The organism is Stenotrophomonas sp. PFBMAA-4, assembly GCF_030053215.1.
GTDB lineage: Bacteria > Pseudomonadota > Gammaproteobacteria > Xanthomonadales > Xanthomonadaceae > Stenotrophomonas.
Genome location: NZ_JASGBW010000001.1, coordinates 227,161 through 284,831, shown reverse-complemented (window position 1 = coordinate 284,831; position 57,671 = coordinate 227,161). Strand labels below are relative to the sequence as shown.

Annotated in this window: 48 protein-coding genes and 1 pseudogene (2 of these 49 only partly in view); all 49 read right to left on the bottom strand. The window is 67.9% G+C overall.

Going from position 1 to position 57,671, the window contains the following annotated elements:
• Nucleotides 1-354: the 5' end (the start) of a flagellar brake protein gene (locus tag QMZ26_RS01290; protein ID WP_200733350.1), read on the bottom strand. 420 nt of this gene lie to the left of the window's left edge; the window shows 354 of its 774 coding nt (coding positions 1-354); it begins with the start codon at nt 352-354; the stop codon falls past the left edge of the window.
• A gap of 113 nt (nt 355-467) precedes the next feature.
• On the bottom strand, nt 468-2,684 hold the full coding sequence (locus tag QMZ26_RS01285) for a methyl-accepting chemotaxis protein (RefSeq protein ID WP_283220306.1): 2,217 nt from the start codon (nt 2,682-2,684) through the stop codon (nt 468-470).
• A 3-nt stretch (nt 2,685-2,687) separates the two neighbouring features.
• Nucleotides 2,688-3,164: a hypothetical protein gene (locus QMZ26_RS01280; protein ID WP_283220305.1), complete on the bottom strand. Its 477-nt coding sequence runs from the start codon at nt 3,162-3,164 to the stop codon at nt 2,688-2,690.
• 147 nt (nt 3,165-3,311) lie between these two features.
• Nucleotides 3,312-5,552, bottom strand: a complete 2,241-nt coding sequence (locus tag QMZ26_RS01275) for a methyl-accepting chemotaxis protein (RefSeq protein ID WP_283220304.1) — start codon at nt 5,550-5,552, stop codon at nt 3,312-3,314.
• A gap of 295 nt (nt 5,553-5,847) precedes the next feature.
• A complete protein-coding gene (locus QMZ26_RS01270; protein WP_108746640.1) occupies nt 5,848-7,848 on the bottom strand; it encodes a chemotaxis protein CheA in 2,001 nt (666 codons plus the stop codon).
• Nucleotides 7,849-7,901: 53 nt separating this feature from the next.
• A complete protein-coding gene (locus QMZ26_RS01265) occupies nt 7,902-8,267 on the bottom strand; it encodes a response regulator (RefSeq protein WP_070207889.1) in 366 nt (121 codons plus the stop codon).
• Entirely contained in the window at nt 8,264-8,572 is a 309-nt protein-coding gene (locus tag QMZ26_RS01260; protein WP_079221799.1) for an STAS domain-containing protein, read from the bottom strand. The genes QMZ26_RS01265 and QMZ26_RS01260 overlap by 4 nt, the downstream gene beginning before the upstream one ends.
• A gap of 100 nt (nt 8,573-8,672) precedes the next feature.
• The gene (locus QMZ26_RS01255; protein WP_283220303.1) at nt 8,673-10,052 is read right to left on the bottom strand and encodes a chemotaxis protein CheW; all 1,380 of its coding nucleotides are present in this window, start codon (nt 10,050-10,052) and stop codon (nt 8,673-8,675) included.
• Nucleotides 10,049-10,831, bottom strand: coding sequence for a ParA family protein (locus QMZ26_RS01250; protein WP_283220302.1), 783 nt, complete (start codon nt 10,829-10,831; stop codon nt 10,049-10,051). Before QMZ26_RS01250 ends, QMZ26_RS01255 begins: the two co-directional genes overlap by 4 nt.
• A gap of 133 nt (nt 10,832-10,964) precedes the next feature.
• Nucleotides 10,965-11,846 (bottom strand): annotated as a pseudogene (gene motD / locus QMZ26_RS01245) (flagellar motor protein MotD); the annotation flags it as partial.
• A gap of 1 nt (nt 11,847) precedes the next feature.
• The gene (locus QMZ26_RS01240; protein WP_283220301.1) at nt 11,848-12,588 is read right to left on the bottom strand and encodes a flagellar motor protein; all 741 of its coding nucleotides are present in this window, start codon (nt 12,586-12,588) and stop codon (nt 11,848-11,850) included.
• A 147-nt stretch (nt 12,589-12,735) separates the two neighbouring features.
• Entirely contained in the window at nt 12,736-14,553 is a 1,818-nt protein-coding gene (locus tag QMZ26_RS01235; protein ID WP_283220300.1) for a chemotaxis protein CheA, read from the bottom strand.
• A gap of 2 nt (nt 14,554-14,555) precedes the next feature.
• Nucleotides 14,556-15,161, bottom strand: a complete 606-nt coding sequence (locus QMZ26_RS01230) for a protein phosphatase CheZ (protein WP_079221805.1) — start codon at nt 15,159-15,161, stop codon at nt 14,556-14,558.
• Nucleotides 15,161-15,553 carry a chemotaxis response regulator CheY gene (gene cheY / locus QMZ26_RS01225; protein WP_053520063.1) on the bottom strand — a complete coding sequence of 131 codons (393 nt, stop codon included), beginning with the start codon at nt 15,551-15,553 and terminating at the stop codon, nt 15,161-15,163. Before cheY ends, QMZ26_RS01230 begins: the two co-directional genes overlap by 1 nt.
• 57 nt (nt 15,554-15,610) lie before the next feature.
• Nucleotides 15,611-16,354, bottom strand: a complete 744-nt coding sequence (locus tag QMZ26_RS01220) for an RNA polymerase sigma factor FliA (protein ID WP_079221806.1) — start codon at nt 16,352-16,354, stop codon at nt 15,611-15,613.
• Nucleotides 16,351-17,238, bottom strand: a complete 888-nt coding sequence (locus tag QMZ26_RS01215) for a MinD/ParA family protein (protein WP_079221807.1) — start codon at nt 17,236-17,238, stop codon at nt 16,351-16,353. Before QMZ26_RS01215 ends, QMZ26_RS01220 begins: the two co-directional genes overlap by 4 nt.
• Nucleotides 17,225-18,913, bottom strand: coding sequence for a flagellar biosynthesis protein FlhF (gene flhF, locus QMZ26_RS01210; protein WP_283220299.1), 1,689 nt, complete (start codon nt 18,911-18,913; stop codon nt 17,225-17,227). The genes QMZ26_RS01215 and flhF overlap by 14 nt, the downstream gene beginning before the upstream one ends.
• Nucleotides 18,914-19,058: 145 nt before the next feature.
• Nucleotides 19,059-21,119, bottom strand: a complete 2,061-nt coding sequence (gene flhA, locus QMZ26_RS01205; RefSeq protein WP_283220314.1) for a flagellar biosynthesis protein FlhA — start codon at nt 21,117-21,119, stop codon at nt 19,059-19,061.
• Between the two features lie 41 nt (nt 21,120-21,160).
• A complete protein-coding gene (gene flhB, locus QMZ26_RS01200; protein WP_200733470.1) occupies nt 21,161-22,291 on the bottom strand; it encodes a flagellar biosynthesis protein FlhB in 1,131 nt (376 codons plus the stop codon).
• A gap of 120 nt (nt 22,292-22,411) precedes the next feature.
• Complete coding sequence (locus QMZ26_RS01195) at nt 22,412-23,770, bottom strand: hypothetical protein (RefSeq protein WP_283220298.1); 1,359 nt, start codon at nt 23,768-23,770, stop codon at nt 22,412-22,414.
• A complete protein-coding gene (locus QMZ26_RS01190) occupies nt 23,767-30,096 on the bottom strand; it encodes an AAA domain-containing protein (protein ID WP_283220297.1) in 6,330 nt (2,109 codons plus the stop codon). Before QMZ26_RS01190 ends, QMZ26_RS01195 begins: the two co-directional genes overlap by 4 nt.
• 4 nt (nt 30,097-30,100) lie before the next feature.
• Nucleotides 30,101-30,754 carry a 4Fe-4S cluster-binding domain-containing protein gene (locus tag QMZ26_RS01185; RefSeq protein ID WP_234458549.1) on the bottom strand — a complete coding sequence of 218 codons (654 nt, stop codon included), beginning with the start codon at nt 30,752-30,754 and terminating at the stop codon, nt 30,101-30,103.
• A gap of 2 nt (nt 30,755-30,756) precedes the next feature.
• Nucleotides 30,757-32,544 (bottom strand): AAA family ATPase, encoded by a 1,788-nt coding sequence (locus QMZ26_RS01180; RefSeq protein ID WP_283220296.1) that lies wholly within the window; start codon nt 32,542-32,544, stop codon nt 30,757-30,759.
• Nucleotides 32,545-32,697: 153 nt separating this feature from the next.
• Nucleotides 32,698-34,827, bottom strand: a complete 2,130-nt coding sequence (locus tag QMZ26_RS01175; RefSeq protein WP_283220295.1) for a bifunctional diguanylate cyclase/phosphodiesterase — start codon at nt 34,825-34,827, stop codon at nt 32,698-32,700.
• Between the two features lie 174 nt (nt 34,828-35,001).
• The gene (gene fliR, locus QMZ26_RS01170; protein WP_079221812.1) at nt 35,002-35,793 is read right to left on the bottom strand and encodes a flagellar biosynthetic protein FliR; all 792 of its coding nucleotides are present in this window, start codon (nt 35,791-35,793) and stop codon (nt 35,002-35,004) included.
• A gap of 13 nt (nt 35,794-35,806) precedes the next feature.
• Nucleotides 35,807-36,076: a flagellar biosynthetic protein FliQ gene (locus tag QMZ26_RS01165; protein WP_005413254.1), complete on the bottom strand. Its 270-nt coding sequence runs from the start codon at nt 36,074-36,076 to the stop codon at nt 35,807-35,809.
• Between the two features lie 64 nt (nt 36,077-36,140).
• Nucleotides 36,141-36,917, bottom strand: coding sequence for a flagellar type III secretion system pore protein FliP (fliP, locus tag QMZ26_RS01160; RefSeq protein WP_079221813.1), 777 nt, complete (start codon nt 36,915-36,917; stop codon nt 36,141-36,143).
• A gap of 1 nt (nt 36,918) precedes the next feature.
• Nucleotides 36,919-37,326: a flagellar biosynthetic protein FliO gene (gene fliO / locus QMZ26_RS01155; protein WP_079221814.1), complete on the bottom strand. Its 408-nt coding sequence runs from the start codon at nt 37,324-37,326 to the stop codon at nt 36,919-36,921.
• The gene (fliN, locus tag QMZ26_RS01150; protein WP_079221815.1) at nt 37,323-37,658 is read right to left on the bottom strand and encodes a flagellar motor switch protein FliN; all 336 of its coding nucleotides are present in this window, start codon (nt 37,656-37,658) and stop codon (nt 37,323-37,325) included. The genes fliO and fliN overlap by 4 nt, the downstream gene beginning before the upstream one ends.
• Nucleotides 37,655-38,659 carry a flagellar motor switch protein FliM gene (fliM, locus tag QMZ26_RS01145; protein WP_079221816.1) on the bottom strand — a complete coding sequence of 335 codons (1,005 nt, stop codon included), beginning with the start codon at nt 38,657-38,659 and terminating at the stop codon, nt 37,655-37,657. The genes fliN and fliM overlap by 4 nt, the downstream gene beginning before the upstream one ends.
• Before the next feature lie 12 nt (nt 38,660-38,671).
• Nucleotides 38,672-39,187: a flagellar basal body-associated FliL family protein gene (locus tag QMZ26_RS01140; protein ID WP_108746645.1), complete on the bottom strand. Its 516-nt coding sequence runs from the start codon at nt 39,185-39,187 to the stop codon at nt 38,672-38,674.
• 114 nt (nt 39,188-39,301) lie between these two features.
• Nucleotides 39,302-40,453, bottom strand: coding sequence for a flagellar hook-length control protein FliK (locus QMZ26_RS01135; RefSeq protein ID WP_283220294.1), 1,152 nt, complete (start codon nt 40,451-40,453; stop codon nt 39,302-39,304).
• Nucleotides 40,453-40,920, bottom strand: a complete 468-nt coding sequence (gene fliJ / locus QMZ26_RS01130; RefSeq protein ID WP_108746647.1) for a flagellar export protein FliJ — start codon at nt 40,918-40,920, stop codon at nt 40,453-40,455. The genes QMZ26_RS01135 and fliJ overlap by 1 nt, the downstream gene beginning before the upstream one ends.
• Nucleotides 40,921-40,932: 12 nt before the next feature.
• Nucleotides 40,933-42,309 (bottom strand): FliI/YscN family ATPase, encoded by a 1,377-nt coding sequence (locus tag QMZ26_RS01125; protein ID WP_079221820.1) that lies wholly within the window; start codon nt 42,307-42,309, stop codon nt 40,933-40,935.
• Nucleotides 42,306-42,914: a FliH/SctL family protein gene (locus tag QMZ26_RS01120; RefSeq protein WP_200733480.1), complete on the bottom strand. Its 609-nt coding sequence runs from the start codon at nt 42,912-42,914 to the stop codon at nt 42,306-42,308. Before QMZ26_RS01120 ends, QMZ26_RS01125 begins: the two co-directional genes overlap by 4 nt.
• A 29-nt stretch (nt 42,915-42,943) precedes the next feature.
• Nucleotides 42,944-43,930: a flagellar motor switch protein FliG gene (fliG, locus tag QMZ26_RS01115; RefSeq protein ID WP_079225218.1), complete on the bottom strand. Its 987-nt coding sequence runs from the start codon at nt 43,928-43,930 to the stop codon at nt 42,944-42,946.
• Between the two features lie 7 nt (nt 43,931-43,937).
• Nucleotides 43,938-45,584 (bottom strand): flagellar basal-body MS-ring/collar protein FliF, encoded by a 1,647-nt coding sequence (gene fliF / locus QMZ26_RS01110; protein ID WP_079221822.1) that lies wholly within the window; start codon nt 45,582-45,584, stop codon nt 43,938-43,940.
• A gap of 13 nt (nt 45,585-45,597) precedes the next feature.
• Nucleotides 45,598-45,966: a flagellar hook-basal body complex protein FliE gene (fliE, locus tag QMZ26_RS01105; protein WP_108746650.1), complete on the bottom strand. Its 369-nt coding sequence runs from the start codon at nt 45,964-45,966 to the stop codon at nt 45,598-45,600.
• Nucleotides 45,967-46,724: 758 nt separating this feature from the next.
• A complete protein-coding gene (locus tag QMZ26_RS01100; protein WP_200733804.1) occupies nt 46,725-48,230 on the bottom strand; it encodes a sigma-54 dependent transcriptional regulator in 1,506 nt (501 codons plus the stop codon).
• The gene (locus tag QMZ26_RS01095) at nt 48,227-48,604 is read right to left on the bottom strand and encodes a response regulator transcription factor (protein ID WP_049460600.1); all 378 of its coding nucleotides are present in this window, start codon (nt 48,602-48,604) and stop codon (nt 48,227-48,229) included. The genes QMZ26_RS01100 and QMZ26_RS01095 overlap by 4 nt, the downstream gene beginning before the upstream one ends.
• Before the next feature lie 14 nt (nt 48,605-48,618).
• Nucleotides 48,619-50,028: an RNA polymerase factor sigma-54 gene (rpoN, locus tag QMZ26_RS01090; protein ID WP_079221827.1), complete on the bottom strand. Its 1,410-nt coding sequence runs from the start codon at nt 50,026-50,028 to the stop codon at nt 48,619-48,621.
• Between the two features lie 412 nt (nt 50,029-50,440).
• The gene (locus tag QMZ26_RS01085; RefSeq protein ID WP_079221828.1) at nt 50,441-51,073 is read right to left on the bottom strand and encodes a response regulator transcription factor; all 633 of its coding nucleotides are present in this window, start codon (nt 51,071-51,073) and stop codon (nt 50,441-50,443) included.
• A gap of 91 nt (nt 51,074-51,164) precedes the next feature.
• Nucleotides 51,165-51,743, bottom strand: coding sequence for a PilZ domain-containing protein (locus tag QMZ26_RS01080; RefSeq protein ID WP_079221829.1), 579 nt, complete (start codon nt 51,741-51,743; stop codon nt 51,165-51,167).
• The gene (locus QMZ26_RS01075; RefSeq protein WP_079221830.1) at nt 51,740-52,030 is read right to left on the bottom strand and encodes a hypothetical protein; all 291 of its coding nucleotides are present in this window, start codon (nt 52,028-52,030) and stop codon (nt 51,740-51,742) included. Before QMZ26_RS01075 ends, QMZ26_RS01080 begins: the two co-directional genes overlap by 4 nt.
• A complete protein-coding gene (gene fliS, locus QMZ26_RS01070) occupies nt 52,027-52,443 on the bottom strand; it encodes a flagellar export chaperone FliS (protein WP_079221831.1) in 417 nt (138 codons plus the stop codon). The genes QMZ26_RS01075 and fliS overlap by 4 nt, the downstream gene beginning before the upstream one ends.
• A gap of 128 nt (nt 52,444-52,571) precedes the next feature.
• A complete protein-coding gene (fliD, locus tag QMZ26_RS01065) occupies nt 52,572-53,909 on the bottom strand; it encodes a flagellar filament capping protein FliD (RefSeq protein ID WP_079221832.1) in 1,338 nt (445 codons plus the stop codon).
• 183 nt (nt 53,910-54,092) lie between these two features.
• Complete coding sequence (locus QMZ26_RS01060) at nt 54,093-55,664, bottom strand: flagellin (protein WP_283220293.1); 1,572 nt, start codon at nt 55,662-55,664, stop codon at nt 54,093-54,095.
• 223 nt (nt 55,665-55,887) lie between these two features.
• The gene (locus tag QMZ26_RS01055) at nt 55,888-57,429 is read right to left on the bottom strand and encodes a flagellin (protein ID WP_283220292.1); all 1,542 of its coding nucleotides are present in this window, start codon (nt 57,427-57,429) and stop codon (nt 55,888-55,890) included.
• Nucleotides 57,430-57,515: 86 nt separating this feature from the next.
• Nucleotides 57,516-57,671, bottom strand: partial view of a flagellar hook-associated protein FlgL gene (flgL, locus tag QMZ26_RS01050; RefSeq protein ID WP_283220291.1) — the 3' end only. The gene runs 1,053 nt beyond the window's last position; only the last 156 of its 1,209 coding nucleotides appear in the window; the start codon falls outside the window, past its right edge; its stop codon occupies nt 57,516-57,518.

The following is a 57,671-nucleotide window of genomic DNA, read 5'->3' as shown; positions in this document are numbered from 1 at the left end:
GAAGGCCACGTGGCCATCGTTGTCCACGCGCTGCAGGTCGTGCAGGCGGAAGCGCACCAGTACCCGCTCCAGCTGGGCGAAGCACAGCAGGTGGTCGGCCTGTTCGGCGGCGCGGTTGGAGGCCTCCTGGGGGCTGCCATCCAGCAGCAGGAAGTCGTCGTCCTCGTCCAGCTCGAGCAGGGCGGTGGGGAAGGATCGATCGCGACCGTCGACATGGGCGTTGATCAGCGAGCGCTGGTCGATCAGCGAACGCAGCAGCTGGCGCAGCTGGCGGGGATTGCGCACCAGGAAGCGTTCGTCGGCGGCGTCGGCCGCGTGGGCATCGTGCAGGTCGGTGTCGTGGCCGTCGGACATGGAATCTTGGTTCTGGGGCGGGGGCCGACACGCGCTGGCGCGTGGCTTGAAAGAGGTATCGGCCGGGGGCGGCAATTATGAAGTGTGAAATTCATCACTCTACACGGGTGGGGTCAGATCCCTTTCCGGTCAGGAAAGGGCTCTGACCCCTTGGCGATCTCGCGCACGCGCCGCATCACGGCGGGATCGCCGTGGCCGTCGTCCAGGTGGAAACGCGCCACGGCCTCGGCCAGCAGCCCGGCCTGTTGGGCCATGCCGTGCGTGGCATGGGTCGAATCCTCCACCAGCGCGGCGTTCTGCCGGGTGGAGGCATCCATCTGCGCGATGCTCTGGTTGACCTGCTCGATGCCGGCACTCTGTTCCTGCGAGGCGGCGGAAATCTCGCCCATGATCTGGTTGACCTGCTGCACGGCCTGCACGATCTGCCCCATGGTGCCGCCCGCCCGGTCGACCAGGCGGGCGCCCTCGGTGACCTTGCCGACCGAATCGTCGATCAGGCCCTTGATCTCCTTGGCCGCGGCCGCCGAACGCTGCGCCAGCGTGCGTACTTCGCTGGCAACCACGGCGAAACCGCGGCCCTGCTCGCCGGCACGTGCGGCCTCGACGGCGGCGTTCAGCGCCAGGATGTTGGTCTGGAACGCGATGCCGTCGATGACGCTGACGATCTCGGCAATCTTCTTCGAGGATGCCTGGATGGCCGACATGGTGGTGACCACCTGGCCGACCACGGCGCCGCCTTCGCCAGCCACGTCGGCCGCACCGCTGGCCAGCTGGTTGGCCTGGCGCGCATGTTCGGCGTTCTGGCGCACGGTGGCAGTCAGTTCCTCCATGGTCGCGGCGGTTTCTTCCAGACTGGCGGCCTGCTGTTCGGTGCGGTCGGCCAGGTGGCCATTGCCGCGCGACAGGCCGTCGGCGCTGGCGGTGAGCGTGGTCGAGGCGGACTGGATGCTGCCCACGATGGCCGTGAGCTGGGCGACGGTGGTGTTGGCATCGTCGCGGATGCGGGCGTATACGCCCTGGAAATCACCCTGCATGTGCGCGGTCAGGTCGCCGCGTGACAGCGACGACAGCAGCTGGGAGATCTGATCGAGGCTGGATGCGCTGGCGTCGAGCAGGCTGTTGAGGCGCTCGGCCAGCTGCAGGAAGAAGCCTTCCTTGCCGGCGGTGACGACGCGGCCGCTGAAGTCGCCCAGAGAGGCGGCCTCGACGATCTCGCCCAGTTCTTCTTCCACCTGCAGTTCGACGGTGCGGTCGGCCCATTCCACCACGAAGCCGTGGCGCTGGCCGGCGCCGTCGATGATCGGGTTGACGATCAGGCGCATGCTGCGGCCGCCGACCCGGATCTGTGCCCGGTACGTGCCGGTGAGGCCGTCGAGCAGCTGGGCCTGGTGGGCGGGGTTGCGGTGGAAGATGTCGATGCTGCGGCCGAGCAGGTCGGCGGCACTGAACTGCGGCAGGTCGCGGCGCAGGTCGGCTTCGGCGGCGGCCAGCATTTTCTGCAGGGGCCGGTTGACGAAGACGATGGTGCGCTCGCGGTCGGCAATCATGACGTTGGTGGTGACATCGTCGAGCGCGGTGCGGATGCGCAGCGATTCACTGCTGGCGGCCTGTTCGCGGGCGCGCCGCTGCAGCAGCTGGTTGCCGGTATGCACCAGCGCGGCGGCCAGCGAATCACGCGGGAACTGCGCGGACTGCAGGCTGTCGGGCAGCGGCCGGTCTTCGGCCAGGCCGTGTGCCAGCTGGGCCAGCTGCTGCGGGTCGTGGCCGAGCAGCAGCAGCTGCCGGCGCATCTGTACCGCCATCACCGACAGCAGGCCTGCTTCCATCACCACGTACAGCGCATGCAGCGCCAGCACGCCCAGGCCGCTGCCGGTGGCAAACACCGGGTAGGGCAGGCCACGCACCTGCAGCGCGTAGAACAGCACGTGGTGCACGGCGATGGCGGCGGCGGCCACCACGATCGGCAGCCAGTCGCGGTAGTACAGCAGCAGGGCGATCAGCACGATGACCGTGAAGTGGGTTTCCAGCTGCCCGTGGGTCTGGTGGATGAGCGTGGCCGACAACACCATCCAGGCCAGCGCAACGGTGCAGCGGCTGAGGCGGGTGCCCGGCAGGCCGTGCACCTGCAGCGCGGTGACCAGCAGCGTCGGCAGCGACACCGCCAACCACGGGGTCCACTGCCCACTGCGCAGGGCCAGGCCCAGCGAAACCAGCACCAGTGCGGCGGTGACTGCCAGGAACAGGCGATCGGCGCTGGCCGACATGGCGCGCAGGAACGGCGGGGTTTCGTGACCGCCCGGTGGCGTGGGGCGCGGGGTCGATGCGTGCATGCACTACTCCTTGAGGCATGGGCATGGGTTGGAAAGGATGAGCGGCGCCTGCGGTCCGCGCAGGAGCTGGCCGACCAGTGCGGTGGCAGCCAGCGGGCCGCGGGTGCAGCCTGGCCCGAGCAGGGCCGGGCCGGCGTAGACCAGGCGCTGGTCGTGCAGGACCAGCCAGTCGAAGGGCAGGGCGAGGGTACTGTTGCGCGTGGCCACACCCAGTGGCGGGGCAGTACTGGCAGCGCACGGGCAATGGCCGGGCTGGCGCAGCAGCAGGGGATGGTCGCGGCTGGCGGCGAGCAGGGAGGGCGGAACCTGCGCCAGCAGCTGCGCGGGATTCCAGTCGCTGGCCACGGGCATGGCGGTGCGGGCGCCTTGCAGCCACAGCACGGGAAGGGTCCAGCCCAGCCATGCGGCCAACAGCAGCATGCCGGCCAGGGCCGACCAGCGCGGGGCTGGGCTCGGAGGGGAGTCGGCGCTGGCGGGCATCATCGGGCCTGCTCGGGGGGCGTTCTCCGATAGCGGCGCGACGGCGTGAAGCTGAAGGGGAAATAAATAAATGCGTCATGCGCGGATGGGTTCGTTGGATGAACCCATCCACGCACGGCGTGGACCTACATCAAGCGTGGCCCTGGCTCAGAACTCCTGCCAGTCACCTTCACCGGCCAGTGCCGGCTGCGCCACCGGCTTGCGGACCCGCGACGGGGCCTGGCTGGCCACCGGAGCCGGCTTGCGTGCGGCAGGCATTGCGGCGACGGGGCGCGGCGCGACGGGGCTCAGGCCCGGGGTGGCCAGGCGGAAGCGGGCCACGGCCTCGCCCAGCTGCGCGGCCTGGTCTTCCATGGCACGCGCGGCGGCGGTGGCTTCTTCCACCAGCGCGGCGTTCTGCTGGGTGGTTTCGTCCATCTGCACGACCGTCTGGTTGACCTGCTCGATGCCCGCGCTCTGCTCCTGCGAGGCGGCGGAAATCTCGGCCATGATGTCGGTGACGCGTTGCACCGAGGCGACGATTTCGCCCATCGTGCTGCCGGCCTGATGCACCAGGCTGGAGCCTTCGGCGACCTTGCCGACCGAATCGTCGATCAGGCCCTTGATTTCCTTTGCGGCAGCTGCGGAGCGCTGCGCGAGGGTGCGAACTTCGCTGGCGACCACGGCGAAACCACGGCCCTGCTCTCCGGCACGCGCGGCTTCCACGGCGGCATTCAGTGCCAGGATGTTGGTCTGGAAGGCGATGCCGTCGATGACGCTGATGATCTCGGCGATCTTCTTCGACGAGGCTTCGATGGCCGACATGGTGGTGACCACCTGGCCGACCACGGCGCCACCCTGCGAGGCGACGCCGTGCGCGCCGATGGCCAGCTGGTTGGCCTGGCGCGCATGTTCGGCGTTCTGCTTCACGGTGGAGGTCAGTTCCTCCATCGAAGCGGCGGTTTCCTCCAGGTTCGCGGCCTGCTGTTCGGTGCGGCGCGACAGGTCGCTGTTGCCCGAGGCGATCTCGCCGGCGGCCAGGGTGATGCTGCCGGCGCTGGCCTGGATCTGGCCGACGATCTGGGTCAGCTGGGCGACGGTGGTGTTGGCATCGTCGCGCATGCGGGCGAAGACACCGTGGAACTGGCCGTCCATGCGCGCGGTCAGGTCGCCATCGGCAATGGCCTGCAGCAGCTGCGAGAGCTGGCCCAGGTTGCCATCGGCCACCTGCATCATCGAGTTCAGCTGTTCGATCATCACCTTGAAGTCATGGTCGAAGCGATCGGCGTCGCCGCGCTGGCTGAAGTCACCGGCGGCAGCGGCGCTGGCCAGGTGCTGGATCTGCGTGTTGATGGCCAGCAGGCTGGCCTTGGCGGCATCCATCGCCTCGTGCAGGAAGGCACGGGTGCCCGGCAGGCGCTGTGCATCCTGGGTCAGGTTGCCGGCGGCGTACTGGTTCAGTACGTCGATGGCAGCGCGGATCGAATCGAGGTGTTCGAAGATGACAGTGTTGATGCCGCCGGCCAGCTGGCCGTAGACGCCGGGGAAATCCTCGGGGATGCGATGGCTGATGTCCGGGCCGGCATGCATCTGCGCCATCAGCTGGGTCTGCTCGGAGAAGCGGCGCAGCATGGCGGTCATGTCGCTGGTGGCGGTCAGCATGCGGCCGGCTTCGTCCTTGCTGGTGGCCTGGGTGCTGACGCTCAGGTCGCCGCGGGCGACGGCCTGGATGGCGGTCAGTGCCTTGCCGAGCGGAACGGTGACCGCGCGCGAAATGACCACGGCCAGCGCAGCGGCGACCAGCGACAGCAGCACGATGCAGCTGACGACGGCGATGATGCTGTTGCGGTGGGTGGCATTGGCGGCGTCGATCTTGCCCTGCATCTGCGTGCCGAGGAAGGCGCTCAGTGCCTTCAGTTCCTCGAAGGCCTTTCGCCGCGCGGGGCGGGACTGTTCGTCGGAGACCTGCTGGGCCAGCGCGCCGTCGCCGGCGTTGGCGGCTTCGCGCAGCTTGGCGTTGGCGGCGAAGTAGGCGTCCACGCCGGCCTTCACCGGCTGGTACAGCGCGCGTTCCTTCTCGCCGGTCGGCAGGGCGGCGTAGGCGGCCAGCTCCTTGTGCACGATGACGGCGGTGTCGTCCATGCGCTTGTTGTAGTCGGCCACCTTTTCCGGCTGGTCCAGCATGGTCAGCAGGGCCATCTCGTAGGTGCGGAACTCGCCGAGCTGCGAACGCACTTCGCCCAGATGCTGCACCGAGGGAATGTCGTTGCTGGCCATGCTGCCCAGCTGGGTGTTGGCTTCGCTGAGGCGGACCAGGGCGAACAGCCCCAGGACCAGGGTCATCAGCGTTGTCAGGGTGAACCCCACGGCCAGCTTGCGGGCGATGGGCAGATCGTGGAACCACTTCATGCAGGGTGCTCCAGGTGGGCAGAGGGAAACGGTCGTGCCGGTGGGGGTTCGGTGATTGCCGTCAAAGCCAGATAGCGGCGTGGCCTGCACGGACTTTATGGATGGATGTCACATTCGTGTGCGTAGGGTGAAACCGCGCGAAAGCCCTGCAGGGCGGGCGCTTGCACTTGGCGGGGTGGTTGCACGGGAAACTGCCTGCGCGACGGAGATCACATTGTGTGACCCCACACACCGTGCAAACGAAAACCGCCGCCCCTGGGGGGCGGCGGTCCGGAGTACAGCGCGGTGCGGTAGGTCAGGCGGCCTGCGGCACGCGCAGCGAACGCACCAGGCCACCGATGTCGACGATCAGGGCGACGCGGCCGTCGCCAAGGATGGTGGCACCGGACACCCCGCCGATGCGGCGGTAATTGTTCTCGATGTTCTTCACCACCACCTGCTGCTGGCCGACCAGTTCGTCCACTTCCAGTGCGATCTTCTGGCCATCGCCCTCGACCACCACCACCAGCGATTCGCTGTTGGCGCCGCGGGCACCATAGCCGTAGTACTCGCTGAGCGAGAGGATCGGCAGGTACTCGCCGCGCACGCGCAGCACGCGGCCTTCGCCGGCCATGCTGCGGATGTCCTCGGCCTGCGGCTGCAGGGCTTCGAGCACGTAGGCCAGCGGCAGGATCAGGGTTTCGCCGGCCACCGCCACGGTCATGCCGTCGAGGATGGCCAGGGTCAGCGGCAGGCGGATCAGCGTGCGCGTACCACTGCCCAGGCTGCTCTCGATCTGCACCTCGCCACCCAGCGCCTGGATGTTGCGGCGGACCACGTCCATGCCCACGCCCCGGCCGGACAGATCGGTCACGGCATCGGCGGTGGAGAAGCCAGGCTGGAAGATCAGGTCCCAGACCTGCGAATCGGTCGGGTTGTCCGGCACGGCCAGGCCGCGCTCGTGGGCCTTGGCCAGGATCTTGGTGCGGTCCAGGCCGCGACCATCGTCGCTGACTTCGATGACGATGTGGCCGCCCTGGTGCGAGGCCGCCAGGGTGATCGTGCCGGTCTCGTCCTTGCCCGCGCCACGACGCACGTCTGGCATTTCCAGGCCGTGGTCGATGGAGTTGCGGACCAGGTGGACCAGCGGATCGGCGATCTTCTCGATCAGGCCCTTGTCCAGTTCGGTGCCTTCGCCGACGGTGCGCAGGCGAACCTGCTTGCCGAGGCGGGTGGAAAGGTCGCGGACCAGGCGCGGGAAGCGGCGGAACACCGCATCGACCGGCAGCATGCGCACGCCGATCACCGCTTCCTGCAGGTCGCGGGTGTTGCGTTCAAGCTGGTCCAGGCCGGCGAACAGGCTTTCAGCATGCACCGGGTCCAGTGCGTGCGAGACCTGCTTGAGCATGGCCTGGGTGATGACCAGTTCGCCGACCAGGTTGATGAGGGCGTCCACCTTGTCAACGCTGACGCGGATCGAGGTTTCGGCTTCCTGGGCGCCACCGCCATTGGCGGCCGGCGCGGCGGAGGTGGCAGCGGCCACCGGTGCAGCGGGGGTGGAAGGGGCGACAACGGGTGCAGCAGGGGCCTGGGTAGCGAGGCTCGGCGGCGCGGCCGGACGGATGTCCAGTTCGCAGTCATCCAGCACCCAGGCGAACGTATCTTCGATCTTGCTGCGCGGCACCTTGCCGACCAGGCCCAGGTCCCACGCCAGGTGGGCCTCCAGTGGGTCGAGCTGGGCAAAGCCGGGCAGGCGCTCCATGCGCGCGGCCACCTGCAGCGAACCGAGGTGTTCCAGTTCACGGATGATGCGCAGCGGATCGTTGCCGCTCATGAACAGCGACGGCGCAGGGGTGAAGCCGATCTGCCAGGCTTCGGGCGTGTCGTCGACCTTGGCTTCGGCGGCAACCGGGGCGCTGGCGGCGGCCTGGCCGGACAGCACCGCTTCCAGGCGCGCCTTCACCGCAGCAACGGCGGCCGGATCGGCGGCCTGGCCATGTTCGGCTTCGCGCAGCAGGGCGCGCAGCACGTCCACCGAGGACAGCATGGCGTCGACGGCGACCGGTTCCAGCGCGCGCTTGCCGGCCCGCAGCTCATCGAGCAGCGTTTCCAGCACGTGGGTCAGGCCGGCGATCGCATCGAAGCCGAAGGTGCCGGCGCCCCCCTTGATGGAGTGGGCGGCGCGGAACACCGAATTGATGATCTCCGCGTCCTGTTGCCCCGATTCCAGGGCCAGCAGGCCGGCCTCCATCGCGTCGAGGCCTTCGCGGCTCTCCTCGAAGAAGGTGGCGTGGAAGCGTTGCAGGTCCATGCTCATGGCAGAGGCAATCCGGAAACGTGGGGAAGGGGCGGTTCAGGGGTGCGGGGCGATCAGCCCAGCACCTTCTGCACGGTGGCGACCAGCTGTTCGGGGTTGAACGGCTTGACCAGCCAGCCGGTGGCACCGGCGGCCTTGCCTTCGGACTTCTTGTCCGCAGCCGACTCGGTGGTCAGCATCAGCATCGGGGTGAACTTGTAGTCCGGCAGCTGGCGCAGTTCACGGATCAGGCTGATGCCATCCATGTTCGGCATGTTGACGTCGGTGACCACCGCGTTGAAACGCTGGCCCTTGGCGCGACCGAGCGCGACCGCGCCGTCTTCGGCTTCTTCGACGGCAAAACCGGCCGAGGTGAGGGCGAAGGAAACCATCTGGCGCATCGACGCCGAATCGTCCACCACCAAGATACGTGCGCTCATGCAGCGTTCTCCACAGATTTCAGGTTGTCATGGGGTACGTCCAGGCCCAGGGCCTGGGTGACGCCCAACAGGCGGGCGGCGTCACGGAAGGTTGCAGTGCAACCGTGGAAGCCGGTGCCCAGGCCCGCCTCGCGGCGTGCCTGCACGAACGCACACAGCACCTGCACGCTTGCCGTGTGGATGCGACCGACCTGGCTTGCGTCCAGGGTCAGTTCGCCTGCTTCCGCCACGAGGGGCGAAAGGCGGTTCTTGAGCTCGGTGCTGTTCTCGATGCCGAGATCGTCACCCAGTTCGACAGTGCTCATCGTTGCTCCGGACAAACGGTTCCGAGATCCATAACGGCACCCGGCAGGGGTTCTTTAGGGTTGAATCGATTAGTAGATCCACGCCATGCGTGGATGGCGATTACCCCAACAACCGGGTCGCGTCGAGCAGGATCATCGGCCGCTGGCTGATGCGGGCCACGCCCCGGAACAGCTCATTGGAGATCTGGCAGATGCGCGCGGTGTCGGGAGGCTCGATCTGCGAATCGGTGAGGTTGGCCACGTCTTCGACCGCCGATACACGCAGGCCCAGGGTCTCGCCGTTCTCTTCCAGCACCACGATGCGCGTCTGCGCGTCGTCTTCGGCGGTGACCGCGCCCAGGTGGATGCCAAGATCCATCACCGGCACCACCTGGCCACGCAGGTTCATGATGCCGAGCATGGCCGGGGCGGTGCCGCGCAGCGGCAGCAGCGGCACGGGCAGGACCACTTCCTGCACCTTCAGCAGTTCCAGCGCATAGGCCTGGGTGCCACAGCGCAGCCGCAGCCAGCGCGAGGTGCGCTCGGCGGCACGGCGGTTGTGCGGGTTCGCGCCGTGCGGCGGCTGGTGGGCCTGCGCCTGCAGCTCCTGCCAGCTGCCGGGACGGCTGCCGGGTGGCGCGTCGAGGGCGATGCGCGGGGGCGGTGCGACCGCCGCCCGTGCGGCCGGGGCGGGCGCAGGGCGCGGCGCAACCGGCGCGATCGGTGCGGCCACGGCCGGCGCCGGTACCGCCTCGCCTACGGCCGCCGCTTCGAAGGCGGCCTGCAGGGCAGGGCTGTCGGTGTGCGCCAGGCGATGGCTGTCGGCGCCGTCGGTTTCGTAGATGACTTCGTCGGGCAGGTCGTCCCAGGTGGGCTTGGGGGCTGCCGGGTCGGTGGCGGGGTCGGGTGCCGCTGCGCTCGCCGGGCCTGGCCCGGCGCTACCGTTGGCATCGCCTGTTTCGTAGATGACTTCGGCCGGCAGGTCGTCCCAGGTGGGTTCGCGTTCGGGTGCGGCAACGGCGACGGCGACGGCCGCTGCTTCGAATGCGGCTTCGAGCGAGGCGTCATCCACGGATGCGGCAACGGCGGCATCGCCCGTTTCGTAGATGACCTCGGCCGGCAGGTCGTCCCAGGTGGGTTCGCGTTCGGATGCCGCTGCGTTCGCCGGGCATGGCCCGGCGCTACCAGAGAGGGCGTCCACGGAGGCGGCAACGGTGGTGTCGCCGGTTTCGTAGATGACTTCGTCGGGCAGGTCGTCCCAGGTGGGTTCGCGTTCGGGTGCCGCGGCGCTCGCCGGGCCTGGCCCGGCGCTACCCGGGAGGGTGTCCACGGAGGCGGCAACGGTGGTGTCGCCGGTTTCGTAGACGACTTCGGCCGGCAGGTCGTCCCACGTCGGCTCGCGCTCGGGCGCGGCGGCGACCGGGGGTGGTGGTGCGGTCAGGGCGATGGCTTCGCCCAGCAGCTCGTCCAGGTAGTCGTCCAGCACGCCGGGGGTGTTCATGCCGCCTGCTCCAATGCACGCGCGTCTTCGCCGAGGATCCAGTTCAGGGCGCGGCGATAGGCGGCCAGGCCGCGGCCCGGGTAGTCCTCGCCCACGCTGGGCAGGGTCAGGCCGGCGGCGTTGCTGATGCGGGTGTCGATCGGGATCGCGTCTTCCCACACACGGGCGCCGTGGCGGTCCTGCATGGTGCGCAGCGATTCGTTGCCGGCGCGGGTGCGGCGGTCGAACAGGGTCGGCAGGATCGAGATCGGCAGCGGACGGCGGCGCGAGCGCTCGACCATCTCGCCGGTGCGCACCATGCCGTCCAGTCCGTGCAGGGCCAGCGGCTCGGCCTGGGTGGGAATGATCAGGCGGTCGGCCGCAGCCAGTGCGTTGATCATCAGCAGGCCCAGGGTGGGCGCGCAGTCCAGCAGGATGTAGTCATGCTGGCCCTGGTGGCGGGCAAGTGCGTTCTGCAGGGCCAGGCCCAGGCCGGGCTGGTTGGCGCTGCGCCGTTCCAGCGTGGCCAGCGAAGCCTGCGCGCACACGTAGTCCAGGCCGCCGATGCTGCTGGGGTGGCTCAGTGCGGACAGCTCGGCCGGCGGTGCGCCGAACAGTTCCAGCACGCCGGCCGGCGCCGGTTCCACCGGCACGCCGAAGGCGCGGGTAAGCGAGGCGTGCGGATCCAGGTCGATCAACAGCACGCGGTGGCCCTGTGCGGCCAGGCCGCGACCGAGGGCGAGGGTGGTGGTGGTCTTGCCGACTCCACCCTTCTGGTTGGCGACTGCCCAGATGCGCATCGGGTTACTCCTTCATTGCCGGGGGAACGGCGGCGCCGACGCGGCTGCCAGCCGGCACCGGCGGCAACTGCACCGGTGCGTTGGGGGAAACGGGGGTGCTGCGCGGTGCAGTGGCGGCCGTGTCAGTGGCCGCGCTGCCACCGGCGGCGGCGTTCAGGCGTTCGCCCAGCGGGTCGACCGCATGGCTGGTGTCGGCCAGGATGATGACCATCACCCGCCGGTTGCGGTTGCGGCCCTGCGCGCTGTCATTCTCTTCGCGCGGACGGAACTGGCCGTAGCCGACCATGGCCAGCCGCGAGGGCTGCACGCCCTGGTCGGCGAACAGATGCACCACGCTGGCGGCGCGGCCGGCCGACAGTTCCCAGTTGGAGGGGAAGGTGGCGGTGGCAATGGGCACGTTGTCGGTGTGGCCTTCCACGCGCACGCTGTTGGGGACGTCACGCAGCACGTCGGCCAGGCTGGCCAGGGTCTGCCGCGCATGCACGTCCAGCGCGGCCGATCCGGTCGGGAACAGGATGTCGCTGTTGATCTCCACTTCGATCCACAGCTCGGTGCGGCGCACGCTGATCATGCCGCGGTCGATCAGCGGCGACAGCGCGGCAGTCAGGCGGTCGGCGATGCTGCTGAGCTGGCGCTCGGCGCGGGCGATCTGGTCCTGGTTGTGCACCGATACCGGCATGCGCATCTGCGAGGCCATTGCCGGCAGCAGGGTGGGGTCGTGGGTGGGCGCCGGTGCGGACGGGCCGATCCGGGTGCCCGACTTGATGACCGAGGGGCTGTCCCAGCCGCCGCCCTGCACCTGCTTGTTGCCCACCTGCACCGGATTGATGGTGCGCGGTGCGCCACCGAAGGCATCGGTCAGGGCGTCGGCCATGATCCGGTACTTGCCCTCGTTGACCGAGGAAATGGCATACATGACCACGAAGAAGGCGAGCAGCAACGTCATCAGGTCGGCATAGGGAATGGCCCATGCCTCGTGGTTGGCGTGCTCTTCGTGGTGCTTGCGGCGGGCCATGTCAGTGCAGGAAGCCGGTGAGGTTGGTTTCGATGTTGCGCGGGTTTTCGCCCTGGGCGATCAAGATCAGGCCTTCGATGACCATCTCGCGGTCGCGGGTGTTGTGCGCGATCACGCCCTTCAGCTTGGCGGCGATGGGCAGGAACAGCAGGTTGGCCGAGGCGATGCCGTAGATGGTGGCGGTGAACGCGGCGGCGATGCCGTGGCCCAGCTTGCTGGGGTCGGCCAGGTTCTTCATCACCGCGATCAGGCCCAGCACGGCACCGATGATGCCCAGGGTGGGGGCGTAGATGCCCATGGCCTCGAAGACCTTGGCGCCGGCCTGGTCCTGGTGTTCCTGGCTGCTCAGTTCGATTTCCAGCATGTGCCGGATCGATTCGGGCTCCACGCCATCGACCAGCAGCTGCAGGCCCTTGCGCAGGAACGGGTCGCGCTGCGCTTCCACCTGCGACTCCAGGCCCAGCAGGCCCTGGCGGCGGGCGATGTTGCTCCACTCGACGATCTGCTTGATCAGTTCGTGGCGGTCGCTGTGGGGCGGGCGCACGACCCAGCGCACGATCTTGAAGGCGTGCTTGAACACCGCCGGGGCGGTGTGCAGCAGGATCGATGCCACGGTGCCGACGATGACGATCACGAAGGCGGCAGGCGACCACAGCGAAGCCAGGCCGGCGCCCTTCAGGATGCTGCCGCCGACCAGCGAGGCCAGGGCGAGAAAGAGTCCAATGAGGCTGAGTCTATCCATGGGTCCGGTATCGGCTTGTGTGAATGGGACTTGAGACACCGGTAGATCGTGTACAGACGGTAGTCACAGTTTTCGGGTCGCCGGGCATGGCCCGGCGCTACCGCGCAGGGCCATCTCGGGTAGCGCCGGGCCATGCCCGGCGGGGGTTCAGCGCAGGCCGTCCACGTCCAGGATCAGGGCCATGCGACCATCGCCGATCAAGGTTGCACCGGCGTAGCCGCGCAGGCCGCGCAGCGCCTTGGGCAGCGGCTTTATGACCACTTCCTCGCGGCCGCGCACCTGGTCCACGACCAGGCCGAAGCGCGCTTCACCGGCCTGCAGCACCACGATGGTCAGCAGGGGGGACGCTGCAGGCGTCACATCCAGCCACTGGCGCAGATCGACCAGCGGCAGGGTGTGCGAGCGGCGGTCCAGCACGGCGCGGCCATCGAACCAGCCCAGCGAGGTGCGCGGGGCGTGCAGCACTTCCATCACGCGCGCCAGCGGCAGCGCATAGACGTCTTCGCCGGCCTGCACCAGCAGCGTCGGCAGGATGGCCAGGGTGAGCGGCACGCGGATCAGGAAACGGCTGCCACGGCCCAGTTCCGACTGGATCTGGATCTGGCCGCTCAGCTCGCGGATGCGCGACTGCACCACGTCCATGCCCACGCCGCGGCCGGAAATATCGGTGACCTGCTGCTTGGTCGAGAAGCCGGGCAGGAACACCAGGTGCAGGCACTCCTCGCTGCTCAGGCGGGCGGCGGCTTCCGGGTCGATCAGGCCCTTCTCGCGGGCCTTGGCGCGCAGCTTTTCCGGGTCGATGCCGGCGCCGTCGTCCTGCACTTCGATGCTGACGTAGTCGCCTTCCTGCTGCGCCGACAGGCGCACGTGGCCCATCCGCGGCTTGCCCTGCGCTTCGCGCAGGTCCGGCATTTCCACGCCGTGGTCGATGGCGTTGCGCACCAGGTGCACCAGCGGGTCGGCCAGCGCTTCGACCAGGTTGCGGTCCAGCTCGGTCTCGGCGCCGATCAGCTCCAGGTCCACTTCTTTCTGCAGCGAGCGGGCGACGTCGCGGGCCACCTTCGGGAAGCGCGAGAACACCTTGCCGACCGGCTGCATGCGGGTGCGCATGACCGCCGACTGCAGGCGGGCGGTGGCGATGTCCAGCGTCGACACCGCGCGATCCAGCTCTTCGTCGCGCAGGCGGGTGCGCAGGGTCTTCAGCCGGTTCCGTGACAGCACCAGTTCGCCGATCAGGTTGACGATCGCATCCAGGCGCTTGGTGTCCACGCGCACGGTGTGTTCGGCTTCGGCCACCGGCTTGTTCGCGGCCGGCTTGGCGGCCGCGCGTGGGGCGGGTGCCGGGGCCGGTGCGGCGGCCACGGGCTTGGCGCCCGGGACGGCGCCACCATGCAGCTGGTCGAGCAGGGCTTCGAACTCGTCTTCGCTGATCAGGCCGTCGTCGGCCTTCTTCGGCGGTGCGACGGCGGTCGGTGCGCTGCCGCCATGCAGCTGGTCGAGCAGGGCCTCGAACTCATCGTCGGTGATCAGGTCGCTGCCGGCAGCGGCCGGGGTGGCGGCTGCGGCGCTCGATGTGGGGCTCGCCCCGCCATGCACGTCGAACTGGGCGATCAGTTCCGGCGGGGCGTATCCGGGTTCGGTGCCGGAGGACACCGCATCGAGCATCGACTGCAGGTAATCCAGCGACTGCTGGGCGGCATCGAAGTGGTGGGCCTGCAGCACGGCCTGGCCGGCACGCGCCGCGCCCAGCGCTTCTTCGGCGGCATGGCACAGCTCGACCATGGCGGTGATGCCGAGGAAGCCGGCGCCGCCCTTCAGCGTGTGGTAGCCGCGGAAGACCGCGTTGAGCTGGTCGTTGTCCTGGGGTGCCTGTTCCAGCGACACCAGCTGTTCGCCCAGGCGATCCAGGATTTCCTGCGCCTCGATGATGAAATCGGCAGTGATGTCGTCGGCAACAGCGCTCATGCTTACAGCCCCAGGTCCGACAGCAGGTCGTCGGCGTCGTTCTGCGAGACCGCGTGGCGGTCCAGTCCCTTCAGTGCCGGCCCGGCCAGTTCCGGGTCGGTGCGATGCTGTTCCGGCGGCAGGCCGAGCGCGCCAAAGCCTTCGTGCACGCGGCGGACGATGCCGACCACGCGACGGATGATCTGGCCGGTCAGGTCCTGGTAGCTCTGGGTGAGGGCGATCTCGGTCAGGTTGTGGCGGATGCGCTCCAGTTGCGCGTCCTGGCCCGGCTGCAGGCCATCGGCACGCAACTGTTCGGTCAGGGCGCGGCATTCTTCGGCCAGGTCCAGGGTGCGGTGGGTGGCCTGTTCGGTCATCGCCACCACGTGGTCCAGGCGGGCGCAGGCATCGTCCAGCTCGCCGGCCTCGTCGGGCACGGTCGGCAGCTCGCCCAGGGCCTGGCCGAGCTCGCGGGCCAGCCGCGAAAGGCCGCTCATCATCGGCTGGGTGCGCGCGGCCACCAGGCTGTCGATGCGCTGGCGCCAGGCGGCCTCGTCACCGGATTCCAATGCATCCAGGGCTTCCTGCAGGCGCAGGGCAAGGGCGCTTCTGTCGACCTGGGCGTCCATCAGGCGCTCGCCGCCAGGCGTTCGAAGATCTTGCCCAGCTTTTCTTCCAGGGTCTGCGCGGTGAACGGCTTGATGATGTAGCCGTTGACGCCGCTCTGGGCCGCTTCGATGATCTGCTCGCGCTTGGCTTCGGCGGTGACCATCAGCACCGGCAGGGTCTTCAGCTTGGCATCGGCACGGATCGCCTTCAGCAGCTCGATGCCGGTCATCACCGGCATGTTCCAGTCGGTGACCACGAAATCGAAGGGCTGGCTCTGCAGCATCGACAGGGCGGCATGCCCGTCCTCGGCTTCGGCGGTGTTGGTGAAGCCCAGATCGCCCAGCAGGTTCTTGACGATGCGACGCATGGTCGAGAAGTCGTCGACGATCAGGATGCGCATGTTCTTGTTCAAAGCAGAGTTCCTTTGTTGTTCACTGCGGGCGGCCGGGGGCAGCCGCCTCGCGCATGTTCATTGTTCGAGGCCGGCGTCGACCGCCTCGAACACCTTGAGCCGGCCGCGCAGGCGCAGCACGGCCTGGCCGTGGATCTGGCAGACCCGCGATTCGCTCACGCCGAGCACCGCGCCGATCTCCTTCAGGTTCAGCTCCTGCTCGTAGTACAGCGAGAGCACCAGCTGTTCGCGCTCGGGCAGGTGGCCGATGGCCTTGCCCAGCTCGCGGCCGAACTCGCCGCGCTCCAGCACCTGCTGCGGGGTCGGGCCACCCTGGGCGACCGTATCCAGCTCGCCCTGGTCCTCGATGCGCGACTCCAGGCTCAAGACCTGGCCGCGCGAGGCATCTTCCATCAGGCGCAGGTACTCGGGCAGGGGCATGTCCATCGCCGCCGCCACTTCGGTGGCGCTGGCGGCACGGCCGCTGCTCTGTTCCAGCCGGCGGATGGTGGCGGCGGCGTCGCGGGCACGGCGGTGCACCGAACGCGGCACCCAGTCGCCACGGCGGATCTCGTCGATCATCGAGCCACGGATGCGGATCGAGGCGTAGGTCTCGAACGAGGCACCCTGGTCGGCGTCGTAGCTTCGCGAGGCTTCGATCAGGCCCATCATGCCGGCCTGGATCAGGTCGTCCACCTCGACGCTGGCCGGCAGGCGCGCCGCCAGGTGGTGGGCGATGCGCCGCACCAGGTCCGAGTGCTGGGCGATGACGTCGGTCGCGCTCGAGCGCTGGACTTCCTTGTACTGGGCTGCGCCTTTCATACGGTCACCCCACGCTGCTTGAGGATGCGTTCGAGGAAGAATTCGACGCCACCACGCGGTTCGGTCGGCGCCTGCCAGCGGGCGGTACGGCGGGCGATCTCGGTGATCGCCAGCGCAGCCGGGCTGGACGGGTAGGCCTTGACCACCGGCTGCTGGCGCTGCACCGACAGGCGCAGCCAGTCATCCTGCGGCACGCAGCCCAGGTAGTTCAGCGAGACATCTGCGAGGAACTTCTCGCAGACGCGGGTCAGCTTTTCGTACAGCACGCGGCCTTCGTTGGGGTCGCGCACCATGTTGGCCACGACCTGGATGCGGTCCACGCCACGTTCGCGCGACAGCACCTTGATGAGCGCGTAGGCATCGGTGATCGAGGCCGGCTCATCGCAGACCACCACCACGGTGTCCTGCGCGGCCTGGCAGAAGGTCAGCACGCCGTCGTTGATGCCGGCGGCGGTGTCCACCACCATGATGTCCAGCTCGCGTTCCAGCTCGGAGAACACGTTGACCAGGCCGACATGCTCGGCCGGGGCCAGTTCGGCCATGTGCCGGCGGCCCGACGCGGCCGGTACCACCAGCACGCCGTTGGGGCCCTCGATGATCACGTCTTCCAGGCTGCAGCGGCCGGCCACCAGGTCGGCCAGGGTGAACTTGGGGTTCAGGCCGAGGATGACGTCGATGTTGGCCAGGCCGAGGTCGGCGTCCAGCAGCAGGGTGCGTTTGCCCATGCCGGCCAGCGCCACGGCCAGGTTGGCCGACACGTTGGTCTTGCCCACGCCGCCCTTGCCGCCGGTCACCGCGATGGTGCGGACAGGGCCGAGCGGCTCGCTGCGGGTGGCCGACAGCGGGAAGGTATTGGTCAGCTTGGCGTACTCACGCGACGGCATGGTTCAACTCCGGGTTGCAGGGCATATCGGCCGCTCGGCGCAAATCTTCAAGGCGAAGTACGAGATTGGCTGCACTGGCCCGGTGCAGGTCCTCCGGGACGTCCTGGCCATCGGTCACCCAGGTGATCGGCAGGGCATGGTCGACGGCCACCGACAGGGCGTTGCCGAAGCGGCCGGTCTCGTCCAGCTTGCTCAGCACCAGGCCCTGCAGGTTGGCCGCGCCGAAGCGGCGGACGACCTCGTCCATGTCACCGAAGCTCGTATTGGCCGGCAGCACCAGCAGGGTGCGCACCTGGCGGGCGGCCCGCAGCCACTGCAGCTGGGCGGCAAGGGCGCGGTCACGCGGGCCCAGGCCGGCGGTGTCGATCAGCACCAGCTTGTAGTCCTGCAGGCGCTCCAGCAGCTGGTCCAGGTCGGTGCCGCTGTTGGCTTCGTGCACCGCGATGCCGAGCTGGCGGCCGTAGCCGTACAGCTGCTCGCGGGCGCCGACGCGCAGGGTATCGGTGGTCACCAGGGCCACGTCGCGCGGGGCGTGCTTCTCGGCGAAGCGCGAGGCCAGCTTGGCGATGGTGGTGGTCTTGCCGGCGCCGGTCGGGCCGACCAGGGCGATCACGCCGCCTTCTTCCAGCGGGTCGACCGGGGCGATCGGCAGCTTGCGCGAGATCAGCCCCAGCATCAGGCCGCGGCCGCGGTGGGCCTCGGTCTCCAGCGGGATCTGCATGGCCACGTCGCGGGCGAGGCCGGCATCGAAGCCGTATTCGTCCATCAGGTCCAGCGCGGTGGCGCGCACCGCACTGCCACGCAGGCGCTCGTCGGTGAAGCGGTTCATCTCACGCTCGATGACCTGGCGCATGCCGGCCACTTCCTGGCGAAGCTGGCGGATCTCGCCGTCATCGGCGGCCACCATGGTCAGGGCCGGGGCCGGGGCCAGCTGCGGTGCCGGTGCCGGCGTCGGCGCGGCTTCGGCAAGCGGCGCGGCGTCGTTGGCGGGCGCGGCGGCCGCCGGGGCTTCCACGATGGCAGCGGTGGCCACGGCCGGGGCCATCTCCACCGGCGCTTCCACCGGGGCAGCAGCGACCGCAGGCGCCGGCAGCGGCGGCGGCAGCAGGGTGGCGCTGTCATCTTCCAGCGGCGGATCGATCAGGAAGCGGGCGCGGTTGATCGGTGCGGCGGCAACCGCGGCGGTACTGGCCGGCGGCGCGACGATGGCGTCGGCGTACGGGGCGAAGATCTGTTCCGGCAGTGCCGATTCGTTGACGCTGGCGCGGGCCAGGGTGGAGGCGAAGCCGGTGCTGCCACGGGTCGGCACGATCTCGTCGGCGCTGTCCAGGGTGCGGCCGGTGGCACCGACGGCGGCGCGGGCCAGGGCGGCGACCGCCGAGGTGGTGGCGGCCACCGGCTCGGCGGCCGGGGTCGCGCTGCGGCGGCGGGTCACGGCGGCGATCACGGCATCGGCGGCGCTGCGCGGCTTCGGCGGCGGCGGCGGTGCGATCTCGCGGCGCGAGGCTTCCAGCGCACGCTGCACGGCACTCTCGTCGTAGTGGGCGGCGGCGACGATCTCGATGCCTTCCTCGATCCGGCGGTTGGACAGGATCACGGCGTCGGGGCCATGTTCCTTGCGCACCAGGTTCATGGCCGAGCGCATGTCGGCGGCGACGAATCGTTTGATTTTCATGCTGTGGTCACGGGACGAAGTCGGCGGAGTGGCGGTCGAGGAACGCGGGTGGTCGGTGGTCTGCACGGTTCGGGTTCCCCTTGGAATCTGTCGTGTGGTGCGGTTTGAAAGTGGTGTCTGTTTTCTGGCGCTTGGAAGGCCGGCGTCAGCTGATCGTTCCGACCAGCTTCAGGCGCTTGTCTTCCGGCACCTCGCTGTAGGCCAGGACCGACAGCGACGGAACGCTGTGGCGGACCAGGCGGGCCAGCGCGGCGCGCACCGGGCCCGGTACCAGCACTACTGCCGGCTCGTTTCGCGCTTCCTGCTTGCTGACACATTCGGCCAGGCTCTGGTGCAGTCGCTCTGCGAGTCCGGGTTCCAGCGCGGCGCCGTTGCCCTGCGTGGACTCCTGCAAGACACGTTCCAATTGCGGGTTGAGGGTGAACACCGGCAGCTCCGCCGACATTCCGGCGATCTCCTGCACGATGAAGCGGCCCAGCGCGGTACGCACGGCCGCGGTCAGCGTGGCCGGGTCCTGGCTGATGGGGGCATGCTCGACCAGGGCTTCGGCGATCTTGCGCAGCTGGCGGATCGGAATGCGCTCGACAAGCAGGTTCTGCAGCACGCGCACCACCGCCGACAGCGGCAGCGCCTTGGGCGTCAGATCTTCGACGAGCTTGGGCGCGCTCTTGCCGAGGTTGGCCAGCAGGTGCTGCACTTCCTCGTGGCCCAGCAGTTCCGGCGCGTGTTCGCGGATCAGGTGGGACAGGTGCGTGGCGACCACGGTGGCCGGGTCGACCACGGTGTAGCCCATGGTCTCGGCCTGGGCGCGCTGGTGCGGCTGGATCCAGGTGGCATCCAGGCCGAACGCGGGGTCCTTGCCGGCGATGCCTTCCAGTGGGCCCAGCGCACTGCCGGGGTCCAGCGCCAGTTCGCGGTCGGGGTGGATGTCGGCAGTGGCCACCGGCACGCCATGCACCAGCACCCGGTAGCCGTTGGCCGGCAGTTCCAGGTTGTCGCGGATATGCACGGAGGGGATCAGGAAGCCCACGTCCTGGGTCAGCTTGCGGCGCACGCCCTTGATGCGCGCCATCAGCTCGCCGCCCTGGTTGGCGTCCACCAGCGGAATCAGCCGGTAGCCCACTTCCAGGCCCAGCGGATCGACCGGGCGCAGCTCGTCCCAGCTCAGTTCGGCCGTGGGCGCGGGGCTGGGCTGGCGGCCCAGGGCGGCCAGCGCGGCGGCATCGCCGGACCCGGCGGCATCGTTGGTGGCCGGTGCCTGGCTCTTGCGGTACAGCTTCCAGGCGATGAAGCCGAGGAGGGCGGCCAGCGTCAGGAAAGCGACGTTGGGCATGCCGGGGACCAGGCCGACCAGGCCGAGGATGCCGGCGGTGATGGCCAGTGCGCGGTACTGGCCGAACACCTGGCCGGTCATGGCCTGGGCCATGTCCTGCGAGCGCGAGGCGCGGGTGACCAGCATTGCCACGGCGCTGGAGATCAGCAGGGCCGGCAGCTGCGCCACCAGGCCGTCACCGATGGACAGCAGGGTGTAGGTGGCGGCGGCATCGCCGAACGGCATGCCATGCTGCAGCACGCCCACGGCCAGGCCGCCCAGCATGTTGATGAACAGGATCAGGATGCCGGCGATGGCGTCGCCGCGGATGAACTTGCTGGCACCGTCCATCGCACCGTAGAAGTCGGCTTCCTCGCGGACCTCTTCACGGCGGGCCTTGGCTTCTTCACGCGTCAGCAAACCGGCGTTCAGATCGGCGTCGATGGCCATCTGCTTGCCGGGCATGGCGTCAAGGATGAAGCGCGCGGTCACTTCGGAGACGCGCCCGGCGCCCTTGGTGATGACCACGAAGTTGATGATGGTCAGGATGGCGAAGACCACGATGCCCACGGCGTAGTTGCCGCCGATGACGAATTCACCGAAAGCGGCGATGACCTTGCCGGCCGCCTCGTGGCCGTTCTGGCCGTGCAGCAGGATGACGCGGGTGGAGGCCACGTTCAGCGCCAGCCGCAGCATGGTGGTGACCAGCAGCACGATCGGGAAGATGGTGAAGTCCAGCGGGCGCTTCACGTAGACCACCGCCAGCAGCACCATCAGCGAGATGGCGATGTTGAAGGTGAACAGTGCATCGAGCACCGGTGCGGCCAGCGGCACCACGACCATGGCCAGCAGGGCCAGCACGATCAGCGGCGCGCCAAGGCCCTGGCGGATCATCTCCAGGGCGCGGCGGGTGTTGAAGCTGGATGCCTGTGCGCTCACGGGCGGCCTCCCTTGCCGAATTCATCCACATCCACATGCGGGGCGGACGGCATCGGGCCGGTCCGCCAGCTGCGCAGCTGGTAGACGTAGGACAGCACCTGGGCGACGGCGGAATACAGTCTCACGGGAATTTCCTTTCCGAGTTGCCCCTCCCGATACAAGGCGCGTGCCAAAGGCGGGGCAGAGACAATGGCGACCTTGTTGCCGTCGGCCACTTCACGGATGCGCAGGGCGGTTTCATCCACGCCCAGGGCGACCACGGTGGGGGCGCCCATGCTGCCGCCCTCGTATTTCAGGGCCACCGCGTAGTGGGTGGGGTTGACCACCACCACGTCGGCGGTAGGCACCGCTTCCATCATCCGGCGGTTGGCCAGCTGCTGCTGCATGTGGCGGATGCGGCCCTTCACCTCCGGGCTGCCTTCGCTTTCCTTCATTTCCCGGCGCAGCTCTTCACGGGTCATCTTCAGCTTGCGCATCCAGTTCCAGCGCTGGTACGGGGCATCGATGGCGGCCAGCACCAGCATGGCCCCGGCCGCGGCCAGCAGCAGCTTCAGGGTGAAGCCCAGGCCGTGGCCGATGGCCGATTCCAGTGGCTGGTTCAGCAGGCCGCGCAGGCTGTCAAAGCTGGCGGCGAAGACCAGCAGGGCCGAGGCGCCGACGAAACCCATGCGCAGCAGTGACTTGGTGAGTTCGGCCAGGGCTTCGGCACCCCACATGCGCTTCAGCCCGGACAGCGGGTTGAGCCGGTTCGCGTCGGGGACCAGCGACTTGTTCGACCAGCGCAGGCCGCCCATCGCCACCGGCGCCAGGAAGCTGGCCAGCAGGCAGACCAGCAGCAGCGGCCAGCAGGCCATCATCAGGCGCAGGAACAGCATGCCGAAGTGGCCGAACAGCAGCTGCGGGTTCTGCCACAGGGCGGGTTCGGGGCTGAGCGCGGCACGCATCCAGGCACGGCCGCCGGCCCCCAGCGAGGCGGCGCTGGCCATGATGGCGATGATGCCGGCACCGAACACGGCCACGGTCGCCAGTTCCTTCGAGCGCGGGATGTTGCCCTGTTCGCGGGCTTCACGCAGGCGCTTTTCTGTTGGCTGTTCGGTTTTTTCGCCTGCGTCTTCGTTCTCGGACATCACGGGCACTGCGGCTGGGGTTGCCGGGGTGCGTGCAAGAAGTGTTCCGTGATGGCCGCCTGGCATGGCCGGGCGGCGGTGTCTGGCGCAATGGGGCTGCGCCAGACCATGCGGCGCTTGTCAGCGCAGGCGCCTGTCTCCGGGGCGCCTGCTGGTAGCGGACGCCGACCGGGCGGGTTCGGCCACTGCCTCCACTTCCTTCAGTGGCACTTCCCCCACGCCCAGGGCGCGCTCGACCTGCAGGTCGCTGCCTTGCGCGTTCAGTTGCGCCTTCAGGCGCGAGAAGTCACCGCACCAGATGGCTTCCACATCCCGGTCCCGGCTGCGGTCACGCTCGGTGTTCATGGCCACCGCGCGGACCTGCAGCCGACCGTTCGCGGCATTCCCGCCGAGTTCGACCCCATAGCCGGGACTGGCTGGACGACGCAGCACGACACGCCCTTGATCAGACCAGGCCGTTTCCATGCCCTCATGGACTTCGTAGCCAAGCTCGGCGAGGCCGGCAAGCAGGGCGGCGCGGCGCGATGAAGCGGCTTGCCGCTGGTGGTAGTGATCGATGGCATGCTGGCAAGCGTCGGCCAAGGCAAGCAGGCGGGCCGCCGGGGTGCTGGCATCGGCGGCGGCGGCCTCCCGCAGCAGGTCGCCCTGGCTGTCCGCGTCCAAGGTGCTGAGTACGTGCGCCAGATCCTGCAGATGCGTCAGGTGGTCGCGCTGTTGGCGGAAGGTGTCGGCAGCGCTGCCAAGATCCAGTACCAGGCTGTCCAGCAGGAGGTTCCGCCGCTGCACGTCGGGCTCTGCCTCTGCCGCACGCAGTGCGTCCTGGAATGTACGGGCGGAGACGGCTCCCTGAAGCAACTGCAGCTCGGCGATGTGCCGGTCAATGCGCTGCAGCCGTGGGTCACGTTCGGCTGGCGCCGCGTGCCAGGCGGTGCTGGATCCGGTGGCATCCTCACGCAGTGCCTCAGCGATGGCGCGCTGTGCCTGGCTGAGCTCCTCGCTCTGATCGCGGGAGGAGAGCGCGAGCGTGGCGCGTGCCAACACGCCCTCGGCATCCGCCTCGGGGCTGCCCTCAGCCAGCCGGTCCAGTGCCTGGGACAGGTCTGCATCCACCGCCACGCCACCGGCCTGCAGCGCTTTGATGACGATGACGGCGTTCTGCTGCTGGCGCCGGGCGCGTTGGCGCTGCGCGATGCGTTGTTCGATCGCGTGTTCCTCGCGCTCAGCGAGGTCGGCGCGCAGCCAGGCCGTCTCGGCTTTCACCTGGTAGGCATAAAGTGCATTGTCACCTTTGGTGACGGCCGCACGCAGCGCGTCACGGCGTGCCAGTACGGCGGCGAGCTGCGCCTGTTCCAGGGCCTTCAGCCGCAGCGCACGCTCCTGCCAACGCAGCACCTCGCGTTCCAGGATGCGCAACATATCCTCCCGCAGGGCGCGGAGTTCGGCTTCGGACTGGAAACGTACCACCTTCGGACCGCTCATGCGGAGGCCTCCGGGGTAGGCGCATGCACCGGGTCACTGGTGTGGGTGGCCATTCCCATCGCCTGCTCGACCGCTTGGCGCAAGCGTGCGCGTTCGCCATCACCGTCGTGATACCAGCCCTGCGATGACACCCTGTGCAGTCTGGGAATGGCGCGTCCCAGCACCGTGGGTCGCCAGATCTCGCGGGCGCGGGCCCGCTGCAGCAGGCCATGGCTGGGTGCATCGCACTCGATGCCGATGGCGTACAGGCCCGTGCGTGGATCTTCGATGGCGAAATCCAGGCCAAAGGCATCGCCCTCGTTGGCCGGATTGGCAGCCCAGCCCAGCGAGCGCAGGTAGTCGCCGACGATGGCGACGAACCCGTCCTGCGCGCTTTGTGCCGCCCCGGAGACAATGCTGCGGTCGGTCTGCAACCGGTTGAGCAGGCTGCTGCTGGCCTCGAACTGGCCCGCACACAATGCACGCGCATACTCCAGGTAGCCCTGCAGATAGTCACGCGGGCTGGCGGGGGCACGCTGCGTGTTGAACATGTCCGATACATCGTTGATCGGCATCGAGGTGATCATGACGACTTTCTGCCGGGCACGGGTGACTGCCACGTTCAGTCGCCGCTCTCCGCCGGTCTGGCCGAGCACGCCGAAGTTTCGCCTGAACGTACCCTGCCCATTGCGGCCGAACGTGGTGGAGAACACGATCACATCGCGCTCGTCGCCCTGCACGTTCTCCACGTTCTTGATGAACACCGACATGTCCTCACCCTCCACGACGCGCTCCCGTTCCTGCTGCAGGGCAAGCCGGAAGGGCTCATCCTCGCTGGCCCGCAACTCCAGCTGATCCTCGATCAGTTCGGCCTGCTTGCGGTTGAAGGTCACTACGCCCACTGAGGGGCGCTCTGCACGGGGTGCCTGCCACAGGTCCTCGAGGTAGGCCACCACACGTTCGGCCTCGAGCGCGTTGCTCTGGTTCTGGTACAGGCCATCGACCTGGATCAGCTGCAACGGCTTGATCTGCTGGATGCGGGCCTGCGGATGGCGGACCGGTACGTTGAGACGGTTCCCATAGAAGGAGGCGTTGGAGAAGCTGATCAGTTCGCGGTACGCCGAGCGGTAGTGGATCTGCAGGGTGGTACTGGGCAACACCGTCCTCGCCAGTTGCAGCAGGTCGGGGCAATCCTTGATCTCGCGGCGGTTCCAGTCGTCCTCGAAGGCTTCGCGCTGTGCATCGTCGGCCTCGGCGTCCGGTTCATCGCCATCGAACATCTCGGCCTCATCGCTTTCCACGCGGCTGGAGAAGAAGGCGGTGGGCGGCATCTGCTTCTCGTCGCCGCTGACGACGGTGACCTTGCCCCGGAACAGGGTAGGGAGGGCGTACTCCACCGGCATCTGCGAGGCTTCGTCGTAGATCACGGTATCGAACATGCCCGCCTGCAGGGGCAGCACGCGACTGGCCACATCCGGGTTCATCAGCCAGACCGGGCGCAGGTGCATGAGGCCCAGTGCGCTTCCCAGTTCAATGAACTCGCGCAGGCGCCGTGACCGGCGTCCGGTCAGCCGGGTCACGTCCTCCCACTGCTTGCGGCTGCCCAGCAGGGACATGTCCATGTGGGCGCCAAGCATTTCACGGTTCAGGCGGCGCATCTGCTGGTCAGCCTCGGCCAGGCCGGTGATCTTTGCGCGTGCTTCGTCCTGGCTGAACTGGAGTTCGGGGAGCTCGTGCTCGATACGGTGCTTCCAGCCAAGGCGGGCCTCCCGGGCCAGCAGGCGGCGGACGGCGCCCTCCAGCTGGTCGGCCGGCAATGCATCCAGCTGCGCCTCACGCTGGCGGAGCTGTTCCAGCAACTGGCGGGCGGATTCATCGAGCTGGCCGGCGCGGCCACGGAACCGCTGATAGGCCGCCAGGCTGGGCAGCGCGACTTTCAGCCGGTCCAGTAGACGCTGGTTGTCCAGGTTATGCAGGACGTTGTGTCGAAGCTGCCCGGCCAGCGGGTCGTCGAGCCAGTCCTGGAGCGGCGCAAGCTGGTGCAGGCTGGCCTGGCGCGCGGCGTGTCTCAGCAGGGAGGCATCCAGGTCATCCAGCAGGCTCTGCAGTTGTGCCTTGTCAGCGGTCAGCATGGCGGTGTCGGCCTGCTGGGCGCGCGGGGATTGTGCAAGTGCGCGCGCCAGGGCCTGTACCTCCAGCAGCCCATCGATGTCCTGGTGCAGCTGCGGCAGCAGGTCGGCACCACCCTGTCCGGTGACGGCAGGCAGCCCCAGTGCCAGGCGGGCATCGTTGTACTGCTGGCGCAGCGGGGCCAGCTGCAGCTCCAGGCGCAGCGCGCCCAACAGCGCAGGCAGCGCTGCCTCGGACGCGATGCCGGCATGGTCACGCAGCAGGCGATCAAGACGGCTGCGCTGCACGAAGTGACGCGGATTCAGCCGCGCCCACCATGTCGTACGGGCCATGACGTCCGTGCAGTCCTGCTCGTGCCGGCGCAGTGTCGCTTCATCCAGATTGGCCAGCGCGCCCGAGAGGCCAGGCACCGCGCTGCCGTGAGCAGCCTGCCCGAGCTGCTGTTCAACCCGGCGAAGCTGAACGACAAGGCTGTCGCCGCTTACCGGTCCGCCGCCGGTGGCGCTGCGGAACAGTGGCAGCCATCGAGCCAGACGCTGGCGCTGTTCGTCCTGCAGCGCCAGTAAAGTGCTCACATGCTCGCCGATCCATGCCCGGTACGGAGCTGCATCCTCGATCTCGAAGCTGGCAGGGTGTTCGGCCAATGCCTGTTGTCGCTGCTGCTCGGCCTGCATGAAGGCATTCAGGCTTTCGGCGAACGCGTCCAGCGTTGCGGTATCAGCAGCAAAGGGGCGCAGGTCTGCCAGGGGGCTGCCCTCGTAACGTGCCGGCAGCCACCAGCGCACCAGTGGCGCACACTGCTCCTCGAGCGCGGTCAGCTGGGCCATGTCGAGCATGCCCAGCCGCTGCCGCAATGCGGGAAACTCGAGGGGGGGCGTACCCGCTTCCAGTTCGATCAGCTCGCCCAGAAGCTGGCGATAGCTGAGGTGGCTGAGGGGATCGACGCGATGCAGGCCGTGGTGGAAGCGATCCAGATCGCCTTCAAGCGCCTCGATACGGGCGGCGGTCCGCTCGCGCGCTGCGCGCCCGTTCGGGTTGCTGCTGTCCTCGGCGAACAAGCGTTCCAACTGCTCACGGATCGAGCGGATGACCGGCTCACGGTCGCGGTTGACGTCGTTGAGCATGACGACACGCTGGCCCAGGCCTTCTGCAACCAGGCGCTTGTGTACGACTTCAAGCGCGGCATGTTTCTGGCAGACGATGAGCAGGCTGCGACCGCGACCGATGGCATCGGCCACCATGTTGACGATGGTCTGGCTCTTGCCGGTGCCGGGCGGCCCCTCGATCAACAGGCCTGGACCCTGGCGTGCCTGCAGTACAGCGGCCTCCTGCGAGGGATCGCTGGCCACGGTGAAGTAGCGTTGCAGCTCCGCCGGCGCCGCCGCCACGGCGTCAACGGCCGCAGGCGGTGCGAGGCGCAGGGCCGTTTCCAGGCCGGTTCCGTTGGGCGGGAGAACCTTCAACTGCCGAAGATCCTCACCTATCGCCTGGCCCATGAAGGTGACATGGAACAGCACGGCAGCGCACTCCAGTTCATCGCCCAGCGGATCGACCACGACGTCCAGGCCCGGTAGTGCAGTCAGGGTGCGCGAGCGCACCCGGGCCAGCATGCCGAAGGCATCCATCACGTCTGAGGCACGCAGCGATGAACGGCCGAGCAGTTCATCGGCCGATGCCTGCCAGCGGCGGAACATCTCAGGACCCACGATGGCCTCGAGCGCTGGATTGATACGTACTTCCTCACGCTCGCCGTCGAAGGCGAGGTTGGCCTGGCCGCGCTTGGCCAGTTCCATTTCCAGCTCTACTGGCCACAGCAGCAGTGGAATGATGCGCGCACGCGCGTTGCTGCGCGGGTCGCGGCTGAGCAGGAAGGGGAAGCCCAGGTACAGGCCGTCGATGCCGGTGTCACGCTTGTACAGGGTGCTTTGCCGCAACAGCGCACGCATCCGCTGTTCGACCGTCGGGCTGCGCTGGAGGGCTTCCGGGTCGACAGCAACAGCCCGTGCATTGCGCTGCATCAGGTGGTCGAGCAGCGCTGCGGCCGGGCGCCGCGAGCTGTCCAGTTCGCGGATGTCCACTCGCGCGGTGGTTTTGCCGATGCTCATCCGGACCAGTGGCCCACGCATTACGGCGGTCACCACCTTCTTCTCGAAGAAGTCCAGGATCTGGGCGACGTACTGCTGCTGCTGCGGCTGCTGCCAGCGGCTGCCAGGAACGGCCAGCACCACCAGCGCGCGGGCCAACGGCATGCGACGTTCGAGACGGAACTGCTCGGCCCAGCTGTCGATGACCGGCATGCCGCATCGCGCGAAACCCAGGATGCGTTCGTCCACCGCACGGTACAACTCGATGCGTGGGTGCTGCAGCAGCAGCGTGGCGGCTGCGGCATCCCATTCGGCAACACCGGCTTTGGCAGCCTGGACCGTGGCGTCGGCAACGATGGCATCGACCGAGCGGAACTGCCCGATCGCCGCACTGAGCAGTACGATCAGGTCTTCTTCGGTGACCATTCTGCGTTCGGCAAGGGTCGCCAGCCCCGGGTGGTCCGTGTCAGGCAGAAGCTTCTGGCGCTCCTGCCACTGGCTGGCCAGGCGCGCCCGCGAGGTGGACAGCAGATAGACACGCAGCACTTCTTCGATGAGGTCGATCTGCTGGTGCAGCGCGCGCTGCCGCACGTTCTGCGCACGCAGCTTCAGCCTTGACAGCCAGGCATCGGTCTGCAGTTGTTCGAGCAGGTCCGGTACCGAGCCGCTGATCAGGCGGTAGCCCTCCACAGGGTGCTCGAGCAGCCAGCCAGGCGTGACGATGCTGCCACGGTGAATCAGGGGCATTTCCGGATTGAGGATCTTCAACGCCAGCATCAGCCGGAAATCCTCTTCCACGCCCTCATGCTGGACGACCTGGCGTAGTGCGGACACGGTGGAGGGAGGAAGTCCAGCTTGGCCCGCCCAGGTGACGATGACGCCACGCAACAGGCTGTCGCGTGCCTCGTCCCAGTGCTCAGCCTGTGCGGCCTCCAGGGCAAAGGACGCAGGACGCCGGAACCGTCGTTCTCCGAGCCGCAGGCCTGCACCGTCGCCCTCATCACGTTCCTGCGTGGCAGATGGCGGAGCGGCCACCGCAATGCCGGCCAGCCAGTCCGATACCTCCGGCCACTGCCAGCGCTGGTGGCGGTCGCGCACCAGCAGGCCGCGAAGCAGCAGGTCCAGGTCCGGATCAATGCCCGGCGGGATCGGTACGCCATTGGCCAGCACGTGAATCAGGTAGGCGTTGGCGTGGGTACCTTCGAAGCAGCGGCCCTGTGTCAGCTGCTCCAGCAGGATCATGCCCAGGCTCCACCAGTCCGAAGCCGCGGCGACGCCGCCGGCGATCGCTTCTGGCGCCATGTAGCGGCTGGTCTCGAGCGGCGACACGATGTCCAGGTCGAACTCTGACAGGCGCGCCGAGCCAAAGCCACTGATGACCATATCCAGAGGGGCACGCGAGCGCACCAGCAGGCTGGCCGGGCGCAGGTCACGGTGGCGCAGGCCTGCTTCGTTGAAGGCGTGAAGGGCCTGGCCGAGCTCGCGGACCACGTGGCGTACGGCATCACGATCGGCAATGACACTGCCGAGGTCGGCCAGGCTGCCGCCGGCAAGCATTTCCACAACCTCGTAAGCGCGATCATCCCACCGGCCGGTAGCGATGATGTCCGGCACATGTTCACGAGGCAGGCGTCGAATGACATCGTAGACTGCGGGGTCCGGCTCGGCGCCGGCGCGATACAGGGTGAGCACCGCCACCTGGCCGCTCTGCGCGTGCTCGGCCTGGTAACGCTCGCGGATGCCATCGGTGCTGCTGATCTGGCGCACCAGCCGCCACTGGTCGATCACCGTTTCGCCGAAGGCCCCATTGCTATCGGAATCTGCTTCGGTGGCGTCTTCGGCAGCCGGCGGTATCGCCGCCGGGCTGGTCGCTGCCGGTTCGGCGCCGCACTGCAGGCACATCAGGTCGCCGGGCTCCAGCGGGTGGCCGTTGGTGCAGAGGGCATCCACGCGCGTGTCGTGGGGTGCCTGCGAGGCGTCATCCTGGGTCCGCACGATGCTGGGGCGCCAACCGTCAGCATGGATGGGCTCGCCTGCCAGGTCCCAGCCGCAGGGGTGCGAGCCGATGTCACCTTCGCAGAACAGTTCATGCAGACCGCGTTCGGTATGGCAGTTGGGGCAGAATCGGATCATGCAGTTACTCCACGCCTTCGCCGCGGGGGGCGTGCGCGCTGGTCTGTAGGTGATGACCTTGCGCGCGCAGCATTTCGCGCAGGCGCAGCAGGTCGTTGTGTCGGGGGATACCGGCCATCCACAGGCTGCCGTCTTCGTCAAACATGATGTCCAGCACCTTGTCGGACGGGGCATGCGGGCGGTCGAGCCCTGCCAGCCGGTCGCGGCCGAGGCCGGTGAGCAGGCTCAGTCGCTGGTTGTCACTTCCGCGCAGCGCCCGGGTCTGCCCGGCAGTCGCCAGGTAGGGATCGCTCATCAGGCCGTCGATCAGGCCTTCGGCGCGGCGCAACGGGGCCTGCAATGCTTCCAGCGCATGGCCGCTGTAGACAAGGATGTCCCCTGGGCCGCGCGACCGCAGGCCTCGCAACAGGGCCAGCAGTGCATCCAGCTGGTCGAAGGGCTCGCCCCCGGAAATCGTTGCCCCGTCAGCCTGCCGCCACCAGGGGGCAAGCTGTTCAAGCAGCACGTCAACGGCGATGCGACGATGGCCAGGCCCCCAGGTATCGGCGGAGATGCAGCCGGGGCAGCGGATGCTGCAGCCTTGGAACCAGATGCCAAGCCTGCGGCCAGGCCCCAGCGTGGTGACGGGGAAATGCACCCGCGACAGACTGACCTGCATGCTCAGGCCCGTTCTATCGCCAGTCCGCCAGGTTGCACGGCGGTGATGATGAAGTGCTCGCCGGGCTGCGCATCCTGATCGAACAGGCTGCGTGCCAGCGGATTGAGCAGGCGCGCTTCAAGCTGGTTGCGGATGCCCCGGCCGCCGTTGGAAAGGTCCTGCAGGCATTGCGCCTGCAGCGTGTGGCGGGCATCAGCGGCCAGGGTCACCGTCAACTGCTGGGCGTGCAGATCCTGCAGGGTGGCGTCCACCATCTGCTCGAAAATCTGCACGGCGACGTCATCGCGGATGAAGTCGAAAACAATGATGTTCTCACCGATGCGGTTCAGGATCTCGGGCCGGTTCAACACCAGCTTGAAGTGGCGGTCTATTTCGGCGTGGACCTTATCCTGCACCTGTTCAAATGCTTCGCCAGGCAGCACGTTGGCCACGCGCTCGCCGTGTTCGCCCTGGCGGTAGATGCCAAGGTTGGAGGTGAACACGATCAGCGCCTCGGAAAAGTACACTCGATCACCGCGGCCGGAGGTGAGCACGCCGTCATCGAGTATCTGCAGGAATTTGTCGAGAATGCGCGGGTGAGCCTTCTCGATTTCGTCAAACAGTACGACGCTGAAGGGTTTCTCGCGGATCGCGTTGGTCAGTTCGCCGCCGACGTCGTAGCCCACATAGCCGGGCGGGGCACCTGTCAGCCGCTGGTCGGCATGCTCGGCACTGAACTCGGACATGTCGAAGCGGATGTAGGCCCCTTCATCCCCGAACAGCAGGCTGGTGACGGTTTTCGCCAGCTCGGTCTTGCCGACACCGGTCGGACCCGCCAGGAAGGCCACGCCGCGGGGCCGGTTGCCTTTTCGCCGCACGCCGACCCCGGTCATCGCGCGCTTGACGATGTCCAGCATGTGGGTCACTGCGTGGTCCTGGCCTTTTACCCGCTGTTGTACATAGCCCTGCGCTGCACGGATGCGCGGGCGGTCGATGCGAAGCCAAGGGTCTTCCGTGACGCCGATCTTGTATCGCCGCACGGCGTCGCTGATCTGCTCCACGCCGACGCCTTCCACGCGGGCCAACTGCGCGATCGCCGTCAGGTCCAGCAGCAGGAGCCCTTCGGTTTCCGTGACAAACGCATCGACGGATTTCTCAAGCACTTCTGGCGCTGCAGTGGCAGCACCCTGCAGGCCCTTCAGCAGCGCAGGCGCCAGCGCACGGCGATTGCGCTGGTCGGGCTTGCTGACGGGGACCGGGTGCAGCCGCGGGTTGCCCACCACCAGCCAGTCAGGCAGATCGCCTTCCTTTTCGACCACCCACAGCACGCTGTTGAAGAAAGGCCTGCGTGCGGCGGTGGCGGGACGGCTGCGCGCCTGGTGTGCGAGCACCAACGCGTGGGTGAACAACTGATGCTCGGCCGCACTGAGGCTGTCGCTGCGGACAGTCAGGCGTGAGGCAAAGTCCACAATCAGCGCGATCGGATCGCCGCCGCGGTTGACCAGGCGCTGCAGGGTGGCTGAGAGCAGGTCGATACCCGCCGGGGCGGCGCCGTTGGCCGGGGTCAGGCCGAGGTCGCGCAGCAGCGTGTCGTCATCGGCCGGCTCGGACCCCGGACGGCCCAGCACCCGGAAGCCGGAAAGCGGATCCCAACTGAGGGCCTGGCTGAAGCCCTCGTCGATCAGGGTCGTGCACAGATGCTGGTTGAAGCTCTGTGCAGTTACCAGACCTGGCTGCAGCTCGGCAGCCTGCAGGTCGCGCACGTTGCCGAAGAGCACGAACTGGCTCTTGAGAGGAAGGAAGCGCACCACGTCACGGACCCATCGCGGCCTCTCGAACTGACTCTTCCCTGACATTCTGCTTCCCGGATCGCCGTTGTTCCTGTGAAGCGTATTGCGCGCGTCAGGCAATTGCCAGCCGGAACAGGGCGGCAATTGCCGGGATGGGTCAACACCTGCCCGGCGTCAGGCCGGGCCGGGCGGGGGCGGGCTCGGTGCCAGCTCGATGCGCGGCCGCGGCAGGTCGTGCAGCTGCATGAAGCGGGCGGCATCCACCGGCCGGCCCAGCAGGAAGCCCTGCAGGTAGTCGCAGCCCAGCCGCTCCAGGTAGGCACGCTGGGCAGCGGTTTCCACGCCCTCGGCCACGATGTCCATGTCCAGCGCGTGGCCCAGCGCCACGATGGCCGAGACGATCACCACGTCCTCGGCGCTGTGTTCCAGGTCGCGCACGAAAGCGTGGTCGATCTTGATCTCGGTGGCCGGCAGCCGCTTCAGGTACAGCAGGCTTGAATAGCCGGTGCCGAAATCATCGATGGAGATGCCCACGCCCAGTGCCGACAGCGCCTGCAGCAGGCGCAGGCTGGTATCGGTATCGCGCATCACCGCGCTTTCGGTGATCTCCAGCACCAGCTGGCGCGGCGTGATGCGATGGCGCTCGAGTACTTCGGTCACGTCCTGCAGCAGGTGCGGCGAGCCGAACTGCACCGGCGACAGGTTGACCGACATCGACCAGCCGTCGTGGCCGGCGTCGTGCCAGCGGCGCAGCTGCGCGCAGGCCTGGTCCAGTGCCCAGCGGCCGATCTCGTTGATGGCGCCGCTGCGCTCGGCCAGGCGGATGAAGCGGTCCGGCGGGATGAGGCCGTGCTCCGGATGGCGCCAGCGGATCAGCGCTTCGGCGCCGGCCACCCTCTGCGTGGCCGCCTGGATCTTCGGCTGGTAGTGCAGGAACAGCTGGTCGCTGCTGATCGCCCGGCGCAGGTCGGCCAGCAGGCGGAACTGCTGCTCGGCGCTGTCGTTCATCCAGTCGGCGAACATCACGAAGGCGTTGCGGCCCGATTCCTTGGCCTGGTACATCGCCGCATCGGCAAAGGCCATCAGCTGCCGCTCGCTGGCGGCATGGTCAGGGCAGATCGCCACGCCGATGCTGGCGGTCACCTGCAGCTCGCTGTCGGGCAGGAGCGGGGCGCTGCCCACCGCCTGCAGGATGCGCCGGGCCAGGGTGGGCAGGTCCTCGTCGTGCTCGATGCGGACCACCAGCACGAATTCATCGCCGCCCAGCCGGGCCAGCAGGTCGTTGGGCCGCAGCAGCTGGCGGGTGCGTTCGGCCACGGCCACCAGCAGCGCATCGCCGGCCTGGTGGCCATAGGCATCGTTGACCTGCTTGAAGCCATCGAGGTCCATGAACATCACCGCGAACCGGCTGCCGCCCTGTTCGGCCTCGGCCAGCGCCTGCACGATGCCCCGCTGCAGCAGCAGCCGGTTCGGCAGGCGGGTGAGCGGATCATGCAGTGCGGCCTGGGTCAGTTCCTGCTGGGCATCGGTCAACGAGGTGCTCAGCATCGAATTGCGCAGGCGCAGCAGTTGTGCCTCCACCCGCTGGTCCATCCAGGACACCACCAGCACCACGGCGAGGATGGCCACGGTGAGCACCACCACCAGCATCGCCAGCCAGGTGTTCTGCAGGCCATCGCCCACGGCCGCGCCGCAGACGCTGCCTTCGGGGAAGCGGGCGGCGGCCATGCCGGTGTAGTGCATGCCGACGATGGCCAGGCCGAGCAGGCCGGCGGCCGCCAGCCGGTCGACGCTGCGGGTGTGCTGCGCGCGCAGGCGGAAGGCCACGTACAGCGCCACCCACGAGGCAGCCACGGCTACCAGCAGCGACAGTGCCAGCCACGCCGGGTCGTAGTCGATGCCCGGGTTCATGCGCAGGGCGGCCATGCCGACGTAATGCATGCCGGCGATGCCGATGCCCATCAGTATCGCGCCACCGGCCAGGCGCGGATGGGGCAGCGTGCGCAGCGACACCAGCCACAGCGCGAACACCGAGGCGGCGATGGACATGCCCAGAGAAAGCAGGGTGATCGGCAGGTCGTAGCCCAGCGGAATGGGCAGGTCGAAGGCGAGCATGCCGATGAAATGCATGGACCAGATGCCCAGGCCCATGGCGAAACCACCCCCCAGCCGCCACCACCAGGTAGCGCCTTTGCCGGGCGCGGTGACCGTGCGGCCGGCCATGGCCAGCGCGGTGTATGACGCCATCACGGCGACCAGCAGCGACACCGCTACCAGCCACGGGTTGTACGTGCCTACCAGCATTCGTCTTTCTCCCGGACCTTCCTGTCGACGGAAAAACTACGTTGGGGCATGGATGAGGCAGGCAGTCCGCACGGACTGCCGGATGCAGCGCCCCCCGGTCGCCGCCTATTCACTCTACCGCGAACCAGTGGGGACGGGTAGAGCCGAGCCTACGCTCGGCTCTACAAATGCGGGTCATTGTGTGACGGCGCCCGCCGCTTCGAAGGCTGCATCGAACAGGCGCTGCACCGGCGGGCCCATTTCACCCACCAGCAGGGCCAGCAGGAACAGGCCCAGCAGCAGCGACACCGGCAGGCCCAGCTGGATCGGATTCATCGCAGGCGCGGCGCGTGCGAGCACGCCAAACGCCAGGTTCACCGCCAGCATCGCCACCGTCAGCGGGATGGCCAGGGTGAGGGCGCCGCGCAGCGCGGTCAGTAGCAGGGTCGGGGCGATGGTGAAGAAGGCGTTCGGATCGGGCAGGGGCGCGCCGATGGGCAGCGCGCGATAGCTGTCCACCACCAGCGAAATCAGCGCCAGATGGCCATTGGCGGTGAAGAACAGCAAGCCGAACAGCAGGTAGAACCACTGGCCGATGACGCCCGAGGTGCCGCCGCGCAGGGGGTCGCTCATCTGCGCGAAGGCCAGGCCGGTGCCCTGTGCGACCAGTTCGCCGGCCAGCGCACCGGCCTCGAAGATCAATCGCAGCATGAAGCCGATGGACACGCCGATGGCCAGCTCGCGGGCGATGGTCAGCACTGTGGCGGCGTCGAAGCCGGTCCAGTCTGGTACCGGGGGCAGCAGCGGCGCCAGAGCGATGGACAGGGTGCCGGCCAGGATCACCCGCACGCGTCCGGGCACCGCGCGGGTGCCGATCATGGGCATGGCCATGGCCACGGCACCGATGCGCAGCATCGTCCACAGCACCGTGGCGATCATGCCGAAGGCCTGCAGGCCGTCGGCAGCCATCTGGGTGGCGGCATCCATCAGCGCGCAGGCCCTAGCCGATCAGGTGTGGAATGCGCTGGAACAGCAGCGTGGTGAATTCGACCAGGTGGCCGATCAGCAGGCTGCCCAGCGCGAACAGCACTGCCGTCAGCGCGGCGGCCTTGGCGACGAAGGCGATGGTCGGTTCGTTCAACTGGGTCGCGGCCTGGACCACGCCCACCACCACGCCCACCACCAGCACGGTGAGCAGCAGCGGGCCGGCCACCCACAACACGGTGATCAGGCCGCCACGCAGTTCGGTCAGGGCAAGTTCGGGAGACATCGTTGTTCCATCGGTAGCGCCGGGCCATGCCCGGCGGCGCGTGTTCGATTCACGCGGGATTGATTCACGCCGGATTGAAGCTGGCCGCCAGCGTTCCCACGGTCAGCACCCAGCCATCGACCAGTACGAACAGCAGGATCTTGAACGGGGCCGAGACCAGCATCGGCGACAGCATCATCATGCCCATCGACATCAGCACGCTGGCCACGACCAGGTCGATGATCACGAACGGGATGAAGATCAGGAAGCCGATCTCGAAGGCGGTCTTCAGTTCACTGGTGACGAACGAGGCAACCAGCACCGGGAACGGGATCGCGTCGGGGCTGGCGTAGGTGCCGTGCCCGGCGATGCCGGCGAAGGTCATCAGGTCGGTCTCGCGGATCTGCGCCAGCATGAAGCCGCGCAGCGGCTGGGTGGTCATGGTCCAGGCGGTCTGGAAGTCGATCTCGCCGTTGAGGTAGGGCGCCATGCCCGTGCTCCACGCCTTGTCCCAGGTGGGCATCATGATCATCGCGGTCAGGAACAGGGCCAGGCCCATCAGCACCTGGTTGGACGGCGTCTGCCCCGTACCCAGCGCCTGCCGCAGCAGGCCCAGCACGATGATGATGCGGGTGAACGAGGTCAGCACCAGCAGCATCGACGGGATCAGGGTGATCGCCGTCATCAGCAGCAGGGTCTGCAACGGCAGGCTGACCGGCGCACCGCCGATCTTGCCGACGTTGACGTCGGGCAGTGCAACCGGCGCGCCGGGCGCTGCAAACGCGAGCGCAGGCAGCAGGCACAGGGCGATCAACAGCAGCCACGACAGCGCGGTGGCAGGGCGGGTACGGGCGACACGCATGTCAGGGATCCTTGCGCAGCCGCTGTTGCAGCAGCTGGGCGAAATTCGGCAGGTTCTTCAGGTCCGGCACGCGCACCGGGGTCGGTGGCGGCAGCGGCTCGGAAAGGGTGTGCAGGGCGTTGATGCTGCCGGCGGTGACGCCCAGCAGCAGCTGCTGGCCATTGACCTCCACCACCACCACGCGTTCCTTGGCGCCCACGGTCAGTGTGGCCACCAGCTTCATGCCTTCCGGCGGGCGGAAGCCGCTGCCCGGCATGCGCTTGAGGAGCCAGCCGAGGCCGACCACCAGCGCCAGCACGGCCAGCAGCGCCAGCACTGCGCCGAACAGGCTCGGTGCGCCGGCGGCATGCTGGCCGATCTGCGGGGTGGTCTTCGCAGCGGCCTGGGCAGTGGCGAGCAGCAGGCTCAACGCAGTCTCCGGATCCGCTCGCTCGGGCTGACCACGTCGGTCAGGCGCACGCCGAAGCGGTCGTTGATCACCACCACTTCGCCATGGGCGATCAGGGTGCCGTTGACGAATACATCCAGCGATTCACCGGCACCGCGTTCCAGTTCCACCACCGAGCCCTGGTTGAGCTGCAGCAGGTTGCGGATCGGCAGGCGGGCGCGGCCGACTTCCAGCGACAGGGTCACCGGCACGTCGAGGATCACGTCAAGGTTCAGGTCCGGACCGATCGACTCGTCGGCCTGCAGGCTGCTGAACTGGGCCGGGGTCGGTTCGAGGGCGTCGATATCGTTCATTGCGGGTCTTCCTGGATGACGGGTACGCGCGGGCGGGTGCCCGGCGGATGGGTAGCGGTGATCTTCACGGCGTTCATGCCGTTGGCGATGCCGAATTCGCCGGTGAACACGGGGATGTTCTCCACGCACAGCGGCACCTGCGGGTTCAGCTCGATCGGCAGGATGTCGCCCACCTTCAGCCGGGTCAGGTCGCGCAGGGTCATGCGCTTGCTGGCCAGCACGCTGGACAGGGTCACTTCGGCGATGTTGAGCTGCTCGCGCAGCATCACGCCCCAGCTGGCATCGCGGTCGTTGCGGTCGCTCTGGATGCCGGCGTCGAGCAGTTCGCGGATCGGCTCGAGCATCGAGTACGGCAGGGTGACGTGGATGTCACCGCCACCGCCATCGAGTTCGACGTGCAGGCGGCACACCACCACGTACTCGCGCGGCGTCACGATGTTGGCGAAGTGCGGGTTGATTTCCGAATTGATGTATTCGAAATCCACCTCCATCACCGGCGCCCACGCCTCGCGCAGGTCGGCGAAGGTCTGCTTCAGCAGCAGCTGGATCACCCGCATTTCGGTGGCGGTGAATTCGCGGCCTTCGATGCGGGTGGGGTAGCGCCCGTCACCGCCGAAGAAGTTGTCGACGATGGCGAACACCAGGGTCGGCTCGAACACGATCAGGCCGGTGCCACGCAGCGGCTTGAAGCGGATCAGGTTCAGGTTGGTCGGCACATACAGCGAGTGCATGTAGTCGTTGAACTTGATCAGCTCGATGCCGCGCACCGAGAGTTCGGCCGAGCGGCGGATCAGGTTGAACAGGCCGATCCGCCACAGGCGCGCGAAACGCTCGTGGACCATTTCCAGGGTCGGCATGCGACCGCGGATGATGCGGTCCTGGCTGGCGAAATCGTACGAACGGGCTTCGCCACTGGGCGCCTCCGGCTCGGTTTCGACCGCGCCACTGTCCACGCCATGGAGCAGGGCATCGATCTCATCCTGGGACAGCAGGTCATTCATCGGGGGCAGCCCTTACTGGGTCACGAAGCTGGTGAACAGCAGATCGTCGGCACCGTTGTTGCCGGTCTCGGCCTTGAGCACCTTCTGCACTTCGGCCAGCGCATTGGCCTGCAGCTTCTGCTTGCCGGCGATATCGGCGATCTGGTCGGAGGTGACCTGCGAGAACAGCATCAGCAGGCGTGCGCGGATGGCCGGGGCGTGCGTCTTGATCGCTTCCAGCGCGGCCGGATCGCGGGTCATCAGCTGCACTTCCACCTGCAGGTAGCGCGGGCCGTCCATCGAGCCGTTGAGGTTGACCACGAAGGCCGGATCCAGCGCGAAGTACTGGGCCGGGGCCGGGGTCGCGCCCTTCTTCGGGGCTTCGGCGGTCTTGTCTTCGTGCTTGGACTGGGTGAAGAACCAGACGCTGCCGCCGGCGGCACCTGCGGCCAGCACGGCCACCAGAGCGGTGATCAACAGCGGACTACGCGGCTTGGCGGTCTTGTCCTTGTCGGCGGTCTTCTTGGTTTTGTCAGCGGCTGCGGCCACGAGGTGAAGCTCCTGAGGGTTGCTTCACCGGGATATGCAAGGGGCGTGCCGCAACGCGACGGGCAGGGGGCGACGGAATTCCGTCGGCACGCCGGGCCAGGCCCGGCGCTGCCGTCAGGCGTAGGCGTCCAGCAGGCCGCGCTGGCGGATCAGCTGTGCAGCCGACATCGTGGCCTCGCCCCGCGACGGTTCTCCGTCGCCACCGCCCAGGCCCGTGCCGCCGCCCGGCGACGACGACGGACTGCCGTCGCCACTGTTCTGGTGGCCGACGTCGGCATGGGCGAGCTGGAAGCCCTGTTCGCCCAGCAGTTCGCGCAGGCGTGGCAGGCTGCTTTCCAGGGCCTGGCGCACGTCCACGTGCGGGCTGCTGAAACTGGCATGCACCTTGTCGCCGTTCATCTGCAGGCGGACGTCCACCGGGCCCAGGTCCTCCGGGTTCAGGCGGATATGGGCGTGGCCGATTTTCTGGTCCGCCAGCCAGCCGAGCCGCGCGCCGATGGCCTGGTCGAAGCCGTCGTCACCCAGGGTCGGGGTCGGCGTCGGTTCTCCGTTGAAGGCCGCAGTGCTGGCCAGCGCCGCCTTCAGATCCTGCAGGGCGGCAGGCAGCGGGGCCTGCAGTGGGGCGGGCGGCGTGCGATCGCCGATCAGCAGGCTGTCGGCGTCGTCAGCAGCGTCCAGCGCCTGCTGGCCCAGGATCATGTCCGGCAGTTGCCGGGTGGTGATCTCGCCGTCGCTGTCCGCCGTTGCAGCGGTCACTGCTGGGGATGCAGGCGCGCCGGCCGCCAACGGTGCAGCCGCCGGCAGCGTCGGGGCGGCTGCGGGCAGGCCTGCATCAACGCCATTGGCGCTGGCCGCGGGCGTGGGGGCAGCCCCGTCGGTGGGCACCGGAACTGCCAGCACCAGACCGGCCAGGCCGAGCGGCGGCCACGGCGCATCGTCGCCCTCGCTCGCTGTGTCCTTGTCGTCCGCAGCGGGTGACGTGGGGGGCGAGGAGGCCGACGCCGCTTCAGTCTGCGTGGCGTCACTGTCGGTGGCGGTGCTGGACGGCTTGTCTGCGCTGCCGTCCGGGTTGGCAGGCGCGCCATGGGACGGCGCGCCCGCTTTGCCTGGCTGGGTCTTGTTGGCCGGCGGTGCCTTCGCGGTGGTACCGGGCGAGCCCTGCAGCATCTGCCCGAATTCCTTGCCGCTGCCAGTGCTGCGCGCGCTGCTGGAGGCGGTGCTGGCGGTGCTGCCGGTGCCGGTGCTGCTGGAAAGCGCGGAGGGCATCACGTGCGGCCTCCCTGGTCGCCGCCGTCCGGTTCCGCCGTCTGCGCCAGGCGCGCACGACGGGCACCGATGTCATCCATCTCGCGCTGGTCGCGGCGGTCGGTCACCACCTTTTCCTGGGCACGGTAGCTGGCGGCCAGCTGTTCCAGCACGGCCTTGTCACGGCTGGCCAGGATCAGGCGTGCGCGTTCGGCTTCCACCTTTTCGCGGTTGCCGTTCACTGTGGCCTGCTGCTGCTCCACGGCGCTGTCGAGGCGGTCGAGGAACGCGCGCCGGTTCAGCAGCTGCGCGGGACTGGTCGCGGCCATCTGCGCGTTCGCGTACTCCTCCGCATAACGGCGAAGCTCGTCCAGGCGCGACAGGTGGGTGTCGAGCACGCGCTGGCGCTCGGCCAGGTCGCGGGCCACGGCGTCTTCGTGTTCCTGGGCCCGCTTCAGCAGGGGATCGATGCGCTTGGACTGTTTCATGGTTCGGCTCTCTTAATCCACCAGGCGCTGCAGCGCCGCCTGGCTGTGCGGAAGATCGGCGGCCTTGGCCACGTCCTGGCCGAGGAACTCCATGATTTCCGGCCAGCGTTCCAGGGCTTCGTCGGTGGCGGCGTCGTTGCCGCGCTGGTAGGCACCGATCGCGATCAGGTCGCGGTTGGACGAGTAGGCCGAGACCAGGCGCTTCAGCTTGCGGATGCGCAGGCGCCACGGTTCGTCGGCGATTTCCGTGACCACGCGGCTGACCGACGATTCGACGTCGATGGCCGGGTACAGGCCGCTGTCGGCCACCCGCCGCGACAGCAGGATGTGGCCGTCGAGGATCGCGCGCGCCGCGTCGGCGATCGGATCCTGCGGGTCATCGCCTTCGGTCAGCACGGTATAGAAGGCGGTGATCGAGCCACGGCCCTTGGCACCATTGCCGGCGCGTTCCACCAGCGCCGGCAGCTTGGCGAACACCGAGGGCGGGTAGCCGCGGGTGGTCGGCGGCTCGCCCACCGACAGGCCGATCTCGCGCTGGGCCTGGGCGAAACGGGTCAGCGAATCCATCAGCAGCAGCACGTTCAGGCCCTGGTCGCGGAACCACTCGGCGATGGCCGTGGCGCGGTAGGCACCGTGCAGGCGTGCCAGCGGCGGCCGGTCGGCCGGGCTGGCCACCACCACGGCGCGGCGCAGGCCTTCCTCGCCCAGGGTGGTTTCGACGAAATCGCGGACTTCGCGGCCACGTTCACCAATCAGGCCGACCACGATGACGTCGGCGGCGGTGTAGCGGGTCATCATGCCCAGCAGCGTCGACTTGCCGACGCCGGAACCTGCGAACAGGCCCACGCGCTGCCCGCGACCGATCGGCAGCAGGGCATTGATGGCGCGCACGCCCACGTCCAGCGGCTGGGTGATCGGTTCGCGCGCGAGCGGGTTGATCGAAACGCCGGCCATGCCGACGTGGCCTTCTGCGCGGATCGGGCCCTTGCCGTCCAGCGGCACGCCGTCGCTGTCGATCACGCGGCCCAGCAGGCCTTCGCCCACTTCCACGCCGCCACGGCGCGCCGAGGGCACGACGCGTGCATTAGGCAGCAGGCCGTGCAGTTCGGCGCTGGGCATCAGGTAGGTGCGCTCGCCGGCAAAACCGACCACTTCGGCATCGACCCAGCCACCGTCGACCACTTCCACCTTGCAGCTGGCACCCAGCGGTGCCTCGCAGCCCACGGCTTCCAGGGTCAGGCCCACCGCGCGGCGCAGCACGCCCTCGCGGATCAGGCCGCGGCCATGCGCGGTATCCACGCGCAGGCCATCCAGGCGGCGGGCAAGGCGCAGGTTGCGGGCCACGGCCCAGTCGGCCGGCGGCGGGGGCAGGTTCGTTTCGGGGGTCATGGGGTGGCTCCGGTCTGGCGGATCACCGCGTCCAGCGCGCCGCGCAGGCGCGCTTCCAGCGTGCCGTCGATGCGCACTGCTTCGGCGTGCACGCGCAGGTCGCCACGGCTCAGGCTGGTATCGGGCACCAGGCGCTGGGTGGGCGTCAGGGTCATCAGCGGCGCAAGCGCGGCGATGTCATCCGGGTGCAGGCGCACTTCCACTTCACGCGTGCTGCCGCCCACGGCGTCCACCGCTTCGCCCACCAGCTGCACCAGCAGCGCCGGGTCCGCTTCGTAGGCGCGGCCGACCAGCGCACCGGCGATGCGCACCGCCAGTTCGCCCAGGGCGCCGACCACTTCGTTCTCCAGCCGCACCAGGGGCCGGCTGAAGTTGTCGAGGATGCCTTCCATCTGCGCGACCAGGCGGCGCACTTCGGCCTGGCCCTGGCCATAGCCCTCGGCGTGGCCGTGCTGGAAACCTTCCTTCTCGGCACTGTCCTGGATCGCCTGGATTTCCTCCAGGGTCGGCAGCTGCAGGACCGGTTCCGGCTCGTGCTCGGGGTCCGGCTCGGTGAGCTCGAAGATGTCCTCCTGCTCCAGCTGCGCTTGCGGCTGGGCCAGCAGGTCGGGGGCAAGCCAGCGCACGACGTTGCTCACAGCATGGCCTCCGCGCTGCCACCGATGGTGACGGTGCCCTCATCGGCCATGCGCTTGACGATGGCCAGGATCTCGCGCTGCGCGCCTTCCACGTCGGACAGGCGCACCGGGCCACGGGCTTCCATGTCTTCCAGCAGGATTTCGGCCGCACGCTGGGACATGTTGCGGGTGATCTTGTCGCGCACCTTGATGTCGGCGCCGCGCAGGGCCAGGCCCAGGCGCTCGCCGCTGACTTCGCGCAGCACCAGCTGCATCTCGCGGTCGTCCAGGTCCACCAGGTCGTCGAACACGAACATCAGGTCCTGGATGCGGCCACTGAGCGGCGCATCGATGCGCGCGATCTCGCCCAGGATCGCCTGGTCCTGGCCGCTTTCCATGAAGTTGAGGATGTTGGCCGCGCACTGCACGCCGCCGATGTTGGACGACTTCAGGTTCTGGTTGCCGGCGAACTGGCGCTCCATGATCTCGTTGAGTTCGTTCAGCGCGTTCGGCGGAATGCCGTCCAGAGTGGCGATGCGCAGCAGCACGTCGACGCGGGTGCGGTCGGGCAGCAGCTTCAGCGCATCGGCGGCCTGGTCGGTTTCCAGGTGGGCCATCACGATGGCGATGATCTGCGGGTGCTCGTTGCGCACCAGGTCGGCCACCGCACGCGGGTCCATCCACTTCAGCGCGTCCAGGCCGGTGGTGTTGCGGCCCAGCAGGATGCGGTCGATCAGGCCGCTGGCCTTCTCGCTGCCCAGCGCCTGGATCAGCATGTTGCGGATGTAGTCGTCCGAGCCCACGCCCAGGGAGGTCTTCGAGCCCAGTTCCTGGTTGAACTGGTCCATCACCCGGCCCACCTGGTCGCGGGTGATGTCGGTCATGGTCGCCATGGCGATGCCGATCTTCTGCACTTCCTTGGGTTCCATGTGGCGCAGCACTTCGGCCGCGTCCAGTTCACCCAGCGACAGCAGCAGCACGGCAGCGCGCTGCACGCCCGTCAGTTGTACGTCAGTCATTGGCCACCCAGCCCTTGACCACCTGGGCCACGCGCTTGGAGTCGGTCTTCACGGCTTCACGGGCCATCCGCAGTCGTTCCTCATATGAATCCACCGGCAGCGCCAGTGGGTCCGCCCCGGCCAGGCTGACGCGGTCAGCGCCCAGCGCGGGCAACGGAGTGCCATCGTCATCCACCAGCTGTACGTCCGCGGTGTGCGGCTCCAGCTCGGTGTTTTCGTCCTTCTTGTTCTGCCCGGTGATGCCGCGCAGGGCAGGGCGCAGCACGCCGAACAGCAGGGCCAGCACCACCACCGCGCCCAGCAGCATGCGGCCGGCATCGAACACCCACGGCAGTTCCCACCAGGCCGGGCCTTCGACCGGGGTGGTGTCGCGCACGAACGGCGCGTTCATCACCGACACGGTGTCGCCACGTTCGGCGTTGAAGCCCACCGCCTGCTTCACCAGCGCTTCGACGCGGGTCAGCTCGGCAGCGGCCAGCGGCTGCGGGGTGACCTTGCCGTTGGCACCGGCGCGCGGCACGTTGTCCACCAGCACCGCCACCGAGACGCGCTTGATGCGGCCGGCCGGCTGGCGGGTGTGCTGCAGGGTGCGGTCCAGCTCGTAGTTGCGGGTGGCGTTCTTGCTGCTTTCGGTCGGCGCCTGCGCGGTGGGCGGTGCGGCCTGCTGGCCCGGCGGGCTGTTGCTGGTCGCGCCCGGCACGCCCTGCGGGCCCGGGGTGCTGGTGGTGTTCTCGCTCATCTGCTCGCTGCGCAGCTTCTGCGGTTCACCGTTGTAGAGTTCGCGGGCTTCCTCGGTCACCGAGAAATCCATGTCCACGCTCACTTCCGGATTGACGCGGCCGGGGCCGGTCATCGGCTCCAGCAGCTCGCGGATGCGCTGATTGAAGGAGGTTTCCTGGCGGCGCACCTGCTCGAACTGAGCGGCGTTCACGGCCGCTTCGCTGTTGGGGTCGCTGACGCTGAGCATGCGCCCGCTCTGGTCGACGATGGTCACCCGTTCCGGGGCCAGGTCGGGAATGCTGGCGGCCACCATGTGCACGATGGCGTCGACCTGGCTGCGCTCCAGCTGCTGGCCGCCGCGCAGTTCCAGGGTGACCGAGGCACTGGCCACGTCACGCTGGCGGGTGAAGGCGCTGGGCTTGGGAATGGCCAGGTGCACGCGCGAATCGCGCACCGGGCGCAGCGTGTTGATGGTGCGCGACAGCTCGGTTTCCAGCGCGTGCTGGTAGCGCGCGCTTTCGACGAACTGGCTGACGCCGAAGCCGGGATCACGTTCCATCAGCTCGAAGCCGAGCTTGCCGCTGTCGGTCAGGCCGGAGCCGGCCAGCTTCAGGCGGGCATCGTGCAGGTTCTTTTCCGGCACGGTGATGCCACCGGTGGCCGGGTCCAGCTCGAACGGAATCTGTGCCGCGCGCAGCAGGTCGGTCGCTTCTGCGGTGGCCTTCTGGTCCAGGCCGGTGTACAGCGGGACCATGCCGGGCTTCTGCGACCAGAAGAACACGAACAGGCCTGCCGCCACCGCCACCGCGATCATCGCCATCAGGCCCAGGCGGCGGGTGATCTGCAGACTCTGCAGGCGGTCGAACCACTGCCCGGCCTTTTCGGCGTTCAGGGTTTCCTTGGAGAGCGTCAGTGCCATGCGTCAATGTTCCTTACAGCGGCATGTTCATCACGTCCTGGTAAGCCTGGACGAGACGGTTGCGGACTTCCACGGTGGCGCGGAAGGCGATCTGGGACTGCTGCGAGGCGACCATCACCTTGGCCAGGTCGGCGCCGGGTTCACCCAGTTCGAAGGCCTTGGCCAGGGCGCCGGACTTCTGCTGGGCGTCGTTGACGCCGGCGATGGCGCCGCGCAGGGTCTCGGTGAAACTGGCGGGCTGGACCTGCGGTGCATCCAGCACCGTGCCCGGCAGGGCATTGCTACGCGGCGCTTCGGCCAGCGGATTGAGCGCCGCCGGCTGTCCCATCTGGGTCTGATAGGAGCGGATCTGGGAGAGGATCGAAGTGACGGAGTGGGACATCTGCAACGGTTCCAGAAACAGGGATGGGGGTGTTCGCTGGAGCAGTTGCAAGCGGCGTGCCGAAACCGGTTTTCGATTCAGTGAGGTGAGGGTGGGGGTGTTGGCAGGGCTGCGCTGTTGTTGGTGGGTGCCGACCGTTGGTCGGCAACAGCATGAGCAACGGCAAGAGCTGGCATTCCGTGGGATGGCGGGGCGGGTCCGGTTGAGGGGGACGCTGCAAGTACGTCCATGTAAGCTCGGTCGCCGCATCCATGCGGCTCACACCCCCTCAACCGGACCCACCCCGCCTTCGACAGATTTCCGCGATCTGTTGGAACCTGCTGCTGATGGTGGTGCTTCTGATGAGGGTGGGTGCCGACCGTTGGTCGGGCTTCTGCTGTTGGTGGGTGCCGACCGTTGGTCGGCCTGCTGCTGTTGGTGGGTGCCGACCGTTGGTCGGCCTGCTGCTGTTGGTGGGTGCCGACCGTTGGTGGGCCTGCTGCTGTTGGTGGGTGCCGACCGTTGGTCGGCCTGCTGCTGATGGTGGGTGCCGACCGTTGGTCGGCACGAAGCCTGACCCCGGCGGATGCGTCATTTCACCGGCGTCGGTTTTTTGGCCTGGGGCTGCAGGGCTGGGAGGCCGGAAATCTGGCGCTGGCGCGGTCAGCTCGTGTTCTCCCATCCACGCGCGGCGTGGATCTACTCATGCAGCGGCGCCAGAAAAAAGAACGCCCGGGCAAGCCCGGGCGTTCGTGTTCTTTTCATGCGGATCAGGCTGCTCAGCCGGCCAGTTCAGCCTGCTCGCGCTCGATGCCGTACTTGCGCAGCTTTTCCACCAGGGTGGTGCGGCGCAGGCCGAGCAGCTGGGCGGCGTGGGCGACCACGCCCTGGGTGCGTTCCAGGGCTTCGTTGATCAGGCCCAGTTCAATCGTGGCCATGTGGTTGCGCAGGTCCAGGCCGTCGTCCGGCAGGGCTGCAGGGGCAGTGCCGCGGTTCACGGCGATGCCGTGTTCCAGCGCCGGCTGGCCGCCGCTGCCGGGGGTGTGGAAGGAGAAGCTGCGCAGGTCCAGGCGTTCCTCGCTGGCGGCCACCGGCGCCGGCGCGGGGGGCGCCACCGGTGCCAGCGCGGCATCGCCACGGTAGCGGGCCGGCAGGTCCTGCACGCGCACCGAGCCACCCGGATGCAGCACGGCCAGGCGCTCGACCAGGTTGGTCAGTTCGCGCACGTTGCCGGGCCACTCGTAGCTGGCCAGGGCCTGCAGCGCTTCGGGGGTGAAGCGTACTTCGCCGCGGCCGGTGCGGCCGAGCTGCATGGCGATGGTTTCCACCAGCGCCGGCAGGTCTTCGCGACGCTCGCGCAGCGCCGGCACTTCGATCGGGAAGACGTTGAGGCGGTAGAACAGATCTTCGCGGAACTTGCCTTCGGCGATGCGGGTTTCCAGGTCACGGTGGGTCGCGGCGACCACGCGCACGTTGCAGCGGATGGTCTGGTTGCCACCGACGCGCTCGAAGCTGCGCTCCTGCAGCACGCGCAGCAGCTTCACCTGCATCGGCAGGCTCATGTCGCCGATCTCGTCCAGCAGCAGAGTGCCACCTTCGGCCATTTCAAAACGGCCCTTGCGGGCGGTCAGCGCGCCGGTGAAGGCGCCCTTTTCGTGGCCGAACAGCTCGCTTTCCAGCAGGTCGGCGGGAATGGCGCCGCAGTTGATCGCCACGAACGGGCCATCCCGGCGCGGCGAGCGCTGGTGGATCGAACGCGAGACGACTTCCTTGCCGGTGCCCGATTCGCCCAGCACCAGCACGGTGGTGTCGAAGGCGGCCACCTGCTCGATCATGGTGCGCAGCCCGGTCACGGCCGGGCCGTTGCCGGTCGGGCCCTGGTCCTGCACAGCACCGGCCTGGTGCTCGGCATCCAGGCGCTTGAGGCTGGCGCGGCGCAGCAGGGCTTCCATCTGCGCATGGCGCAGCGGGGCTTCCAGCGGCCAGATGTTGGCTTCGTGCAGGCCGTGCTGCTGGGCAAACGCCGCAGCTTCACCGTCGGCCAACAGCACCGGCGGCGGCAGGCTGCTGCCGCCCAGCCAGGCGTACAGCGCGGTACTGGCAGCGCTGTCGTCCAGGCTGCCGACGATCACCGCCATCCAGTCGTTCTGGCGCTGGCGGCCCAGGTCGAAGTCGGCCGCGTCGGAGACCCAGCGCGGGTTGAAATCCATGAATTCCAGCAGGGCAACGGTGCGCTCGGCACGCACGGCGTCGTTGTCCAGCACAAGGATGCGCGATTCACTCACGATCGATCCTCCCTGAGGCCTTCCAGGATCGGCATGACTTCCTGGATGTACGACAACTTGCTGACGAAATTGTCGGCGCCGGCGCGCAGCGCGTGCTCGCGGTGCTCGACGTCGTCGAAGTGGCTGGCGATCACGATGTACGGGGCATCATCCTGCGACTTGATGAGGCGGGTGGCCTGCAGGCCGCCCATTTCCGGCATTGCCAGGTCCATCAGCACCACCTGCGGGCGCAGCGACTCGGAACGCTCGATCGCTTCCAGGCCGTTGCCGGCGCTGCCGACGATCTGCAGCCAGTCGATCTTGCGGAAGTGGCGCATCGCCGCGTTGATGAATCCCTCATGGTCATCGACCAGCAGAACTGTGAGCTTGTTCATGTCCAACATCCTTTTCAGCCCACGCGGGCCAGCTGTGGTTGCCTGGCGCTGAGCCGGCGCCGTTCGCGGGCCGGGGCGATATCCAGTTGTTCGCGGTATTTTGCGACGGTTCGGCGGGCAATGTTCACCCCCTGGCGCGACAGCAGGCCGGCAATGGCCTCGTCAGCCAGCGGGCGACCGGCCGGTTCGGCGTCGATCAGGCGGCGCACCATGGCCTTGACGGCCTGGCCGGAGACGCTGGCGCCTTCCAGGCGCACGGCGAAGAAGTGCTTCAGTTCGAAGGTGCCGCGGGGGGTCTGCAGGAACTTGCCGGTGGTGATGCGGGACACCGTGGATTCGTGCATGCCGATCGCTTCGGCCACTTCCTTCAGGGTCAGCGGTGCCATGGCTTCCTCGCCACGCACCAGGAACGCGGCCTGGCGCTCGACGATCACCCGCGCGGTGCGCAGCAGGGTGTCGTACCGCATCGACAGGCCGCGGCTGAACCAGCGTGCTTCCTGCAGCATCTCGCGCAGGGCCGGGGCGGCGTCGCTGGTTTCGGCCAGCGCCTGTTCGTACTGGCTGTTGATCGACACGCGGCGGCTGGTGGCCGGGTTCAGGGCCACCTTCCACTGCTCATCGGCGTGCCAGGCGACCACGTCGGGCACCACCACCGCATTGCGCTCGGGCAGCAGGCTGTCGCCCGGGCGCGGCTGCAGTGACAGGATCAGGCGCACGGCCTCGCGCACGTCGTCCACTTCGGCGTCGTGCTGGCGGGCCAGGGCAGGGTAGTCGTGCGCGGCCAGGGCTTCCAGCGCGCCTTCCAGGATGCGTGCTGCCAGGTGCCGGGCCGGCACCACGCCGTGCAGGCTGTACAGCTGCGCCAGCAGGCCTTCGCGCAGGTCCTGCGCGGCCATGCCGGCCGGTTCGCCGTGCAGCAGCTGCTGGCGGATGGCTTCCACGCCGGCGCCATCGATATCGAACTGCGCACTGGCCAGCAGCTGCAGCTGGTCCAGCGGGGCCTGCAGGTAGCCGGCTTCGTCGCAGTGCTCCAGCCAGAAGGCCGCCACGGCCAGCTCGCGCTCGTCCAGATCCAGGGCCAGGCGCTGCAGCACGCGCAGCTGCGGGTCGCTGGACTCGCCCGCGGCGATGCGCGCCATGCGGTCGTCGTCGCCGTCCTGCCAGCTGCTGCCGGCCACGTCCCACATGGACGACTCGGGCAGCTCGTCGAAGGCTGCGGTTTCCAGGGTGGTGGTGCTGGCGTCGGTGGCGTCGGCCGCCGGTGCTTCAGCGTCCTCGATTTCCAGCAGCGGGTTGGAATCCAGCAGGCGCTGGATTTCCTGTTCCAGGTGCAGGCCGTCCAGTTGCAGCAGTCGGATCGACTGCAGCAGTTGCGGCGTGAGGTGAAGCGTCTGGCCCAGCTGGGTCGAAAGTGCAGCCTTCATTTCAGTTCCCCGGCGCCGCTCCCCGACGCCTTGTGGAACACATCTTGCTTTTGATCCCGGGCAGGCGGAATCGGGGGGTTCCTGAGTGCGCTGGTGGTATTCCCGACAGCTTGTAGGGGGATTCCCTACAGCGTCGCGGGAAGTTGACGAAGTCCTGCGCCAAGTTGTTGATTTGTGGTGGCCGGGCTGCGTGTCCGGGGAGCCTGTGTGTACGGAAATCCGTCAGGGCGTGTCGGGGTGACGGAATCCTGTCGTCGCTGCACGGGCCGGGACGGGGGGTAGAGTCGACTGTCAGTCGACTCCCGCGCGAAGTGCAGTCGACCAACGGTCGGCTCTACCGACGAGGCAGAGCGCAGTCGACCAACGGTCGACTCTACCGACGAGGCAGAGCGCAGTCGACCAACGGTCGACTCTACTCGAGCTCGTGCTGGTGCCGTGCTGCCAGCAGCAGCAGGTCGTTGGCGCGGCGGCAGCCGAGCGACTCCATCATGCGGGCGCGGTGGGTCTCCACCGTTTTCACGCTGATACCGAGGTCGGCGGCGATTTCCTTGTTGCTCTCACCTTTGCCGATGCGGCGCAGGATCTCGCGCTGGCGCGGCGACAGGGCGGCGATGCCCGTGGGCTTCTCACGGCCCAGCATCGGTGCCAGCATCTTGGCCGAGATCTGCGGGCTGAGGAACACCTGGCCGGCGTGCGCGGCGCGCAGCGCCAGTTCAAGCTCCTGCGGGGCGGCATCCTTCACCACGAAACCCACGGCGCCACGGTCCAGTGCATCGCGCACATGGGCGGCGTCGTCGTGCATGGTCATCATCACGATGCGCGTACCGGGCGAGCGCAGGCGGATGTCGCTCAGCGCTTCCAGGCCGGTACGGCCGGGCAGGGACAGATCCATCAGGACCACGTCGGGGGCGTGCTGCAGGGCCATCTGCAGGGCCTGCTCGGCATTGCTCGCCTCGGCCACCAGCTGCACATCGGCAAACCCCTGCAGCAGTCGCGCCAGGCCGGCCCGAACCAGGGTGTGATCGTCGACGATGAGAACTCGCACAGGCACGTTGCTGGTCCGTGAGGGGAGACCACCTTAACTTAGCTGAACGGGCACGCCAAGGGCCGTCCGTCCCGCTGCCGGGTGCCACGTTTCAGCGCGCTCGCCGCGCTTCGGCAACCTGACGCCGATGCAAACGGAACAGGTGCCGTTCCATGGCCATTTCCAGGCCATCGCCAAGGCGGTTGAAGCGCAGCCACAGGAAGTGGCCGCCGCTGCCATCGGCCGCTTCGGCGATCACGTCCACCGGCAGGTCGATGTTGTCGGGCAGCCAGTCGCTGGGCTGCAGGCGTACCACCCCGGCCTGGCCGGGCAGGGCGCCGCTGCGCGGGCCCAGCTGCAGGCGGATGCCGCGGCGCGACCAGCGCACCGGGCGCAGGGGCAGGTCCTGGCCCTGCTGGCGCACCAGACGGCCCAGCAACACCATGGTCAGGTCCAGCTTGGCTTCCAGGCGCTGGATCTGCAGGCTGGCTTCGCTGCGTTCGTCGTGCTCGTCCCCGCGGCTGTCTTCCACCAGCGCCAGGCTGCGCAGCAGGCCTTCGGCACTGCTGGTGCGGCCCGCCGCACTGCCGGCCTGGAACTCGGCCGGCAGGGCCAGTTCGCAGCTGAGCGTTTCATCGAACAGCTCGCTCTCGGCAGGGTGGTGCAGCGACGTGGTCGGCAGCAGGGTCATGCCAGCGATTCTGCCTTCAGGTACGCATGGGCGGCGCGAAGGGAGCGGCCCGTGTGCTTGAGGTGTGCAGCGGCTTCGTCGCGCAGGCCGATCATGCGGGCCAGCACGCGCTGCTGGTGGTCGCGCAGGGCGAGGATGGCCTCGTTGCTGGGGCGCTCGACCACCATCGACAGTGCGGCCACGGCCTGCAGGTGCTCGGCCATCAGGCGCTCGCTGGTGTCGTAGTCATCGCCCGGCAGGCTGGCGTCGAGCGTGTCCAGCGAATCGTGCAGTGATTGCAGGTTCACGGTGCCACCGCCTTGACGTGGCGCTGGTCGGCCGGAATGGCGTTCCAGGCCGAATCGATTTCGACCATCAGGCCCAGCGCTTCCTGCAGCGCAGTGGAATCGTTGTGCAGGTTGCCTTCGGTCAGGCGCATGATGACGAAGTCGTACAGCGCCGACAGGTTGCCGGCGATCTCGCCGCCGGCTTCGTGGTCGAGCGAGCCATGCAGGTGGCCGACGATCGCGCAGGCTTCGCCGATGGCCTTGCCCTTGCGTGCCTGGTCATTCTGCTGCAGCGAGGCTTCAGCGGTGCGGATGCGCTCGCATGCACCGGCCAGCAGCAGGGCCACCAGCTTGTGCGGATCTGCGTCCACGACCGAGGTGGTCACACCGACCTTGCGGTACTGCTCGGCGAACTGCCGATTGGAACCGTACATATATGGAATCTCCTGGAATGCCTGCCCATCCGCGCGGGTAGGGGCATGGGTTCGGCACGGGGTCTAACGTGTTATCGGCGCAGGTGGCGTGCTACTTGAGTGCCACCTGCACGGGAAAAGCGCATGGATCAGCCGAGCTGGTCGATCAGCGAGCCGCTGGCGGACTGCATCTGCGAGACCATCTTCTCCATCGCGGTGAACTGCTTGGTGTAGCGGTCGGATACTTTTTCCATGCTCTTGTCGAGATCGTCCAGCTGCTTTTCCAGCGCCTTGATCTGCTTGTTCAAGGTGGCCTGGCGCTGGGTGATCGTGCCGCTGGTGGTATCCAGGGTGCTCTTCATCAGCTCGGTCATCGGCTTGGCCAGCGCACCTTCGGCACCGAACAGCTTGTTGGCCGCTTCCGGGTTCTTCGACAGCGCGGTGTCCAGCTTGGCCGCATCCAGGCTCAGGGTGCCATCGGCGGCGATGGTCAGGCCCAGGTCCTTCAGATCGTTGACGTTGCTGCTCAGCTGCGTGCGCAGCTGCTGCTGCAGGCCGCGCACCATGGCATCGCCGGTCATCGTCGAGGCGGTGTTGGTTTCGGCGTTGTAGGCGCTGGAGCTCTTCAACGTCGACTGGATCGAGTTGTAGGCGGTGATGAACGCGTTGAGGTTGGTTTTCAGCGTGCTGTTGTCGGGGGCGATGGTCAGCGTCTGCGGCTCGCCTTCCTTGGCCTTGGTCAAGGTCAGGCTGACACCGGGCACCAGGTCGGTGATGGTGTTGGAGCTGCTGGTACGGGTGAAGCCATCGACCACGACCACGGCATCCTTGGCCGGCACCATCTCGCTCATCTTCGAGGCGTCGGTGCCGTCGTAGACCAGGCTGGACAGTCCGCCATTGCCGCCGCTGGCGCTGACCTTCAGCGCGCCCTTGGTGCCTGAATCGACGGCGGTGAGCACCAGGTGCTGGCCATCGTCGGCGGTGACCACCGCAGCGGTGACGCCCTTGCTCTGCGCGGCCGAGTTGATTTCCGCAGCGATCTTCTCCAGCGTCGCGCCGGCTTCGATCTCCACGTTGATGGTCTTGTCGCCGTAGGCAATCGACAGCGTACCGTCACCCACGACGGCATCCTTGGTGTAGGCCTGCGAGCTCAGCTTCTGGTTCTGCGCCAGCGATTTGACTTCCACCTGGTGGGTACCCGCCGCGGCCTTGCCGGCCGTGGTGCTGGTATCCAGCGCGGCGGTGAAGTTCGACTCGGTGGGCGTGGTCAGCTTCATGCCGGGCTTGGCCATGCCCGTCACCAGCGTCTTCAGCGCCGTCTGCAGGGTGGTCATGCCGCTCTTGATGGTGCCCAGCGCCGACAGTTTGGCGCTGGCCGCAACACCGGCCGAGTTGATCTGGTTTTCGCGGGGCTCGCGTTCCTTGGCGGTCAGCTGGGCAACCAGCGAGGGAATGTCGAGACCTGTACCAATCGTGCCGATGGCCATGCGGGGAATCCTTGTTCTTGGACGGGCCGTTCAGGTGTCCTGCACCTGCTATCGGCCGGGGATGGGCGAGCTTGAGCGTTGAAACGCTTCCCCACCCGGTGCAAGGCGCGTGCCAACCGGCCGCCGGGCACGAAGAAGGGGGCTTTCGCCCCCTTCCCGTTACTGCAAGGTACTACCGCTGGATCAGCGCAGCAGGCTCAGCACGTTCTGGCTGGACTGGTTGGCCTGGGCCAGCATGGCGGTACCGGCCTGCTGCAGGATCTGGTTGCGGGTCAGCTCGGCGGTTTCCGAAGCGTAGTCCACGTCGCGGATGCGGCTGCGGGCTGCGGACATGTTCTCCGACGAGGTGTTCAGGTTGGCAACCACCGAGGTGAAGCGGTTCTGGATGGCGCCCAGGTCGGCACGGGCCGAGTTGATCGAGTTCAGGGCTGCGTCCATCGCCAGGATGGCGTTGTCTGCACCGCCGACCGAGGAGATGTCCAGATCGGCGAAGCCGTCCTTCGCGCCGCCTGCGGAATAGTTGTTGGTCTGACCAGTGGCGAGGCCAGTCTGCTGCAGCAGAGCGGCGTTGCCAGCAGCATCGTTCGTGGTGGAGGCGACGGTGAAGTTGCCCTCCTTGCCGGTCAGCTGGACCTTGCCTTCGACCAGTGCGGCAGTGACACCCGTCTCATGGGTCTTTGCATTGACAGCGTTCACCAGCTGAGTTGCGCGATCACCGGCAGTCTTCGCACTGTCCAGGTCGATGCTCACAGCCGGGCCCAGCTTGCCGTCAACCGTACCCGTGATGGTGAAGCTGGTCTTGCTGAAGGTTGCAGTCACAGCTGCTGCGCCGTTGTCCTGTACGCCGACGAAATCTGCTTCCGCGAAGGTGCCGCCAGCGTTGAAGGTGCTGGCGACCTTCACTTCAAATGCGGTGCCGTCAGCCTTCGTGAAGGTAAGGTCGCCATCTGCGGCCTTACCGCTTACAGTGATGCCTGCGGCCTTCAGGTCTGCAGCCACCTTGTCACTGGCGATAGCGTCGTCGATCGCGGCATCATCGACGGTGACGGCGGCGGCTCCGACCTGGGTGCTCGAAAGGATTTCAACCGAGCCGACGGAGAGGGTGAACTTCTGACCGTCCGCATTGGAGACGGCTTCGGTGAATGCACCGCTTTCAGCAGAAACGTTCGGATCAGCAGCCTTTGCGCCGCCATCAGGCAGTGCACCTGCAGACGACGCCGACGTCGTTGCGCTGGTCCAGCTGCCCAGCTTGCTGATGTTGGCGTTCGCAATCTGCGAGATGTTGATCGTTTCGCCCTGGTTGGCGCCGATCTGGAAAGCCTGGTTGGTGAACTTGCCGTTCAGCAGGCTCGTGCCGTTGAAGTTGGTCTGCTCGGCGACGCGCTGGATTTCCTGCTTCAGCAGCTGGACTTCGGCGTTCAGCGCCTGGCGGTCCGAATCCGAGTTGGTGGCGCTGCGCGACTGCACGGCCAGTTCACGGACGCGCTGCAGGTTGTTGCCGATTTCACCCAGGGCGCCTTCAGCGGTCTGGGCCAGCGAGATACCGTCGTTGGCGTTGCGGGCAGCCTGGTTGGCGCCGCGGATCTGGGTGCTGAAGCGCTCGGAGATGGCCAGGCCGGCGGCATCGTCCTTGGCGCTGTTGATGCGCAGGCCCGAGGACAGGCGCTGAATGGTGGTGGCCAGGTTGGTGCCGCTGGTGCTCAGGTTGCGCTGGGCGTTCAGCGACATGGTGTTGGTGTTGATGACTTGTGCCATGGTGCGGTTTCCTTGTTGGCAGTGTGTCCGGCAGAGCAGCCTGACCGGTTTCGGGGGGCAGTGGCTGGCTTCCCCCCAAGGGGTGTGCTACCGCTGCTGAAATCAATAACGGCACTACCCCTCCGGCCTTTAGGAAAGTTTCGGTGCTTTTTTGCCGGGGCAAATGAAAAGGCCCCGCCATCTGCATGGCGGGGCCTCGGTGGAGCTCAGGGTGCGGCGTCGGTTACGACTGCAGCAGGCGCAGCACGTTCTGCGGCACCTGGTTGGCCTGGGCCAGCATGGCCGTGCCGGCCTGCTGCAGGATCTGGCCACGGGTCAGCTCGGCGGTTTCCTGCGCGTAATCCACGTCGCGGATGCGGCTGCGGGCGGCCGACAGGTTTTCCGAGTTGGTGTTCAGGTTGGCGATGGTCGAGGTGAAGCGGTTCTGGATCGCACCCAGGTCGGCGCGCGCCGAGTTGATCGACTGCAGCGCAGCATCCATGGCCAGGATGGCGTTGTCAGCGTTGGCCTGGTTGGAGATGTCCAGCTCGGCAAAGCCGGTCTGAGCGACACCGGCGGCGTAGTTGGTGGTGGCGCCGGCGGTCAGGCCGGTCTGCTGTGCCAGTGCAGCCTCAGCAGCGGTCTGGTCAGTGCCGATCGCGCCGACGGTGAAGTTCGCATCCTTCGACGTCAGCTGCAGTGCTCCGTCCACCAGCGACGCGGTTACGCCGGTTTCGTGGGTCTTCGAATTGATGGCGTTGACCATCTGTGTGGCGCGTTCCGCGGCGGTCTTGGCGCTGTCCAGATCAATGGTCACTGCCTGGCCCGTGGCGCCGTCCACGGTACCGGTGATCGTGAAGCTGGTCTTGCCGAAGACTGCTGGCTCTGCTTCGATACCATTGGTGACCGCAGCTGCAAACGCGCCGTTGGCGAAGCCGCCGCCGGCCTGGGTGATGGTGAAGTTGCTGCCGTCTGCGCGGCTGAACTGAATATCGCCATCTACCACGGTGCCAGTTACAGTAAAGCCTGCTTCCTTGAGCTGTTGCGTCTTCCCATCGATTGCCGCCTGCATGTCGGCGACCGACACCGCATCACCCGCCGGGCGGTCCAGGATCGAGATGGTACCGACGGTCAGGTTGTATGCAACAGTGCCGCCTGCGGCCACAGGCGCGAAGGTGCCGGATTCCTCAGAGGTGGAAGGCTTCGCCTTGACCGCACCACCATCCGGTGTCACGCCCAGTGCCGATGCATTCGTCGAGGCACTCGTCCAGCTGCCCAGCTTGTGCACGTTCGCATTGGCGATCTGCGAAATGTTGATGGTCTGGCCCTGGTCGGCGCCGATCTGGAACGCCTGGTTGGTGAAGCTGCCATCCAGCAGGCTGGTGCCGTTGAAGTTGGTCTGTTCGGCGACGCGCTGGATTTCCTGCTTCAGCAGCTGCACTTCGGCGTTCAGCGCCTGGCGGTCCGATGCGGAGTTGGTGGCGCTGCGGGCCTGCACGGCCAGTTCGCGGATGCGCTGCAGGTTGTTGCCCACTTCACCCAGTGCGCCTTCGGCGGTCTGGGCCAGCGAGATGCCGTCGTTGGCGTTGCGCGCGGCCTGGTTGATGCCACGGATCTGCGTGGTGAAACGCTCGGAAATGGCCAGGCCGGCGGCATCGTCCTTGGCGCTGTTGATGCGCAGGCCCGAGGACAGGCGCTGGATCGAGGTGGCCAGCGAGCTGCTGCTGGTGGTCAGGTTGCGCTGAGCGTTCAGCGACATGGTGTTGGTGTTGATGATCTGTGCCATGGTGCTTCTCCGTGGTTGCTCGGTTCGTTTCGGTGAGGAAAGGCGCGGGACGCGCCGTGCTGGAAGTCAGGTGGAACGGGAAGGGGTCAGCCGATCCTGTTGAACAGGGACATCGCCTGCATCTGGCTGAAGATGGTCTGGGCGGCTTGAAGGGCAGCGTTCTCCAGCTTGTATTGGCCGATCGCATCGGCGTAGTCGAGATCGCGCATCGTCGAGAGCGTGCTCTTGACGGTGACGGCAGT

Coding starts and splice junctions, on each gene's coding strand:
- QMZ26_RS01190 (WP_283220297.1), bottom strand. CDS start 30,096: ATGATCCGATTCTGCCCCAACTGCCATACCGAACGCGGTCTGCATGAA.
- QMZ26_RS01250 (WP_283220302.1), bottom strand. CDS start 10,831: ATGCGCATCTGGGCAGTCGCCAACCAGAAGGGTGGAGTCGGCAAGACC.
- fliR (WP_079221812.1), bottom strand. CDS start 35,793: ATGGATGCCGCCACCCAGATGGCTGCCGACGGCCTGCAGGCCTTCGGC.
- QMZ26_RS01270 (WP_108746640.1), bottom strand. CDS start 7,848: ATGAGCATGGACCTGCAACGCTTCCACGCCACCTTCTTCGAGGAGAGC.
- QMZ26_RS01235 (WP_283220300.1), bottom strand. CDS start 14,553: ATGAGCGCTGTTGCCGACGACATCACTGCCGATTTCATCATCGAGGCG.
- fliS (WP_079221831.1), bottom strand. CDS start 52,443: ATGTACGGTTCCAATCGGCAGTTCGCCGAGCAGTACCGCAAGGTCGGT.
- fliD (WP_079221832.1), bottom strand. CDS start 53,909: ATGGCCATCGGCACGATTGGTACAGGTCTCGACATTCCCTCGCTGGTT.
- fliJ (WP_108746647.1), bottom strand. CDS start 40,920: ATGAAACAGTCCAAGCGCATCGATCCCCTGCTGAAGCGGGCCCAGGAA.
- QMZ26_RS01095 (WP_049460600.1), bottom strand. CDS start 48,604: ATGAACAAGCTCACAGTTCTGCTGGTCGATGACCATGAGGGATTCATC.
- QMZ26_RS01215 (WP_079221807.1), bottom strand. CDS start 17,238: ATGCCGTCGCGTGAGTACGCCAAGCTGACCAATACCTTCCCGCTGTCG.
- rpoN (WP_079221827.1), bottom strand. CDS start 50,028: ATGAAGGCTGCACTTTCGACCCAGCTGGGCCAGACGCTTCACCTCACG.
- QMZ26_RS01255 (WP_283220303.1), bottom strand. CDS start 10,052: ATGAACACCCCCGGCGTGCTGGACGACTACCTGGACGAGCTGCTGGGC.
- fliP (WP_079221813.1), bottom strand. CDS start 36,917: ATGCGTGTCGCCCGTACCCGCCCTGCCACCGCGCTGTCGTGGCTGCTG.
- QMZ26_RS01285 (WP_283220306.1), bottom strand. CDS start 2,684: ATGCACGCATCGACCCCGCGCCCCACGCCACCGGGCGGTCACGAAACC.
- QMZ26_RS01175 (WP_283220295.1), bottom strand. CDS start 34,827: ATGCTGGTAGGCACGTACAACCCGTGGCTGGTAGCGGTGTCGCTGCTG.
- QMZ26_RS01195 (WP_283220298.1), bottom strand. CDS start 23,770: ATGAGCGGTCCGAAGGTGGTACGTTTCCAGTCCGAAGCCGAACTCCGC.
- QMZ26_RS01185 (WP_234458549.1), bottom strand. CDS start 30,754: ATGCAGGTCAGTCTGTCGCGGGTGCATTTCCCCGTCACCACGCTGGGG.
- flhB (WP_200733470.1), bottom strand. CDS start 22,291: ATGTCCGAGAACGAAGACGCAGGCGAAAAAACCGAACAGCCAACAGAA.
- QMZ26_RS01280 (WP_283220305.1), bottom strand. CDS start 3,164: ATGCCCGCCAGCGCCGACTCCCCTCCGAGCCCAGCCCCGCGCTGGTCG.
- QMZ26_RS01230 (WP_079221805.1), bottom strand. CDS start 15,161: ATGGACGCCCAGGTCGACAGAAGCGCCCTTGCCCTGCGCCTGCAGGAA.
- flhA (WP_283220314.1), bottom strand. CDS start 21,119: ATGATCCGCCAGGGCCTTGGCGCGCCGCTGATCGTGCTGGCCCTGCTG.
- fliF (WP_079221822.1), bottom strand. CDS start 45,584: ATGGCACTGACGCTCTCCAAGGAAACCCTGAACGCCGAAAAGGCCGGG.
- QMZ26_RS01055 (WP_283220292.1), bottom strand. CDS start 57,429: ATGGCACAGATCATCAACACCAACACCATGTCGCTGAACGCTCAGCGC.
- QMZ26_RS01260 (WP_079221799.1), bottom strand. CDS start 8,572: ATGAGCACTGTCGAACTGGGTGACGATCTCGGCATCGAGAACAGCACC.
- flhF (WP_283220299.1), bottom strand. CDS start 18,913: ATGAAAATCAAACGATTCGTCGCCGCCGACATGCGCTCGGCCATGAAC.
- QMZ26_RS01220 (WP_079221806.1), bottom strand. CDS start 16,354: ATGAAAGGCGCAGCCCAGTACAAGGAAGTCCAGCGCTCGAGCGCGACC.
- QMZ26_RS01240 (WP_283220301.1), bottom strand. CDS start 12,588: ATGGATAGACTCAGCCTCATTGGACTCTTTCTCGCCCTGGCCTCGCTG.
- fliE (WP_108746650.1), bottom strand. CDS start 45,966: ATGTCCCACTCCGTCACTTCGATCCTCTCCCAGATCCGCTCCTATCAG.
- QMZ26_RS01060 (WP_283220293.1), bottom strand. CDS start 55,664: ATGGCACAAGTCATCAACACCAACACCATGTCGCTGAACGCCCAGCGC.
- fliM (WP_079221816.1), bottom strand. CDS start 38,659: ATGAATGACCTGCTGTCCCAGGATGAGATCGATGCCCTGCTCCATGGC.
- QMZ26_RS01275 (WP_283220304.1), bottom strand. CDS start 5,552: ATGAAGTGGTTCCACGATCTGCCCATCGCCCGCAAGCTGGCCGTGGGG.
- fliN (WP_079221815.1), bottom strand. CDS start 37,658: ATGAACGATATCGACGCCCTCGAACCGACCCCGGCCCAGTTCAGCAGC.
- QMZ26_RS01080 (WP_079221829.1), bottom strand. CDS start 51,743: ATGACCCTGCTGCCGACCACGTCGCTGCACCACCCTGCCGAGAGCGAG.
- QMZ26_RS01135 (WP_283220294.1), bottom strand. CDS start 40,453: ATGCCCTCCGCGCTTTCCAGCAGCACCGGCACCGGCAGCACCGCCAGC.
- QMZ26_RS01125 (WP_079221820.1), bottom strand. CDS start 42,309: ATGACCCCCGAAACGAACCTGCCCCCGCCGCCGGCCGACTGGGCCGTG.
- QMZ26_RS01165 (WP_005413254.1), bottom strand. CDS start 36,076: ATGTCTCCCGAACTTGCCCTGACCGAACTGCGTGGCGGCCTGATCACC.
- QMZ26_RS01265 (WP_070207889.1), bottom strand. CDS start 8,267: ATGAGCGCACGTATCTTGGTGGTGGACGATTCGGCGTCGATGCGCCAG.